Source organism: Clostridium acidisoli DSM 12555 (assembly GCF_900176305.1).
GTDB classification, from domain to species: Bacteria; Bacillota; Clostridia; order Clostridiales; family Clostridiaceae; genus Clostridium_I; species Clostridium_I acidisoli.
Map to the genome: position 1 here is coordinate 1 of NZ_FWXH01000013.1, position 57,671 is coordinate 57,671.

Annotated in this window: 47 protein-coding genes, 1 pseudogene, 1 riboswitch and 2 other annotated features; of the genes and pseudogenes, 44 read left to right on the forward strand and 4 right to left on the reverse strand. The window is 30.5% G+C overall.

Annotation, left to right across the window (positions count from 1 at the left end; all coding sequences use genetic code 11):
• Nucleotides 1-397: 397 nt before the first annotated feature.
• From B8978_RS13790 to B8978_RS13800, 3 genes are all read left to right on the forward strand, one after another.
• On the forward strand, nucleotides 398-958 hold the full coding sequence (locus B8978_RS13790) for a DUF1697 domain-containing protein (RefSeq protein WP_084116628.1): 561 nt from the start codon (nucleotides 398-400) through the stop codon (nucleotides 956-958).
• Nucleotides 959-1,294: 336 nt separating this feature from the next.
• Nucleotides 1,295-1,597, forward strand: coding sequence for an ArsR/SmtB family transcription factor (locus B8978_RS13795; RefSeq protein WP_084116629.1), 303 nt, complete (start codon nucleotides 1,295-1,297; stop codon nucleotides 1,595-1,597).
• Between the two features lie 122 nt (nucleotides 1,598-1,719).
• On the forward strand, nucleotides 1,720-2,889 hold the full coding sequence (locus tag B8978_RS13800) for an MFS transporter (protein WP_084116630.1): 1,170 nt from the start codon (nucleotides 1,720-1,722) through the stop codon (nucleotides 2,887-2,889).
• Between the two features lie 806 nt (nucleotides 2,890-3,695).
• Here B8978_RS13800 and B8978_RS13805 read toward each other — a convergent pair.
• Nucleotides 3,696-3,998, reverse strand: coding sequence for a bacteriocin immunity protein (locus B8978_RS13805; protein WP_084116631.1), 303 nt, complete (start codon nucleotides 3,996-3,998; stop codon nucleotides 3,696-3,698).
• 47 nt (nucleotides 3,999-4,045) lie between these two features.
• On the opposite strand from B8978_RS13805, the gene B8978_RS19880 reads away from it, so the two are divergent.
• The 13 genes from B8978_RS19880 (at nucleotide 4,046) to B8978_RS19885 (ending at nucleotide 17,027) form a co-directional block, all read left to right on the forward strand.
• The gene (locus B8978_RS19880) at nucleotides 4,046-4,222 is read left to right on the forward strand and encodes a hypothetical protein (RefSeq protein WP_176212700.1); all 177 of its coding nucleotides are present in this window, start codon (nucleotides 4,046-4,048) and stop codon (nucleotides 4,220-4,222) included.
• A gap of 110 nt (nucleotides 4,223-4,332) precedes the next feature.
• Complete coding sequence (locus B8978_RS13810) at nucleotides 4,333-5,241, forward strand: GNAT family N-acetyltransferase (protein WP_207651890.1); 909 nt, start codon at nucleotides 4,333-4,335, stop codon at nucleotides 5,239-5,241.
• A gap of 132 nt (nucleotides 5,242-5,373) precedes the next feature.
• Complete coding sequence (locus B8978_RS13815) at nucleotides 5,374-5,970, forward strand: YdcF family protein (protein ID WP_084116633.1); 597 nt, start codon at nucleotides 5,374-5,376, stop codon at nucleotides 5,968-5,970.
• A gap of 157 nt (nucleotides 5,971-6,127) precedes the next feature.
• Nucleotides 6,128-6,679: a helix-turn-helix domain-containing protein gene (locus B8978_RS13820; protein WP_084116634.1), complete on the forward strand. Its 552-nt coding sequence runs from the start codon at nucleotides 6,128-6,130 to the stop codon at nucleotides 6,677-6,679.
• 123 nt (nucleotides 6,680-6,802) lie between these two features.
• Nucleotides 6,803-7,351: a GNAT family N-acetyltransferase gene (locus B8978_RS13825; RefSeq protein ID WP_084116635.1), complete on the forward strand. Its 549-nt coding sequence runs from the start codon at nucleotides 6,803-6,805 to the stop codon at nucleotides 7,349-7,351.
• 173 nt (nucleotides 7,352-7,524) lie between these two features.
• Nucleotides 7,525-7,690, forward strand: a riboswitch (M-box (ykoK) riboswitch).
• A gap of 194 nt (nucleotides 7,691-7,884) precedes the next feature.
• A complete protein-coding gene (locus B8978_RS13830; protein WP_084116636.1) occupies nucleotides 7,885-9,609 on the forward strand; it encodes an ABC transporter permease in 1,725 nt (574 codons plus the stop codon).
• 14 nt (nucleotides 9,610-9,623) lie between these two features.
• The gene (locus tag B8978_RS13835) at nucleotides 9,624-10,916 is read left to right on the forward strand and encodes an ABC transporter ATP-binding protein (protein WP_084116637.1); all 1,293 of its coding nucleotides are present in this window, start codon (nucleotides 9,624-9,626) and stop codon (nucleotides 10,914-10,916) included.
• A gap of 192 nt (nucleotides 10,917-11,108) precedes the next feature.
• The gene (locus tag B8978_RS13840) at nucleotides 11,109-12,194 is read left to right on the forward strand and encodes a GerAB/ArcD/ProY family transporter (protein ID WP_084116638.1); all 1,086 of its coding nucleotides are present in this window, start codon (nucleotides 11,109-11,111) and stop codon (nucleotides 12,192-12,194) included.
• Nucleotides 12,195-12,480: 286 nt separating this feature from the next.
• Entirely contained in the window at nucleotides 12,481-14,085 is a 1,605-nt protein-coding gene (locus B8978_RS13850; protein ID WP_084116640.1) for a spore germination protein, read from the forward strand.
• Between the two features lie 32 nt (nucleotides 14,086-14,117).
• Entirely contained in the window at nucleotides 14,118-15,287 is a 1,170-nt protein-coding gene (locus B8978_RS13855) for a Ger(x)C family spore germination protein (RefSeq protein ID WP_084116641.1), read from the forward strand.
• 26 nt (nucleotides 15,288-15,313) lie between these two features.
• On the forward strand, nucleotides 15,314-15,532 hold the full coding sequence (locus tag B8978_RS13860; RefSeq protein ID WP_084116642.1) for a hypothetical protein: 219 nt from the start codon (nucleotides 15,314-15,316) through the stop codon (nucleotides 15,530-15,532).
• A 33-nt stretch (nucleotides 15,533-15,565) separates the two neighbouring features.
• The gene (locus B8978_RS13865) at nucleotides 15,566-16,645 is read left to right on the forward strand and encodes a GerAB/ArcD/ProY family transporter (protein ID WP_084116643.1); all 1,080 of its coding nucleotides are present in this window, start codon (nucleotides 15,566-15,568) and stop codon (nucleotides 16,643-16,645) included.
• A 79-nt stretch (nucleotides 16,646-16,724) separates the two neighbouring features.
• On the forward strand, nucleotides 16,725-17,027 hold the full coding sequence (locus B8978_RS19885; protein WP_176212702.1) for a hypothetical protein: 303 nt from the start codon (nucleotides 16,725-16,727) through the stop codon (nucleotides 17,025-17,027).
• Between the two features lie 229 nt (nucleotides 17,028-17,256).
• Here B8978_RS19885 and B8978_RS13875 read toward each other — a convergent pair whose 3' ends face one another.
• Nucleotides 17,257-17,454, reverse strand: a complete 198-nt coding sequence (locus B8978_RS13875; protein WP_084116645.1) for a cold-shock protein — start codon at nucleotides 17,452-17,454, stop codon at nucleotides 17,257-17,259.
• Nucleotides 17,455-17,640: 186 nt separating this feature from the next.
• Here B8978_RS13875 and B8978_RS13880 point away from each other — a divergent pair, with 186 nt between their 5' ends.
• The 9 genes from B8978_RS13880 (at nucleotide 17,641) to B8978_RS13920 (ending at nucleotide 25,919) form a co-directional block, all read left to right on the forward strand.
• A complete protein-coding gene (locus tag B8978_RS13880) occupies nucleotides 17,641-18,402 on the forward strand; it encodes a TatD family hydrolase (protein WP_084116646.1) in 762 nt (253 codons plus the stop codon).
• Nucleotides 18,403-18,647: 245 nt separating this feature from the next.
• Nucleotides 18,648-19,673, forward strand: a complete 1,026-nt coding sequence (locus B8978_RS13885) for a ubiquitin-like domain-containing protein (protein ID WP_139796056.1) — start codon at nucleotides 18,648-18,650, stop codon at nucleotides 19,671-19,673.
• Nucleotides 19,674-19,741: 68 nt separating this feature from the next.
• Nucleotides 19,742-20,284 carry a ribonuclease M5 gene (rnmV, locus tag B8978_RS13890; RefSeq protein ID WP_084116647.1) on the forward strand — a complete coding sequence of 181 codons (543 nt, stop codon included), beginning with the start codon at nucleotides 19,742-19,744 and terminating at the stop codon, nucleotides 20,282-20,284.
• A gap of 1 nt (nucleotide 20,285) precedes the next feature.
• Nucleotides 20,286-21,128: a 16S rRNA (adenine(1518)-N(6)/adenine(1519)-N(6))-dimethyltransferase RsmA gene (gene rsmA / locus B8978_RS13895; RefSeq protein WP_084116648.1), complete on the forward strand. Its 843-nt coding sequence runs from the start codon at nucleotides 20,286-20,288 to the stop codon at nucleotides 21,126-21,128.
• Between the two features lie 85 nt (nucleotides 21,129-21,213).
• Nucleotides 21,214-22,542 carry a hypothetical protein gene (locus B8978_RS13900; protein WP_084116695.1) on the forward strand — a complete coding sequence of 443 codons (1,329 nt, stop codon included), beginning with the start codon at nucleotides 21,214-21,216 and terminating at the stop codon, nucleotides 22,540-22,542.
• A gap of 114 nt (nucleotides 22,543-22,656) precedes the next feature.
• Nucleotides 22,657-23,238: a PsbP-related protein gene (locus B8978_RS13905; RefSeq protein WP_084116649.1), complete on the forward strand. Its 582-nt coding sequence runs from the start codon at nucleotides 22,657-22,659 to the stop codon at nucleotides 23,236-23,238.
• Nucleotides 23,239-23,318: 80 nt separating this feature from the next.
• Nucleotides 23,319-24,188, forward strand: a complete 870-nt coding sequence (locus B8978_RS13910; RefSeq protein ID WP_084116650.1) for a YhfM domain-containing protein — start codon at nucleotides 23,319-23,321, stop codon at nucleotides 24,186-24,188.
• 19 nt (nucleotides 24,189-24,207) lie between these two features.
• Nucleotides 24,208-25,056: an Mrp/NBP35 family ATP-binding protein gene (locus B8978_RS13915; RefSeq protein WP_084116651.1), complete on the forward strand. Its 849-nt coding sequence runs from the start codon at nucleotides 24,208-24,210 to the stop codon at nucleotides 25,054-25,056.
• A gap of 674 nt (nucleotides 25,057-25,730) precedes the next feature.
• Complete coding sequence (locus B8978_RS13920) at nucleotides 25,731-25,919, forward strand: ferredoxin (RefSeq protein ID WP_084116652.1); 189 nt, start codon at nucleotides 25,731-25,733, stop codon at nucleotides 25,917-25,919.
• A 25-nt stretch (nucleotides 25,920-25,944) separates the two neighbouring features.
• Here the strand turns inward: B8978_RS13920 and B8978_RS13925 are convergent, their stop codons facing one another.
• Nucleotides 25,945-26,448, reverse strand: coding sequence for a flavin reductase family protein (locus tag B8978_RS13925; protein WP_084116653.1), 504 nt, complete (start codon nucleotides 26,446-26,448; stop codon nucleotides 25,945-25,947).
• Between the two features lie 168 nt (nucleotides 26,449-26,616).
• On the opposite strand from B8978_RS13925, the gene B8978_RS13930 reads away from it, so the two are divergent.
• The 17 genes from B8978_RS13930 to B8978_RS14010 all read left to right on the forward strand — a co-directional run bounded on the left by B8978_RS13930 (nucleotide 26,617) and on the right by B8978_RS14010 (nucleotide 55,981).
• On the forward strand, nucleotides 26,617-29,061 hold the full coding sequence (locus tag B8978_RS13930; protein ID WP_084116654.1) for a sugar phosphate nucleotidyltransferase: 2,445 nt from the start codon (nucleotides 26,617-26,619) through the stop codon (nucleotides 29,059-29,061).
• 148 nt (nucleotides 29,062-29,209) lie between these two features.
• Nucleotides 29,210-29,465, forward strand: a binding site (T-box leader).
• Between the two features lie 60 nt (nucleotides 29,466-29,525).
• On the forward strand, nucleotides 29,526-30,818 hold the full coding sequence (aspS, locus tag B8978_RS13935) for an aspartate--tRNA(Asn) ligase (RefSeq protein ID WP_084116655.1): 1,293 nt from the start codon (nucleotides 29,526-29,528) through the stop codon (nucleotides 30,816-30,818).
• A 34-nt stretch (nucleotides 30,819-30,852) separates the two neighbouring features.
• Nucleotides 30,853-31,140, forward strand: coding sequence for an Asp-tRNA(Asn)/Glu-tRNA(Gln) amidotransferase subunit GatC (gene gatC, locus B8978_RS13940; RefSeq protein WP_084116656.1), 288 nt, complete (start codon nucleotides 30,853-30,855; stop codon nucleotides 31,138-31,140).
• Between the two features lie 30 nt (nucleotides 31,141-31,170).
• Nucleotides 31,171-32,595, forward strand: a complete 1,425-nt coding sequence (gene gatA, locus B8978_RS13945; RefSeq protein ID WP_139796058.1) for an Asp-tRNA(Asn)/Glu-tRNA(Gln) amidotransferase subunit GatA — start codon at nucleotides 31,171-31,173, stop codon at nucleotides 32,593-32,595.
• A gap of 15 nt (nucleotides 32,596-32,610) precedes the next feature.
• The gene (gatB, locus tag B8978_RS13950) at nucleotides 32,611-34,050 is read left to right on the forward strand and encodes an Asp-tRNA(Asn)/Glu-tRNA(Gln) amidotransferase subunit GatB (RefSeq protein ID WP_084116658.1); all 1,440 of its coding nucleotides are present in this window, start codon (nucleotides 32,611-32,613) and stop codon (nucleotides 34,048-34,050) included.
• 407 nt (nucleotides 34,051-34,457) lie between these two features.
• On the forward strand, nucleotides 34,458-36,569 hold the full coding sequence (nrdD, locus tag B8978_RS13955) for an anaerobic ribonucleoside-triphosphate reductase (RefSeq protein ID WP_084116659.1): 2,112 nt from the start codon (nucleotides 34,458-34,460) through the stop codon (nucleotides 36,567-36,569).
• Nucleotides 36,544-37,092, forward strand: a complete 549-nt coding sequence (nrdG, locus tag B8978_RS13960; RefSeq protein ID WP_423236725.1) for an anaerobic ribonucleoside-triphosphate reductase activating protein — start codon at nucleotides 36,544-36,546, stop codon at nucleotides 37,090-37,092. The genes nrdD and nrdG overlap by 26 nt, the downstream gene beginning before the upstream one ends.
• A 150-nt stretch (nucleotides 37,093-37,242) precedes the next feature.
• Nucleotides 37,243-37,929 carry a response regulator transcription factor gene (locus B8978_RS13965; protein WP_242950566.1) on the forward strand — a complete coding sequence of 229 codons (687 nt, stop codon included), beginning with the start codon at nucleotides 37,243-37,245 and terminating at the stop codon, nucleotides 37,927-37,929.
• Nucleotides 37,929-39,248, forward strand: coding sequence for a sensor histidine kinase (locus B8978_RS13970; RefSeq protein ID WP_084116661.1), 1,320 nt, complete (start codon nucleotides 37,929-37,931; stop codon nucleotides 39,246-39,248). The genes B8978_RS13965 and B8978_RS13970 overlap by 1 nt, the downstream gene beginning before the upstream one ends.
• A gap of 106 nt (nucleotides 39,249-39,354) precedes the next feature.
• The gene (locus B8978_RS13975; protein ID WP_084116662.1) at nucleotides 39,355-42,885 is read left to right on the forward strand and encodes an efflux RND transporter permease subunit; all 3,531 of its coding nucleotides are present in this window, start codon (nucleotides 39,355-39,357) and stop codon (nucleotides 42,883-42,885) included.
• A gap of 125 nt (nucleotides 42,886-43,010) precedes the next feature.
• Entirely contained in the window at nucleotides 43,011-43,934 is a 924-nt protein-coding gene (locus B8978_RS13980) for a CPBP family intramembrane glutamic endopeptidase (protein ID WP_084116663.1), read from the forward strand.
• A 60-nt stretch (nucleotides 43,935-43,994) separates the two neighbouring features.
• Nucleotides 43,995-44,210 (forward strand) — a binding site (T-box leader).
• A 68-nt stretch (nucleotides 44,211-44,278) separates the two neighbouring features.
• A complete protein-coding gene (gene ileS / locus B8978_RS13985) occupies nucleotides 44,279-47,386 on the forward strand; it encodes an isoleucine--tRNA ligase (protein WP_084116664.1) in 3,108 nt (1,035 codons plus the stop codon).
• A gap of 217 nt (nucleotides 47,387-47,603) precedes the next feature.
• Entirely contained in the window at nucleotides 47,604-48,608 is a 1,005-nt protein-coding gene (locus B8978_RS13990) for a LacI family DNA-binding transcriptional regulator (protein WP_084116665.1), read from the forward strand.
• Nucleotides 48,609-48,729: 121 nt separating this feature from the next.
• Complete coding sequence (locus B8978_RS13995; RefSeq protein ID WP_242950567.1) at nucleotides 48,730-52,785, forward strand: AAA domain-containing protein; 4,056 nt, start codon at nucleotides 48,730-48,732, stop codon at nucleotides 52,783-52,785.
• Between the two features lie 158 nt (nucleotides 52,786-52,943).
• Complete coding sequence (locus B8978_RS14000; protein WP_242950568.1) at nucleotides 52,944-54,197, forward strand: methyl-accepting chemotaxis protein; 1,254 nt, start codon at nucleotides 52,944-52,946, stop codon at nucleotides 54,195-54,197.
• A gap of 138 nt (nucleotides 54,198-54,335) precedes the next feature.
• Nucleotides 54,336-55,568, forward strand: a complete 1,233-nt coding sequence (gene pepT, locus B8978_RS14005) for a peptidase T (RefSeq protein ID WP_084116668.1) — start codon at nucleotides 54,336-54,338, stop codon at nucleotides 55,566-55,568.
• Between the two features lie 137 nt (nucleotides 55,569-55,705).
• On the forward strand, nucleotides 55,706-55,981 hold the full coding sequence (locus B8978_RS14010) for a hypothetical protein (RefSeq protein WP_084116669.1): 276 nt from the start codon (nucleotides 55,706-55,708) through the stop codon (nucleotides 55,979-55,981).
• A gap of 74 nt (nucleotides 55,982-56,055) precedes the next feature.
• Here B8978_RS14010 and B8978_RS19890 read toward each other — a convergent pair whose 3' ends face one another.
• A complete protein-coding gene (locus B8978_RS19890) occupies nucleotides 56,056-56,202 on the reverse strand; it encodes a hypothetical protein (protein WP_176212703.1) in 147 nt (48 codons plus the stop codon).
• Between the two features lie 270 nt (nucleotides 56,203-56,472).
• On the opposite strand from B8978_RS19890, the pseudogene B8978_RS14015 reads away from it, so the two are divergent.
• A pseudogene (locus B8978_RS14015) lies at nucleotides 56,473-56,730 on the forward strand (sugar phosphate nucleotidyltransferase); the annotation flags it as partial.
• A 247-nt stretch (nucleotides 56,731-56,977) separates the two neighbouring features.
• Nucleotides 56,978-57,661 (forward strand): phosphatase PAP2 family protein, encoded by a 684-nt coding sequence (locus B8978_RS14020; RefSeq protein ID WP_084116671.1) that lies wholly within the window; start codon nucleotides 56,978-56,980, stop codon nucleotides 57,659-57,661.
• Nucleotides 57,662-57,671 lie beyond the last annotated feature (10 nt).

The window sequence follows — 57,671 nt, forward strand, 5'->3', positions numbered from 1 at the left end:
TGGTAAGTCGAACTTACTCAGCGAACGCAGTGAGTCGAGTTTCCTTTAAAAAGTACTCCAAATTTTAATTTGGTAAGTCGAACTTACTCAGCGAATGTAGTGAGCCTTGAGTTTCCTTTAAAAAATTATAGAATTGAATACGCAATGTAAAATATAAATATAAACTCGATGTACTCAGAAATTTGAGTACATCGAGTTTTTGTTTTATAGAATAAAGTAGGAGAAGAAATTAAAATTTAATTTTGAAGGAAATTAAGTTTATTTGTAGAATAATGTTATATAAGGAAATATTATAAAATATTGAACATGATGTTTATAATGGGAAGTGAAAAATGAATGATTAATTCGTGAGTGTATATTATTACGATTTATTTTCATATAAAGGAGAGTTTACAAGATGACTGTTTATATAGCATTGTTAAAAGGTATTAACGTAGGTGGAAAAAATATAATTAAGATGGCAGATTTGAAACGAGTATTTGAATCAATTGGACTTTGTGAAGTAAAAACATATATTCAAAGTGGAAATATTCTATTCAAATCAAATGACGTAGAGGAGTCTCTTTGCAATAAAATTGAACATGAGATTGAGGCAGTCTTTGGGATTCCTGTAAAAGTTATTTTGAGGACATCTACAGAGTTAGAACAGATTATTTTCAATTGCCCATTCTCAAAGGATGAAGTAATAGAAGTAGAGGCGTTATCCGAAGTAGAGACTCTGTATGTTGCGTTATTGACACATAATCCTTTAAAAGAAAAGATTGAGTGTATAGATGTTTATAGAAGTGGAAGTGATAAGTACCAAATTATAGGAAGAGAGGTATATCTTTTATTCCATCATAGTATTCGTAATTCAAAGCTTGCTAATAATCTTTATAAATTGAATGTACCAACAACCGTGCGTAATTGGAAAACATTAAGTAAACTTAATGAATTAGCAAAAACTATGGAAATATGAAGCGTACTTTGAAAGGGATATTAATATGCATTCTTCTTATATTGTTCATCAACAAGAGTATTTCTACTCTTGTTTTATTCTTTTTAATTCTTATTTTGGGAAAATGTAGTGCCAAAACTATTGCCAAAACAAAATATCAAAATAGACTATTAGCTAACGTTTTTGATATCTTTTATCCATATAATTCCTTAACGTGGGTTTTGTCGGAAATGTTGGCGAGAACCCATAAATAAGTATTTGCTTATTCCCCTTTTATAATGGGGTTAAAAATGTTCAAAATTATAGTTTGTTTTAAAACGTATTGACATATCGTTATTTAATGATATAATTTCTTATATGGAACCAATTGAAGTTTTTAAAGCATTATCTAATGAATCAAGATTGCAAATTTTACAATGGCTTAAAGAGCCTGAGCGTCATTTTATAACCTATGAAGGGGTTGATATGAGAGAAAAAGGGGTATGTGTTAACCAAATTACACAGAAATTAAAAATGACTCAATCCACTGCTTCGCAATATCTCTCTATACTTTTACGTGCTGGATTAATCAAAACAGAACGAATAGGAAAGTATACTTGTTATAAAAGAGATGAAGATGCTATTAGTAAAATTGCTGACTTTATTAAAAAAGAAATATAAAATAAGAAACTGAATCCTTTTTATGAATTCAGTTTCTTATTATCATTACATATCTATATATTATGATATATAGATATGTAACAGCATGTATTCCAATAAATATATTTAAGGAGTGAAGTATTTTGTCTAACAATTTTAAAATTTATATCTTAGCAATTACTAGTTTTTTAGTAGGAGCATCTGAATACATAATATCAGGTATCTTAGATAAGATTGCAAGTTCCCTTGGAATCACTATGGCGGCGGCTGGACTGCTTATTACAATTTTTTCACTTGTGTACGCTATTTGCACACCAATTCTTATGGCTTTAACAGCAAGTATGGATAGAAAAAAGCTAATTATGTACTCATTGGGTTTATTTACACTAGGCAATATTTTAGCATTTGTATTACCTGGTTATAAATTGTTTATTGTTGCACGTATTGTAATGGCACTTGGTGCAGGAATGGTGGTTGTTACTGCACTTAATATTGCAGCTAAAATCGGTCCTGCTGGTAAACAAGCAAGTTCTATTGCAACAGTGATTATGGGTTTCACAGCATCATTAATTATTGGAGTGCCTATTGGAAGAGTTGTCTCTAATATATTAGGTTGGAAATCTGTATTTGGAGCAATTGCTTTATTGGGACTTATTGTATCAATTATCATATTTTTTACTATTCCAAATACAAAAGGCGATAAGCCAGTACCTCTTCTTCAGCAACTTGCTCTCTTAAAACATAAAAAAGTGGCTCTTGGACTAGCAATTACATTTTTTTGGCTTGGGGGATATTCAATTGTGTATACCTATCTATCACCTTATCTACTCACTGTTTCACATATAAGCGAAAATCTACTTAGTACAGCTTTGCTTATTTTCGGAGTTGCAAGCCTAATTGGATCTAAATTTGGTGGGTATAGTACTGATCGTTGGGGTATAACTTTTACATTAATTGGTGGTATGATATTGCATACTCTTATGCTTATTTTATTATCTTTAGTGACTAATTCACTAGTTGGAGTTTTGCTTGTACTTATATTGTGGTCCTTCTCAGCATGGACATCTGGACCAACACAACAATATAACTTAGCAACAATTGAACCTGAATCATCTGGAATTTTGTTAGGTCTAAATCAATCTATGATGCAATTAGCCATGGCTATAGGTGCTGCTATTGGAGGGGCAATGGTGGATCATGTATCATTAGCTTCAATTACTTGGAGTGGTTCTGTAGGAGTTGCAATTGCAGTTGTAATTTCTGTGATACTTTCAAACATATCGTCAAAGAAACTTATAAAAGATTTTATATAATCTTTTATAAGTTTGTTATGTTGATACAGTTGGAAAAAATAAAAACAAAATAGAACAGTATATAAGAAATCAATAATGATAGAATCCACTTTGAACTTCATGACACAGAGGCTCCTATTACCCCATTTTAGCAGTGATAATGAATAAGCCATCTCAATAATAATGAGTTATCAAGTATTGCTTGATAACTATTTAGTGTATTGGGCATAACAATTTTTAATTATCAATTCAAACAAGGACAGCAAGCAAATTTTGACCAAAATAATAACTAATATAATTAAGAACATTATATTAATTTGATATGTAATATCCACTCAACCTCTGAATATTAGATTATTTTTTGATAGTTTGACCTTTTCTATTTTGTATAAAGTTATAAATAAAATATTTATTGGAATAAGAATAAATATTTTATTTAGAATTTTTTTTAATCGATATATTATTTATCATCTGACAGTCTCCTTTAAATTCAAGCCATAAAATAAATTCCGTGTGAATGAAAAACGAACACTACGATTAATGAGAATTTTGTATATTAAATCTGTATGTCCCAAAGCACGAAAAAATTATATAAAATTTACACCAGAGGTTACAGCGAAAAACGTTTTAAATAGATAATTTGCTTCCAATAAATTTGGAGAGAAATGGCTTAGATGTATGACACCAGTAGAATACAGAAAATTCTTACAGAAGAAAGTGGCATAGAAATCTTTTAATTTTTAAACTATCCACTTGACAGGGAGTGGTTAATATATGCGGATTTACTGGTGCTTTTTTTATTTTAAAAAAGTAAAATTAAAAAATATCTAAAATTGAGATTTATTGCCATAATCTGAACGATATACACCATTTAAACCAGCATATTTACCTATTTCAGATAACTCTTTTATTATATTCTCTTCATTAGACGAAAAATGTAATTTTTCTGTATAAGCTGTAAAATATATATAGTTAACCAATCTATTTATCAAAGGAATATTTTTTTCATCAGATAAATCTAGCTTTACATAAACTTTTAATAATACTTCTTTAATATCGTCAAAATTATTTTTTTTTGATTGTGAAATACTATTATATAGAGAATGTACTAAATCTTTAGATCTATTCATTAAATTAACACCTCCTTCAACCGAAATTATAGGTAAAGATTAATCTAATGTCAATATACAACAAAATACAATTTACTAATTCATCTGGCGTAACATTTGAAAGAGCAGGTGGAAAATCATATTTCAATATCATATCAGCAGAAGTAGGTGAACAGTCTGACCTACGGACGGTGAAAAAGGTAATAAAAGTTTTAAGCATGTTTCTAAATATAATAGCTTTATAGAATCATAAACTTTACAGGTTATTTAAAAGAGCTTTTCGGTACATATTCTCATTAGGCTAATAACATGTAAAAAGATGTGGAACAAATTTTATCTATATTTTACATGGAAAGTGAGTGATAGCAACAGAATGAAATATAGCATTAATGGGAATGAATATAATTTTATAAAAGATGTGAAAGAAAACCAGCAGAAAAGAAAAAGTTTTAATCTACTGGCACAGGATACCTTTGGCATTAATTTTGAGCCTTGGTATCAAAATGGTTATTGGGGTGGTGACTACATTCCATACGCTCTTCTAAATGTAGACAAGGTAGTATCAAATGTTTCGGTAAACATAATAAATACAAGATGGAGAGAACAAACAAAACGGTATATCCAATTAGGAACAGTTATGACTGCTAAAGAATATCGAGGCAAAGGATTAAGTCGGTGGCTGATAGAAAAGGTCTTGGAAGATTGGAAAGATAAATGTGACGCTATTTATCTTTTTGCAAATGATAGTGCATTGAATTTCTACCCTAAATTTGACTTTGAAAAAGCATTAGAATACCAATACCAAAAAAAAGTGAACAAAAAGTGTGGAAGGGTTAAAAAACTTGATATGTCAGTAGCACATGATAGAAAGCTTTTACTGGACACATACAAGTTTTCAAATCCCTTTTCTGCTCTACCAATGGAAAACAATGAGGGATTGCTTATGTTTTATTGTTCACAATTTATGAAGGAAAATATTTACTATATTGAGCAGTATAAAGCTGTAGTAGTTGCAGAGTATGATGATGAAAATTTAGTTTGCTACGATATTTTCTGTCAAGGCAAATGTACAATATATGATATTTTATGTACAATGGCGCGGCAAAATACTAAAATAGCTACTATTGGATTTACGCCAAAGCTAATCAAAGATTTCAAAATAACGGAAGTACAAAAAAGTGATACTACTCTGTTTATGTTGAAAGAAAAAGAAAATTTGTTCAAGGAAAATAAGCTTATGTTTCCATTGTTGTCTCATGCATAATAAGTATAATTTCTAACAAAATAAAGGATTTTATAGTACGCAATTTATTTGAAAGACATATCAATATATAAGTAGATTATTGTGTTGTTAACTAAGAGTTATAATGAACATATGTGAGAGGAGTTATGTTAAATGATACTATTATATATTTTATGTCTAATATTATTGTACTTCACGACTTTATATATTTTAATATGTTATAACTTTAAGAAAGCAGTCTATAATAATGGACAGAAAAGGGATGTAATCATTGTACTGGGATACCATGCAAAAAAAGACGGAAATGCATCACCAATCTTAAGAGAAAGAATAAAAAAAGCCGCAAAATTATATCATAATGGAATTGCCAAGACTATAATATGCTCTGGTGCAGCTGTTGTTAATGAGCATATTGAGGCTGATATTATGGCAAAAGCCTTAATAGAACTAGGAATTCCCAATAGTAGTATAATTTGTGAAAAACTTTCAAGAAATACATATGAAAATTTGATAAATTCAAGAAAAATTATGAAAAGCAGAGAATGGAACACTGCTGTTATTGTTTCATCACCTTGGCATTTGCGAAAAGCAAGTACGTATGCGTTTAACTTTCATATTGATCATACGGTGGAAAAATCTAAATTTCCACATGAATATCTAATAATAGGTGTGATAATTATTTATCTTTATTATTACACACAGATGTTTATAAACCTTTTACGTTATCATAAAGTTAAGCAACAAAGTTAAGACATTATTTTCATAAAAATTAAGGCATAACTGTTTTTTTATATAGTTTATAAAAATGCAAATGTAAGTTGCGGATTTGCAACTGTAGATTGGTATTATTTTAGTGTAAAACCTATTATAATTTACACATAATAACAAAGAAAGAAGGTAGAAAGTCATGGGTTTTGCAGATAATTTGAAATCAATTAGACAAGAAAGACATATTTCACAGGAAGAGTTAGCAGAAATAATTGGAGTAAGTCGTCAAGCAGTTTCTAAATGGGAACAAGGAAGTAGCTATCCAGAAATGGAAAAATTGCTTGTTTTATCTAAAGAACTAAATGTTTCTTTAGATTATTTGATGTTAAGTGAGATTAAGTCCACTGAAAACAACAAAACTTTATCCAACAATATAATTGTACCAACTGGTAAAATTACTATTAAATCATATGATGGGAAATCAATTGTTAATTGTTATAAAGTTCTATCGTCACATGTAATGTTTAAAGCAAAAAGTGATGAGCCTAAATATTGGTTGATTGGTGTTAATAAGGGAGCGCTTTGGGGAGAAAAATCAATTGTACTTGGTTGGTATGTTGATGAAGAAAAGATAAAAAAGGAAATGGATGAAATTTCAGAAGCAATTAATAAAGGTGTGATAGTATATGAATTAAAGTATGCAGTAAATGTGAAGAACAAAATGTTAAGAGTAAAAATAGATGAAAGATAATTTAATTTTTATGATAATAAGAATAATTTATCTTTCAATAAATTTCAATTTAAGTCTTAGTAATATAAGTAGTAATTTGTAGTGGAGATTATTCATATTTTAGTGCGGAAAGGTGTGGTAAAAATGATATTAAAAACTGATAGAATGATCTTACGTCCGTGGAAAGAAGAAGATGCACAGGAGTTATACAAATATGCAAAAGATCCAAATGTAGGACCTATTGCAGGTTGGCCTGTCCATACTGATGTTGAAAACAGTCGTCAGATTATTAAAGATGTTCTTTCTGCTAATGAAACATATGCAGTTGTATTGAAAAGCAAAGGTTTGCCAATTGGTAGTATAGGGCTTATGATTGGTGAAAAAAGTAGCATAGCTTTAGGAAATGATGAAGGTGAAATTGGTTATTGGCTTGGTGTTCCTTATTGGGGGAAGGGTCTAATTCCAGAAGCAGTTCATGAGCTTATGAGACATGGTTTTGAAGAAATTGGACTTAAAGTTATTTGGTGCGGATATTTTGATGGAAATGAAAAATCTTGGCGTGTTCAAGAAAAATGTGGCTTTCAATATCATCATACAGAAAAAGACATAGAATGGCAGCTAATGAATGATATTAGAACAGAACATATTACCTGTATTACAAAAGAACAATGGTATAAAAGACTTCGAGTATAATATAAACACATATCTAATATCATTACATGCTCTCATAGATACCTTTTACAGCCTTATATAAATAAATTTAATTGCCTTTTACTAATTTTAAGTATATAATTTTAAAGGAATCAAAATGATTTTACATAAACATAATGTGTTTTTAACATAATAATAATATAATATAAAAAGTTAGGGAAACTTGTTAGGTGAGGTTCCTATATGAAAATATGCTACTGCCCAGAAATGTGGAGACACACCAATGGGTCAGCAGGTACTACCGAATTAAGGTTTTATCTAATGTAGCTGAGAATTCTCTAAGTCATATAGTGCCAAAGCTCGACTAGGTGGAGTTTTTAGTATGCTTTTAAAGCCTTCACTTATTGTGGGGGTTTTTTTGTTTAGATTTTTGAAAGGTGATGATAATATGGACGGGGATGCCAGTCATAAACAAATATATTCATTAATTAAAAGTGGGGTTAAAAACAGAGCTTAACCTTACTTTTATCGGTGAAACTAATCTTTTAGTTCACCTAGGAAGAGGAGGAAAGGTTATGGAAAAACAAAAGATTTTTACTAAAAGAAAATTTGGAATAATAGACATAATTATATTTGCATTTATAGCTATAATATTGTACTTAATAATGACACCTGGGATTCATGGCGGATTTAATAGCAGCAGTAATAATGTAAAAATATCAACAAATCTAAATATGCTCCCTGAATATGCATTAAAATCTGTTCTTAGAATGACAGCAGCATATATAATTTCAATAATATTTACATTAGTATATGGATATACAGCAGCACATAATAAAAAAGCTGAAAAAATACTTATACCAATATTAGATATACTTCAATCAATACCAGTCTTATCTTTTTTACCAGCAGTAGTAATGGGACTTATAGCACTTTTCCCAAATGGAACTATAGGAATAGAAATAGCATCTATAATATTAATATTCACAGGTCAAGCATGGAATATGACCTTTAGTTTTTATAATTCTATAAAATTATTGCCTAGAGACTTACAAGAAGCTTCGAGTATTTTGAGGCTTAATAAGTGGCAACAATTTAAAAAACTTGAATTACCATATTCCGCTATAGGTTTGGTTTGGAATAGTATGATGTCATGGGCAGGAGGTTGGTTTTTTCTTATGTCCTGCGAAATGTTTACTCTTAAAGGTAGAAACTTTAGGCTTGAAGGAATTGGATCATTTTTACAAACAGCAGCAGGTAATGGAAATACTAAAGCACTTATTTGGGGAATATGCACATTAGTATTTGTTATTATATTACTCGATCAACTTGTATGGAGACCAGTAACTGCATGGGCGGATAAATTTAAAGTAGAACTTACACAGTCAAATGATCAAAGTAAGTCTTTTGTTTTGAAGCTACTTAGACGTTCATATATAATTCAAGTTTTTACGGAGAAGATATTAACCCCTATATTTAGTTTTATAGGTGAAAAAATAGATAAATTAGTATATAAAGTTAAGAATAATGAACATAAATCTAATGAAATCATAGGAAAAGTAATAAAAATAATCTTTAAAATAATTGGTCTAATAATAATAGTTTATGCGGTTATTAACATCGCACAATTAGTTATAAAACTACCAGCCAGTGATTGGCTTAGAATTCCAAAGGCTGCATTCTTTTCATTATTAAGAGTTATTGTAGCACAAGTTATAGCACTTGTTTGGACAGTACCAGTAGGTGTGGCAATTGGAATGAATAAGAAACTTTCTAATATAATTCAGCCTATAATTCAAGTAATAGCATCTATTCCAGCTACAGCGCTTTTCCCTGTTGTGCTTGGAATGTTTATAAATGTATTTGGGGGACTTAGTGTGGCATCTATTCTTTTAATGCTAATGGGAACTCAGTGGTATATATTATTTAATGTAGTAGCTGGGGCAATGGCAATACCAGAAGATTTAAAAGAAGCTACGAAGGTACTTGGGCTTAAAGGATTTAAAAAGTGGAAAATACTAATACTGCCAGGAATATTTCCTTATCTTATAACAGGAATGATTACAGCTACAGGTGGATGTTGGAATGCAAGTATAGTATCGGAATATGTAAATTTTGGAGGCAAAACTGTAAAAACCATAGGGCTTGGAGCTTTGATTTCAGATGCAACAACTAAAGGTAATTTTGCACTGCTATTAGTTGGAACAATCACTATGTGTATAGTTGTTGTAGGAATAAATAAAATAGTTTGGAAGAGACTTTTTGCACTGTCAGAAGAAAGATTTAAAATAGAAATGTAAGAGGAGTGATGTATATGAAAAAGCAGAAAGAATTTATAAAAGTAAACGGAATAACAAAGTATTTTGGTGAATCTGAAAAACCTACATTAAAAGATATAAATATAAACATAAATGAGAATGAATACATTGCCATACTTGGACCTTCTGGATCTGGTAAATCATCACTTCTTAGAATAATAACAGGACTTATTGAACCTACGGAAGGCGAAGTAATATTTGACGGAAAAAAGGTTAATGGGGTTAATCAATATGCCTCAATAGTTTTTCAATCCTTTGCTCTTTATCCATGGCTTACTGTTCGTGAAAATGTAGAACTTGGTTTAAAAGCAAAAGGATTTCCTAAGGATTATACAAGTGAGAAGGCTTCAGAACTTATAAGTCTAATAGGACTTGATGGCTTTGAAGAAGCTTATCCTAAAGAACTCTCAGGTGGTATGAGACAAAGAGTTGGTTTTGCAAGAGCATTAGCTGTTGAACCTAAACTTTTGTGTATGGATGAACCTTTCTCTGCTTTGGACTTTCTAACAGCAGAAAACCTTAGAACTGAATTGATAGAACTTTGGACAACAAAGAGAATGCCAATAAAGAGTATAATTATGATAACTCACGGAATCGAAGAAGCAGTGCTTATGGCAGACAAAATAGTCATGCTAAGTCGTGATCCGGCAAGGGTCATAGCAGAAATAAAGATAGATTTACCACATCCAAGAAACAGAAAGTCACCTGAATTTGAAAGTATTGTTGATAGTGTATATAAAGTGCTTACAAAAGGTGAATTTGAGCAGGAAAATGAGGATAAAGCAGAAAAAGTAGTTAAAGAAAATGTTGAAAAACCTGTGGAAATACCAGAAGCTAATATTGGGGTAATGTCTGGACTTATGGAGCTTGTAGATGACAATGACGGGAGGATGGATATATATCAGCTTGGGCGTGATCTTATGATGGAAATTGACGATCTTTTACCCAATATAGAAGGACTGACTATGTTAGATTTTGCTAAGGTTGTGGAAGGAGATATAATAATAACTAGTCTTGGAAGTAAATTTATTGAGGCAGAAACAGATGAAAGTAAAGAAATTTTCAAAGAACAGTTAATGAATATATCAACTTTTAAAGTTATAATGAATGTACTTAATAGCAAAAAAAGCAAAAAAATGAGAGAAGAGTTTTTCAAGGAGATTTTCACTCAATATTTTGGAGAACATTCTATTGAAGAGATAATGGATAAAATTATTGACTGGGGAAGATATGCAGAATTATTCAATTATGATCATGATACAGAAGAATTATATTTAGAACAAGAATAGATTTATAAATTGTAGAGTGAGAGGATTCCTCTGGTTTTGCCAGAAGAGTCCTTATTTTTTTATAAAATTACATATTGACCTCAAAAAACTTTGTATACATATTAAAAGCATTAGTGGTTAATATATATAAATAAGAAATGCTTCTTAAATAAATATTATTTAAATTTACAATATGACAAGAAGGGAATACAAATGATACGTTTAAGTAAACATCAATTATTTACACTAATGTTTGTATTTGAAGTAGGAAGTACTACTATTTTTGCACTAGGTATTGATGCTAAACAGGATGCGTGGATTGTCATTTTACTTGCTTTATTAATTGGATTAGGTTTCACATGGATTTATACAGAACTTCAAAATGCATTCCCTGATAAAAATTATGTTGAAATGATTATAATAATATTAGGAAAGAAGCTTGGAGTACCATTTGTTTTGCTTAACTTATTAGGCTATTTTTGGCATTGTGCTCGTAATCTCCGGGAATTTGGTGAGCTTATAATTATAACGACACTCCCCAAAACTTCTATATGGATTGTAAGCTTTATATTTGTACTAGTTAGCATATATACGCTGTTAAAGGGAGTTGAAGTGCTAGCACGTGCCAGTGAAATAATTATGCCCATTATTTTATTGTTTATAATAAGTGTGTATATACTGCTTTACATATCAGGAAATGTGGATTTTACAAGGCTAACACCAGTTTTAGGTAATGGTATTAAGCCAGTCCTAAAAACGTTGCCACAAATAGTAGTATTTCCATTTGGAGAGTTGTTTGTTTTTTTAATGTATTGGAATTATGCAAATGAAAAAAATATTATACGAAAAACCGCAATGAAAACTGTTTTATGGTCAGGTATACTACTTTGCTTTTCTTTGATAATTTATATCACTGTATTAGGAGATAAATATAGTGCAATTGCCACGATTCCGTTGATAGAAGTCATAAGACTAGTAAACATAGGAGATATAATTACAAATATAGATAGCATAGGTGTAATCATCATATTTTTGGGTGGCTTTTTTAAGATGTCTATATATCTAAATGCTATTGCTTTAAGTTTGACTACATTGTTTAAAAATATAAATTATAAAATAATTCTTATTTTGGTAGGCGCATGTTTGCTATGGTTTTCAATTATATTTGAACCTAGTTATGCCTTTCATCAATGGATGTTTCCTTTTGATGTACACTATTTTGGTATAGTCTATACTAATATTGCCCCTCTGTTATTACTGATGATTTATATCTTAAAAAAGAAGAGAACCCAATTGTAGATAAGTCTAGAGGTGATAAATAAGATGGAGATTATAGAATTTTTAATAAAATCATTGAAAGGAAGAGGTTTTTATCCAGCATTTATGGTTGTATTTTCTTGGACATATACTATTGTGTTAATTGTAGTACTCATATGTCAACTTTTTCTCTATATTTTTAGGGTAAAGTATTATAATCCTGAATTCAACAATAAGGAGAAAATAGATAAAAAGCGATGATAAAATGAACAATTGGTTAGATATAAACAAACAATAAAATGATAAAACGAAAGTATAGGTGAGGAAAGTGTTTAATTATTTATATAAAAAGTTTAAGTTTATGCAACTTAAAAATCCTAAAATCAATAATGAAAATACGGAAAAAAAAACTCCACAGCCAGAACTTTCTACTAGCCTTAAAGACAATCTAAATACTTTAAAAAAAATTCTAGGTTCAAGCGATGATATCATTTATCGTGAATTTTCATTTGGCTCTAAAAGACAAATAAATGCAGCGGTTATATTTTTAGAAGGTATGACAGAGAAAGCAATTATAAATGAAGTTATAATTAAACCTTTTATGTATGACAGTAAGTTATATAATCTAGACAGTGAATTGGAATTTGGTAATTTAAACAGCATAAAAAAAGGACTACTTTCTGTAGGGGAAGTAAAGCAGAGTGGAGTAATAGAGGAGATAATAGATGGATGCTTATCTGGAGAAACCATATTTCTTAGAGAAGGCTCTAGTGATGCTTTAATTATTCAGTCAAATGGGTTTGAAACCCGTGGTGTAGAAGAACCTAAAACAGAGGCTGTGGTAAGAGGGCCTAGAGAAGGATTTTGTGAGACAATGTCTATAAACATGACATTATTAAGACGCAAAATAAAAAGCCCTAAATTAACATTTGAAACGATAAAGATTGGAGAACAAACACGTACCAGTATATGTATTGTTTATTTAAAGGGAATTGTTAATCCTAAACTTATAAAAGAAATAAAACAGAGGTTAAATAGGATTAAGACAGATGCTATTTTGGAGTCGGGATACATTGAACAATTTATAGAAGACGAACCGTATTCTATCTTTCCTACAATAGGCAATTCTGAAAAACCGGATACAGCAGCGGGAAAAATATTGGAAGGTAGGGCCGTTATTTTAGTGGATGGAACTCCATTTGTACTTACTATGCCTATGCTTTTTATTGAAGGATTCCAAAATTCAGAAGACTATTATTCAAGACCATTCTATTCAAGTTTTTTAAGGATTTTAAGGTTTATGTGCTTTTCGATAAGCATATTAGCACCAGCAATTTATGTGATATTATCAATATTTCATCAAGAACTAATTCCTACTACTTTGTTGCTTACCATGGCTTCAAGCCATGAAGGCGTACCTTTTCCTGCAGTTATGGAAGCAGGACTTATGATATTAACCTTTGAAATCTTAAGAGAAGCGGGAGTACGGCTACCAAGACCTGTAGGTCAGGCAGTGAGTATTGTTGGAGCTTTAGTAATAGGTGAGGCTGCTGTATCAGCAGGACTAGTAGGAGGACTTATGGTTATTGTGGTGGCCTTAACAGCTGTGTGTAGTTTTGTAGTGCCGGTGTATACAGATGTGGTTTCTATTTTAAGGGTAGCATTCCTTATTTTAGGGGCTAGCCTAGGCATATTTGGAGTTGGAATTGGCTTATTAGTGGTGCTAGTACATGTTGTGTCCTTAAGATCTTTTGGAACTCCATATTTTGCTCCATTGGCTCCATTAACTATAGAAGATTTAAAAGACACATTTGTAAGAACTCATTTATGGAGTATGTTTACTAGACCACGAACAATAGGGTGGCATAATTTAAAAAGACAAGAAACAGGGTCAAAGCCTGAGCCACCATTAGAAAGGGAAAATAAAAATTAGAAGTATAGGTTAATTTATATGAGGTGAATCTAATGAAAAAATACATAAAGATATGGGTGAAAATAATTATATGTATTTTTATGGCTTTAAATCTAACCTCTTGTGAGAGTTCTAGTGAGCTAAATAAACTAGCCATTGTAATGGGGGTTGGAATTGATAAAGGAAAAGAAAAGGACACAATGGAATTGACTATTCAAATGGCAAAGATATTACAAAGTAGTGCTTCAAAAGGTAGCGGTAATAGTGGAGGAAATACTGATTATTTAAATTTAAAAGAAGATGGGAGAAGTATATCTGAGTGCATAAAAGAATTTAGTCGTAAGTTAAATCGTAAATTGTTCTTTTCACACAATCAAGTCATTATATTAGGAGAAGATGCAGCTATAGCAGGAGTTGAAAAGTATATGGACTTTTTCTTACGCTATCGAGAGACACGGCTTTTGGTGTGGATTTTAGTATCTAAAGGATCAGCCAGCGACATACTGAATATAAAGCCAGATTTTGAGAATGCTCCAGGCAGAAGTATAGGAGAATTGGTTAAAAATGAACAAGATACATCACAAATACCTGCTGTAAATTTAAAAGATTTTGCTTCTAGGATGATGAGTAAAACTACATCTGCTATTGTTCCAATAATTGAGGTATCAAATGAAAATGATAAAAAAATAGCATATCTTAAAGAAACAGCAGTGTTTAAGAAGGATAAAATGATTGGAACCCTTGATAAAAAAGAAACAAGAGGGCTTTTATGGGCAATTAATGAAGTTAAAGATGGAGTCGTTACCGTAAGTACATCAGATGGGAAGAATGAAGTAAATATTGCAACAACATATGTAAGCAGTAAAATAATCCCTCAAATAAAAGATAATCAAGCAAGTATAAAAATACAAATAAAACAAGAAGGAGATTTACAGGATGAAACTTCTTCTGAAGATTTAGCAAATCCAAAAGCTTTTGAGGTTCTTCAAAGATGTGAGGAGGACAGTATAAAGGAAGAAGTAATGTCAGCATTAAAAAAAGCACGAGAGTTAAACGCTGATATATTTGGATTTGGAGATATTATATATCAACATTATCCTAAGAAATGGGATGAAATGCAAAAAGATTGGAATAAAATTTTTCAAAATATACATGTAGATGTTAATGTGAATGCAAAGTTAAAAAGAACAGGCAGAATTACTAAGCCTATTATGGCTAAATAGTATTAATTATAGAAGAGGCATAAAAAATGATATTTTTACTAATAATTATTTTCATAGGCATAATATTTTTTGAAGCACCAAGTTTAATTAAAAATAAACATTGGTATGAACTTAAAGTATTTTCTGTATTTTTATTTATAGCATTTGTAATGAGTGTGCTACAGGTTAAAGACATACCTATACCAAATCCTGCAAAAGGAATGGAATATTTGGTGAAAGATGTATTGCATTTGAATTATAAATAAAAATAAATTTTATACATAGAGGTAGTAGTATTTATGAAGATTGAAAAAGGTATAATATCAAACGAACAATTATTGTTTTTAGTTATTGGATTACTTCAAGCTTCTACACTTACAGCATCTTTCATAAGTGGAATCACAAAACAAAACACCTGGATAGTTTTATTAGCAGGATTTATTATAATATTACCTGTATTATTGGTCTATACGTCTTTAAATAAAAAGTTTCCACATAAGAATTTAATAGAGATAAACAATGCAATATATGGTGAAAAGTTTGGAAAGGTGATATCGCTACTATATATATTCTTTTTCTGGTTTATAATCTGTACAAATGTAAGATTTATAGTGGATTTTTTTTCTACATACCTTTTTCCAAAAACAGATATTAGTGTATTTACAATAATTATAATAATTACATGTAATTATACAGTAAAAAAAGGATTAGAAGTTATAGCTAGAACCGGCTTTATTTTATCAGTGTTAACAATACTAGCATTTGTATTAATTACAATATTTACAATAAAGGATATAAATTTATCGAACTTCTTACCAATTTTTCAAATAAATTTAAAAGAATTTATTATGGCAACTAATATCATAGTGGCTATTCCACTTGGTGAAATAATTGTATTTCTAATGATTTTTCCATATGTTAATGATGTGAAAAATGTGAAAAAATCTGTATTTTTAGGTTTGATTATTGGAAGTTTGTTTTTCTTTAGTGTAATAGTACGAAACATATCTGTGATTGGAAATATAGGTTATATGGATGTTCAGCCAGAATATCAAGTAGCAAAGCTTGTAAATATTGGCGAAATTATTACAAGGGTAGAAGTATTGGTTGCAATAATATTGTTATTTAATGTGTTTTTGAAAATTTGTATTTTTTATTATGCAACAGTGTTATCTATCGCTCAATGTTTAAAATTACGATCTTATAAACCATTGACAATTCCTGTTGGAATCATAAGTATTATATTATCAATTAGTATGTTCAATTCACCAGTAGATGAATCGTATCTAGCAAGTATATATTCTGTATTTGTGATTCCATTTATAATGCTATTTCCTGTTATTTCACTTATTATAGCTTCCATTAGAAAGTTCACTTAGCTCAAATAAAAATCATGGTCTCTTAGATAATTTGTAAAGTAGTGGTTAGAGGCGCAGCTTATATAAAGTGCCTCTAACAATGAAGGTAGTTAGTATAATAGATTTATATAGTCAATTAATTTACAATGAGGCTGCAAATATTCCCATAATAGTAGTAACAATTATGAAGACAATTAAGCCCATAATACAAAGCACGATTCCCGAGGTTACTAAAGAATCACCTTTAATAATTGTTTTTGATTTTGAATTTTTAAGCTTTAGTTTAAATCCGATAATAAAACCTATTACACAAAAAAATATTCCGAAAAAATTTAATATAGGTATAAAACTAAGTATTAAACCAATTATTCCAATAACAAGAGTAGCTACGGACAGGTCATAATTTTTCATAGACAAACACCTCTACTGAACTCTATACATGATTAAAAATAATCAATAATATATTTTATGCTTTAATTAGACTTATGATTATAAGTTAATAAATATTTTTTTGTAATGTATACTGTATAAAATTAAAGATAATAAAAGGGTTTTTCAAAATGGTTAAATTTATTTTGAAAAACCCTCTTATTATAATGTATTTTTAAAATCAGTATTAATATATATAGAGGTTAAGCCTTTTTTACATTAATAGCCTGATCCCCTTTTTGACCTTGAGTCAAATCAAATTCTACTTTTTGACCTTCTTCAAGATTTTTGAATCCAGAATCTTCAATTCCAGAATAATGAACAAATACATCGTTACCTTCTTCGGTTGTTATAAAACCAAATCCTTTTTGAGAATTAAACCATTTTACTGTACCTAACATTAAAAAACCTCCTGAATAACTAAAATGAAAGCCATATGAATGACCTTTATATATAATAGTATGCCAAGTATATACTGAATTATACACTTAAGGTTTGGATGATAATATAAATAAATGTTATAATATTAAGCATAAGGTTTTGTTATTATGACTTAAAGCCATTAATAAATAGTAGGGGTTGATAGTATGATTTTTGATTCACATGCACATTATGATGATGAGTCTTTTAATGAAGATAGAGATAAAGTAATCCAGGAACTTATAGAAAATGATATTGTAGGCATATTAAATTGTGGTGCATCTCTTCAAGGAGCAATAGACTCTGTAAAGCTTGCAGATAAATATAATATTTTTTATGCTGCGGTTGGTATACATCCTGAATTTGCTGACATTGTGGATGAAGAAGTAATAAGTAAATTAAAGGAGCTTGCAGAAAATAAGAAAGTAAGAGCTATAGGGGAAATAGGATTAGATTATCATTATGAAGAAAATCCAAGCAGAGAGATTCAGAAAAATGCATTTATAAAGCAAATGGAATTAGCAGAAAAGCTTAATCTTCCTGTAGTAATTCATGATAGGGATGCACACGAAGATACTTTAAATATATTAAAAAAATTTCCTAAAGTTATAGGAGTAATTCATTGTTTTTCAGGTAGCTCAGAATTTGCAAAAGAATGTCTTAAACTAGGTTATTATATTGGGTTTACAGGTGTAGTTACATTTAAAAACGCCAAGAAAATCGTAGAAGTAGCAAAAATTGTACCTGAAGATAGGATGTTACTTGAGACAGATTGCCCCTACATGGCCCCTGAGCCTAATAGAGGTAAAAGGAATAGATCTGATTACATAGAGTATATAGCAGAGAAAATAGCAGATATAAGGAGAGATATTCCAATAAATGTTAAAAATCAGACTATAGCGAATACAAAGAGGTTGTTTAATTTATAATATAGGTGTAATATATGTAATAAATAATATATTTTACCAAGTGGCTGCATAAAATTTACTACTGATCCAGTACCAATTCTATAAGCTAAGTTAAAATCAAGAAGTTAGATAAGGCTATCATATATTTATATTTGTTTATGCATATACTGCATTTTCTGGTTTTAACTAAAACTGGCAGGTAATTTGACATTATTAATACTTAGCAGTTATAATGTTAAAGACTCTTGCTCAAGGGGGGGATTGGAATGTTGCAAAATTTGAAAGATATTCTAACAAAAAAGAAGAATAACCTTTCAAGAGGTCCTATTGTAGCTCTAGTTTTATTGCTTGCAGTAATAATAGTAATTAGTACTGTATATGTAGTAGGCTTTAGAAAAGTTTTAACAGTATCTATTGAAGGTAAGAAAACAAAAATTGTTTCTTATAAAAACACTGTTAAAGAAGTATTAGAGCAAAATAAAATAGAATTAGGACCCAAGGATAAAATTGAGCCTAGTGTAGACACAAAGATTAAGAATGGACAGGAAATAGATATAAAAAAAGCAGTAGGTTTAGAAATACTTGTAGATGGTAAAGATTTAAAGATTAAATCTGCAGAAAATTCAGTTCGAAAATTGTTAAAGTCAGAGGGCGTTTCACTAAATAATCTTGACAAAGTAAAGCCTTCTAAAGATGCATCTGTAAAAAAGGGAATGAAAATAGTAGTTACGAGAGTTATTTCCAAAACGTTTACAGAAGAGCAGCCAATAGCCTTTGACACTATTGTCCAAAAAGATGATAGTATGCCAAATGATCAAAACCAAGTCATTCAACAAGGTTCATCAGGAATAAAAGAGTTAACAGTAAATGCTATTTACGAAGATGGAAAAGAAGTAGCAAGAAATATAATGAGCGAGGTAGTTAAAAGTGCACCTGTTAATGCAGTTATAAAACAGGGAACACTTGGTGTGGTCGTGGCAAATAGAGGCAGTAGAGCTGTTTATAAGAAAAAGATTAGTGCTTTAGCAACAGGATATACTGATGATTTAGGATTTGGTATAACTGCGTCTGGAACTAGGACAAAGAGAGATGCAAATGGATATAGTTCCATATCCGTTGATCCTAGAGTAATTCCATTAGGCACGAAACTTTATGTTCCAGGTTATGGCTATGGAATAGCTGAAGATACTGGTGGTTTAATAAAGGGAAACCGAGTAGATTTATTCTTTAATAGTACAGGTGATTGTTACAACTGGGGCGCTAAGAGCGTCGATGTATACATTTTAAATTAGGAGCTAAAGGCTCCTTTTTTTTATCCACTATGATATAATTGTATATAACTATAAATTTGGAGGAAAATATGATAAAAGAAGTAATTGTAGTAGAAGGAAGAGACGATATATCGGCCATTAAAAGAGCAGTTGAGGCTGATGTAATAGCAGTTGGTGGCTTTGGAATAAATAAAAAAGTTATTGATAAAATAATAGATGCCCAGAAAAGAAGAGGAGTAATAGTATTTACAGACCCTGATTTTGCTGGTGAAAAAATAAGAAGAATAATTACTAAAAGAGTAAAAGGGGTAAAGCACGCAAGGATCTCTCAAAAAGAAGGAACAAAAGATGGGGATATAGGTGTTGAAAATGCATTACCCAAAGATATAATAAGAGCACTAAAAATTGCAAAATTTGAAAGCACTGAGAAGATAGAAACGTTTAACATACAAGATATGATGTTTTTTAAATTAACTTCAGATAAAAAAGCTAGAGAGAGAAGAGATGCAGTGGGAAGGCAACTTGGAATTGGATATGCAAATTCAGCTCAATTTTTAAACAGATTAAATAGTTTTGAAATTACTAAGGAAGAATTAGTAGAGGCCATAAAAAAAGCTGAGAAGGAGATATAATATGCAGGAACAAAAAACTAAGGACATAGTTAAAAAATATGGATTTAAGTTTACAAAGAGTTTAGGCCAGAATTTTTTAACGGATGATGAGGTTCTAAAAGATATTGTTGATGGTGCAAATATAACAAAAGATGATTTTATAATAGAAATTGGCCCTGGTGTTGGAACGCTTACAAGATTGCTTCTCGATTCTGCAAAAAAGGTATGTGCTGTTGAACTTGATAGTAGCCTTATACCAATTCTTCAGGAAGAGCTAAATGATTTTGAAAATTTTACATTAATAAATGAAGATGCACTAAAAATTGATTTTAACAAGATTATTGGAGATGAGACTTCAGTAAAAGTTGTTGCAAATCTTCCATACTATGTAACAACACCTATTATAACTAAAATTTTAATAGAGGGTTATAAATTTAAATCGTTAACAATTATGATACAAAAAGAAGTAGCTGAAAGAATGGCATCAAAACCTGATTGTAAAGATTATGGAGCACTATCACTTCTTGTTCAATACTACTGTGATGCTAATATAGTAAGAAAGGTTCCACCAACAGCATTCATTCCGCAACCTAAGGTGGATTCAATAGTAATAAAACTAGATAAATTAAATGAACCGAGAGTTAAGGTTAAAGATGAAAAACTATTTTTTATGGTTATAAGAAGTGCATTTAACATGAGAAGAAAAACATTATGGAATGCACTGAAGGTGCTGAAGTTAGATAAGGAAGCTTATGAACAGGCATTTTTAAATGCTAATATAGATCCTAAAAGAAGAGGAGAAACCTTATCTATTGAGGAATTTGCAAACTTATCCAATGAAATATATAAAAAAAAGAACTGTTAAAAGATTTATAAGTCTTTTAACAGTTCTTTTTTTACGTTCAATTCATATATTGTATTGTATAAAATATTATGGGGGGACAAAAAGGTTGAGTCAGAGAAAAAATTATAGTAGATATTTTATAATACTTCAAGAAGACGAAAAAGGGTATGGGCTATCGTCTGATAAAATGCCAACAGGTTATGCAAAATTAGAAGTAAAAAGTGGTAAATGCAAGATTACCTTTTATGTTCAGAATTTGAAGATAGAAATGAAACCATATTATATAATGCTTATTTGTAATAAAAAAGACGAAAGAAAATTAATAAAACTATCTGAATTGAACATAGACAATACCGGGAGGGCTGAAATTTGTAAGGAATTTGAGGCTTCAAATATTGGAGGAAGCAGCATAGCTGTAGACAAAGTAAGTGGGGCAGCTGTTGTTAAATATTTAGATGATAGCTTAATACCTGTTTTAAGTGGATTTACTACTAATGAAAAACCAAAGGATTGGAAGAGATATGATTTAATGGACATGGGAAAAAAGCCAACGGATGCTGTTAAATTAACCAATAATGATGTGAAAGACTTTGATAAGTATGAAGAGGAAATAGAAAAGATAAAGCAAACAAAAGAGGCACCAATAAAAGTACAAGAAAAAATTAGTAAAAAAGAAATGAAAAATGATAATAAAGATGAAGTTAATGTTAAGGTAGATAATATATCTGATAAGAAAGTGGAAATAAGCGAAATTAAACAGGAATATGATGATGTAATTGATGCCAGTAATGTTATAGAAGATTTAGATGTAAATGAAACTATAGAAAATAATGAAGAGAATGAACCAAAGAACACAAGCAAGGAAGAGAAGCAAGAGGTGCAAGAAGTGCAAGAAGTGCAAGAATTGAAGGAGGTTAAGGAAGCACAAAAAGTGCAGAAAGCAGAGGTAAGACAGAATGAAGAAATAAATAAAAATATAGAAAGCAGCTATAGCAGAAAAAAACATAAGGACAAAAGTAAAGCCCAGGAATTTTTTGATGGACTTGTAGAAGACCTAGAACCATTTGAGGATGGATTTTCAGAAATAGGAAGAAGTAGGTGGTTTGAGGTTCCAGTAAATTCTATAGATGATATGTATAGGGCAAATAGTTATAACAAATATGCAATAATATATTATCCAATGATTAATTATTATCCATATATAATAAAACATCGGCACTACATTGTAGGTTATAAATATGATAAATCTAATAATGTAAAGTATATTATGTATGGAGTTCCTGGAACGAAAGAACACAAAGACCAACCATTTTCTGGAAGATACGGCTTTGTAAGCTTTGTAAACAGAGATAGTGACTTAAGAGGAGAAAACGGTTATTGGATGCTATTTTATGACTTTAAAAGAGCAGTGGTTGTTATCCCAACAAACAAGTGAGGTTATAGAAAGGTCGGTGTAGGTAAAATAAGCATTTTTTATGTGGATTTTGCTTATACCGTTTTGTTTACATAAGTCATATGATTAAAAGCTTATATATGAGGAGGGATTTATGTGCAAGTACTTATTATAGATAGAAAAAAACTTGGAGTAATATTTGTAGTAATGGGACTTATGATATTTATTTTTTGTATTGGAATAAAATTAGATGGAAGAATTAGAGCTACAGCTTTTATACAGAATAATTTAGGAGAGCTTAAGGAGTACAAGATTGAAGAATATAATACTACCTATAAATTGCCAAGTAAATGGGAAACAAATATCGAAAGTTTTCCCGGCAATGAGATAACATATCATAATAATTTTAAATCAGAAAATGATGGTATAAACGGCTTTGTGCAGGTATGGAACTATAGGGGCAGCCTTAAAGAATTTTTAGATATGAGCAAAAAAAACTCTGAAAGAGAAAACAAGGTTAAAAACTTTAACATATACAATATATTGATCAACAATAAAGACGCATACCTAGTAAAATATAAGATGAATGCTCATGGAAATGTATTTTATGCATATGAGTATTTTATTAAACAGGATAATGTTTTTATTAGATTTGCCTTCTATATTAGGGAGGATAAAACTAACGCTAATATGCCATCTGTATTTAAAGCCATTGTAGAAACAATGAAAAAACAATAAACAGGTTGATTGGGCATAAAATAAGACGTATAATAATTAGGTATAAAAATATTTAGACTCTATAAAAAGGAGCGGTCTTGGTGAAAAGAATAAACTTAGTTCTTGTATGTCTTTTTTTGATAATTGTAACCATACTATCTGGATGTAATCAAATTGATAAAGCACAGGTAAAGCTTGGACTCAAAAACAATGATTTCGAGTATATGAAGCAAAATAAAGTAAAAAAGGTTGTAATACAAAGTACAAGAGATAGTGGATATAAATTCACATTAAATAATTCAGTTGCAATTTCAGAAATATATGATATATTATCTAGTGCTAAGCCTGTAGATACAAGGTCTTCTTTAAAACCAGATTATGTTTTTGATCTTTATGAAAATGACAAGGTAGTTCATGAATTTAATTATATAGTTGGGTTAGATAAAAATGATGGTGGAAACCTATATTCTAAAGATAAAAATTATATTGTTACAAATAGAATAGATAATGAAATTTTAAATCAATTTAATGATGACAGGACACCAAAAGACTTTAACAAAATATACTATACGTTTATAAGTCAGTGTATTGATAAATATAGAGCGAGTACTAAAAATAATAAGTCTATAGGAATAGATATAAACGATGATTTAGATGCGCTTAAATATGTATTTTCTTCAGATTTAGATGATTTTCAAAAATCTTTACCTTCAAATGTAAAAATTTTAGATAAGTCTGACGACCCTTGTGATGTTAAGGAAACTATAACAACGGAAGGTTATAAAAGAGGAAATTTTACATACACTATTTCCAATGTAAAAAATAGTTATAAAAATGCTTACATATATAAGAGCATGGTAGTTTTCGATGACAATACAACTAAGGAAGAAAAAAAATATTATGTTGTTGGGATAAATGAGGGCTCTGGATGGAATATATATATAAGTGATACCAAAAGCTCAGATTTTTAGATAAACTAGGAGGATTTTTATGAGTAATTGTGATAGTTGTGCTAGCAAAGATGGTTGTAATAATAAAGAAAATTGTAAATTAGAAGACAATAAAATGAAACCTAAATATGGTGAAATAAAAAACATAATAGGTGTTATAAGCGGTAAAGGTGGAGTTGGAAAGTCAACAGTCACTGGAATACTTGCAATAGAACTAAAAAAGGCTGGATATAAAGTTGGGGTTTTAGATGGAGATATAACAGGGCCGTCTATGCCAAGATTTTTTGGTATAAATGAAAAAAGAGCAGAAATGATTCCACTTAGTAAGACAGACGTTAAATTTACACCTGTAGAAACAAAAATGGGAATAAAGGTTATATCAATGAACCTTTTAACAAAAGTTGAAGAAGAACCAGTAATATGGAGAGGTCCAGTTATAAATGGAGCTTTAAACCAAATATACGAAGATACAGAATGGGGGGAACTTGATTATCTACTTATAGACATGCCTCCTGGAACAGGTGATGTTGCACTTACGGTTATGCAAAATTTACCTGTAAAATCAATGATAGTTGTATCCACACCTCAAGACATGGTTTCAATGATAGTAAAGAAAATTGTTATAATGATAGGAAAAATGAACCTATCAATATTAGGAGTAGTAGAAAATATGTCCTACATTCGATGCGGTAACTGTAATGAAAAGATAAGAGTGTTTAGCAAAAAATCTGCAGAAGAGCAAGCTAAATATTTAGGAATTCCATTAATTAAAGAAATGCCTATAGATCTTAATCTTACAGAGAGTTTAGAAGCTGGAAAAGTAGAAGAATATATAGGCAGTACTACACAATATGAAGATATATTAAATAAGATTAAATTTGAGCTATAATTATGTTCAATTATAATATTAAGAAATTGCGAAGCAATAGTGAGGGGTTTTAACGGATGCTTTGCACGGATAAAAGGTGATGGGTTTATGGATAAATCCATAAAGGCTAAGAAAATTTTTGCCTCTTAGATCGGAAAAATAATGAATTTATGTGTCTTAATATTTGAAGATAACTTTAATATATGTTTTAACCGTAAGTTTTATTTAACTGGGAACGTACATAGATTTGTGTAAATTAAAATCTATGTACGTTCTTTTTTAACCGTAGCATTGGCACTTATATAGCAGTTTAATATGCTAATAACACTTATGCATGGAACGCCACGACCTTCGGTCAAAAAATGAAGAGCAATGACTTTAGATTATAAACAGAGTTCTTGGTTTCAGGTGGAGTTTTTTTCATCTGAAACTTAGAAATCGTTATCCATAGCTTTTTTCCACGGAAAACCCATCACCTTTGACCAGCGAAGCGCCTGGCAAACCCTTCACCTCGCTTTAGCGACCCTTCGCCTTTTCACCGCGAAGCACAGGTGAAAACCCTTCACCAGTACTTCGCAATTTCTAACTATTATGAATTAAAATTTTTACCTATCTGTATTGTATTTTTCTCAACTTGTTGGCAATAATATTAAAGATAGCATTAATATTATTTGTCACCACTAGGAGGAATTTATATGAAAGCTCATGTAGATAAGGATACGTGCGTAGGTTGTGGATTATGCCCTTCAATTTGTCCAGATGTTTTTGAAATGCAGGATGATGGTAAAGCTGGAGAAATTAAAGAAAGTGTGCCAGAATCTGCAGCTGATACGGCAAAGGAAGCAGAAGATAGCTGCCCAGTAAACGCAATTGAGGTTGAATAAAAAATAAATCGCACAAAAGTGCGATTTATTTTTTATAATGAATATTTAAAATCTCTCCATAATAAATTGTATGAATAGGGTCGGTTTTATAAGATTTATCTCTAATTTCTTCTGGTAATTTTGAAACATCCATATCTTGAGAGTAAACTATTTTACACTCATAACAAATGCCACAACTATTTATTACTGGAGCTGAAACGAATTCACTTGGTATTGTTTCAAGCTTACATGCTTTAATCTTGTCAATATCCCTTCCGGATTTTGAACCACATATTGATAGGGAATTCTTGAAAGATTCATCGGTTGGTATACTTACAGTAAATTCTTTGGTTTTTTCTAAAAATTCATGAGTATATCTGGATTTTCTAACTAAGATAGTAAAGATTGGTCTATTCCATTCATACCCTATGTTTCCCCAGCTTATAGTCATTGTATTTACTTTTCCTTCATTTTGAACGGTTAAAAATGCGCCTTTGGTATGTAAATTATCTAAAGCTAATTCAAGATTCTCTGTAAATTTGATTTTCAAATTAAAAACACCTCCTGTACATATTATAAAACTTTTATGAGTAATATGAATAGATAAATAAAAATTCAATATATTTGATAAATTCTAAATTTTGCGATAAAATTAAATTATAATAATTGGATAATATGTAATATATAATATTATGTATTTGGAGGGGATTGAATTGATATGAAGGGGATAATAATGGCAGGTGGACAGGGAACTAGATTAAGACCTTTAACATGTAACATACCTAAGCCTATGATTCCGCTAATAGGAAAGCCAGTAATTCAATACGCAATTGAACTTCTTAGAGATAGTGGTATTCAAGAAATTGGAATCACCGTTCAGTATTTAGCAGATGAGATAATAAATTATTTTGGGGATGGAAGCCAGCTTGGTGTGAATTTGCAATATTTCACAGAAGAAATTCCCATGGGTACTGCTGGGAGTGTAAAAAACGCAGAAGAATTTCTAAATGAAACCTTTATAGTTGTTAGTGGTGATGCTATTACAGATATCAATTTAAATGAAGCTTTGAAATTCCATAATAAAAAAGCTGGAGTTGGAACACTTATATTAAAGGAAGTTGATGTGCCATTAGAATATGGTGTTGTTGTAACTGATGATGATGATAAGATAACTGAATTTCTTGAAAAGCCAAGTTGGAGCGAAGTTTTTAGTGATAAAGTAAATACTGGAATTTATATATTGGAACCACAAATATTTAATTATTATGAGAAAAATGAGAAATTTGACTTTAGCAATGATTTATTCCCTATACTCATGAAAGACAATATGTGCTTATATGGATATGTAGCAGACTGCTATTGGTGTGATATTGGTAGTATAGATCAATTCATGAAATGTAATTATGATATATTAAATAAAAAAGTTAATGTTAAAATATTAGGAAATGAAGTTAGAAAAGGCGTATGGATAGGAGATAACTGTTCAATAAGTCCATCGGTTAAAATAAATCCGCCAGTATATATAGGAGATAATACAGAGGTGTATGAAGATGCTGAAGTAGGTCCATTGTCTGTTATTGGAAAAGACAATATAATATCTGATAGATCTACAATAAAAAGAAGCGTTATATTTGACAATTGTTATATAAGCAAAAATGTGGAGGCAAGAGCAGCTCTTATTTCAAATAAAGTTCAACTTGAAAGTTGGGTTTCAGTTTTTGAAGAAGCAGCCATTGGAGATGAGAGTATAATTGGAAAAAGATCTGTAATAAAACCTAAGGCTAAAATTTGGCCAAATAAAATAGTGGGAAATAGTGAAACAGTTAGAGGAAATTTGATTTGGGGAGGAAAGTACCAAAAGAGTTTTTTTGGACAAAAAGGTATAACAGGAGAAGTAAATGTGGATATAACACCTGAATTTGTTTCTAAACTTGCGTCCGCTTATGCATCCATACTTAGCCATGATGCAAAGGTAGCAGTTAGTTGTAGTGAGGATAATGTTGCCAAAATGTTAAAACAGTCTTTGAAAGCAGGTCTCATGGCAATTGGGATACAGGTATGTGATTTATTAAATACAACACTTCAAGTAACTAGAAAGGCAACCGCATTTTTAAGTTTTAATGGATCTATTCACATACATACTGATAAAGCGGATAATCAAATTGTGAATATAGTATTTATGGATGCTGATGGTTTAAATATTGAGAAGGTCATGAAGAAAAAAATTGAAAACAAATTTAAGAGAGAGGATTTTAGGAGAGTAAGAGCAGAGAATATTAAAAATGCTGTAGAGTTAAACGATATCATGGCACTTTATACTAAAAATATACTAAATAAATTGCAAACTTCTAGTATAAAAAAGGGGAATTATAGCATTGTGTTTGTAGCAGAGAGTAATATTGTAGGATCAATTATGAAATATATGTTTAAGGAATTAAATATAGCGTTTAGTGTTTATGAGAATGGACATGATCTTAAAGGTTTAAGTAAAACTGTTAAGGATACAAAGTCAAATTTAGGAATGTGGATTTCAGATGAAGCAGATAATTACGTATTTATAGATGAAAAGGGAAATATAATTAAAGATGAGGTAAAGGAAGCAATTAAAGCATTAGTTCTTTTGAACATATTTAAATTTAAAACTATTGTTACAAGCGTTGATGCATCATACTCGGTGGAGCGACTAGCAGATATGTACAATGCAAAGTTCATTAGAACAAAACTTGAAGAAAGAAATATAATTGATGAATATATAAAAAATGAAGTGGATAAGGATAAAAAATATATAATAAATGCATATTTACTTATAACAGATGCGGTAAGTATGAGTGTTCTGTTAATAGACCTAATCACTAGATTTAAGTCAACATTGTCCTATATTATAGATATGATACCACAATATCATATGAAGTATTTAGAGATAGCTTGTCCTTGGGAACTTAAAGGAAAAGTTATGAGAAATATTATCGAGAAATGTGATGATTTTAGTTGTGTTGATTTGATAGAAGGGGTACGGTTAAATTACCATCAGTGTTGGGCTTTAATCATGCCAGATCTAAATGAACCGTTTTGTAAAGTATACACTGAATCTGAAAAAGAGGAAGATGCAGAAAAGGCGCTAAAGGAATTAAGTTTTAATATTGAGAAAATAATAAGGTATTAATCTAATAAATATTGTTGCTTTGAACGTTTATATTTTAACTAAATATCAAATAAATCGATTATTTATTGACAAGATAATAAATAATTAGCTTTATAAATATAAAGTATTGAATTAATGACTATAAGGTTATATAATTACAATAACGTTAAAAATGGTGATGATAGGAAGAGTAAATATAATTGGATTTTTAGAGAGTAGGGATAGGTGAAAGCCCAACATGAAGATTACATTGAAGAACATCCTTGAACAGTTAACTGAAAGCATTTAATTATGTTAGTAGGCTTAAACGGGTGTCTACCGTTAAAAAGACAGGGTATTGATAAAAAAGTTATTTGTACCTGTAAAAGAGAACATTTTATATGTTAAGTAGGATGGTACCGCGAAGGTTTAACCCCGTTCCTATATCGTTAGATATAGGAACGGGGTTTTTTATGTTATATAAAAAAGTATAGGAGGTTTACTTTATGAAAAATATGTATGTAAAAGATGTAATTAAGTTAGAAGAAGGTACAGAGGTAGAGTTAAAAGGATGGGTACATAAAATATATGACTTAGGGAAAATAAGCTTTGTAAAGCTTAGAGATAAAACAGGAATAATCCAAATTGTTATAGATGAAAGTTTAAATGTTAAATTAAGACTGGAAATGTGTATATCAGTTAAAGGAAAAAAGGTAAAGAGTGAGAAAGCACCGGATGGAATAGAAATTCAAGTAGAAGAATTGAAAATTTTGGGGAAAACTTATTATGATAAATTACCTTTTGCAATAAATTCTGGGAAAATCAAAGCAGCATTAGAAACACAACTTGATCATAGGACTATAAGTCTTAGAGCTCCTAAAATAACAGCTGTATTTAAGGTTCAAGAGAAAATAGCAGATGCTTTTAAAGACTATTTAAAGGCTAGAAATTTCACTGAGGTTTATACTCCAAAGATAATTGCATCTGGAACGGAAGGTGGAAGTGAACTTTTTACTGTAAATTATTTTGACCACAGAGCTTTCCTTGCTCAAAGTCCACAGTTCTATAAACAAATGATGGTAGGTTCAGGTTTTGAGAGGATTTTTGAAGTAGGGCATGCATATAGAGCAGAGCTTCACAATACTTATAGACATTTAAATGAATATGTAAGTCTTGATATTGAAATGGGCTTTATTGAAGATGAATTTGAGATTATGGATTTAGAAGAAGGTTTCTTAAACTATCTTTTTAAATATCTTAAAAAAGAATGTGAATATGAATTAAAGCTTTATGGAATAGAACTTCCTGATGAAGTTAAGATTCCTAGAATACCATTATTTGATGCACAAGATATACTTCTTGATGTATACGGTAAAAGATCTCCTAAAGGTAACATTGATGCTGAGGGTGAAAGATTATTTTGTGAATATGTAAAAGAAAAATACAATAGTGATTTTGTATTTTTAACAAAGTATCCAATATCAAAGAGGCCTATGTATACAATGCCAGATGATGAAATTGAAGGAGCAACTAAGAGCTTTGATCTTATATACAAAGGACTTGAAATTACTACTGGAGGACAAAGAATACACGATTACGAAAAGCTTGTAGAAAACATTGCTAAGATGGGCTTTAAAACAGAAGAATTTGAGTTTTATACGGAAAACTTTAGATATGGTATGCCTCCTCATGGCGGACTTGCAATTGGACTTGAAAGACTTACAATGAAAATATTAGGTCTTGAAAACATTAGAGAAGCATCACTACTTCCAAGAGATATGAAGAGGATTACTCCATAAATATTATTTATAAATAAAAAGGAGATAGATTTAAGTGGAAAAGGTAAGCATTGATGAAGTTAAATATATAGCTAAATTATCAAAACTAAGATTTACAGAAGAGGAAGCTTTAAAAATGGCAAGTGAATTTGAAGCCATACTCACTCACTTTAAGACTATAGATAATATGGATTTAAGTGATGTGGATTTAAATGCTTTTGACGAGGTAAATACAGAGCTTAGAAAAGATGTTCCAGAGGTTTTTGAAGATAAGAAAAAACTTATGCAAAATGTTAAGAGTCTTAGAGGCACTGCAATAGAGGTTCCTAAGATAATTGAATAATGGGAGGTAGAAGTCTTGGATATAGAAAAAATGTCAGTAGAAGCTTTAAGAGACGGTATAAGAGATAAAGTTTTTACATCAGAAGAAATAGTTAAATTTTATATTGAAAAAATAAAAAAAGAAGATGGGAATATAAATTCTTATTTAACTATATGTGAGGAAAAAGCATTAAGCGATGCAAGATTAATAGATGAAAAAATAGCAAAGGGAGAAGCTGTAGGTAAACTTGCAGGAGTTCCAATTGCCATAAAGGACAACATTTGTACAGATGGAATAAAAACAACTTGTGCATCAAAAATGTTAGAGGATTTTGTACCACCATATGATGCTACTGTGGTTAAAAAACTTAAGGTTGAAGATGCAGTAATTATAGGAAAAACTAATATGGATGAATTTGCTATGGGTTCCTCCACAGAAAATTCAGCATTTAAGGTTACTAAAAATCCACATGATTTAGAAAGGGTACCAGGAGGTTCCTCTGGTGGTTCTGCAGCAGCAGTAGGTGGCAGACTTGCTCCATTTTCACTAGGTTCAGATACAGGTGGATCCATAAGACAACCGGCGGCTTTTTGTGGAGTTGTAGGATTAAAGCCAACGTATGGACTCGTTTCAAGATTTGGACTTATAGCTTTTGGTTCTTCACTGGATCAAATTGGACCATTTACAAACAATGTTAGAGACTGTGCGCTTGCACTTGAGGTTATAGCAGGGACAGATCCTTTAGACAATACAAGTTCAAAGAAGATAGAAAATACTGATTATCTTGAGGGAATAGAAGACGGTGTAAAGGGAATGAAAATTGGTGTTCCAAAGGAATTTTTTGGTGATGGTTTGGATGCTGAAATCAAAAAATCAATTTTTGAAAGTATAGAAAAACTAAAGGCACTTGGAGCACAGGTTGAAGAAATCTCACTTCCAATTACTGATGCGGGACTTTCAGCTTATTACGTTATATCTTCAGCAGAAGCTAGTTCAAACTTAGCTAGATTTGATGGCATAAGATATGGTTATAGAACAAAGGAATTTGAAGATGTATATGACTTAATGGAAAAAAGTAGGACTGAAGCTTTTGGAGATGAAGTTAAGAGAAGAATAATGCTTGGAACCTACGTATTATCTTCAGGTTATTATGATGCATATTACAAAAGAGCATTAAAGCTTAAGAAAAAAATAAAGGAAGAATTTAAAGAAGTATTTAATAAATACGATCTTATAATAAGTCCTGTATCACCAGTACTTCCATTTAAGTGCAAAGAGAAGAAGAATAGCCCACTTGAGATGTATCTTGCAGACATTTATACAATAAACATTAATCTTGCGGGTATACCTGGAATTTCAATGCCTTGTGGTAAAAGTCAAAGCGGATTACCAATAGGAGTACAAATACTTGGACCACATTTTGGTGAAAGTAAAATACTAAAAGCAGCATTTGCTCTTGAAGGTGCACTTAAATAGAAAGGGGGAAAGAACATGAGTTACGAAACTATAATAGGTTTAGAAATACATGCCGAGCTTAAAACAAAAACAAAAATATTCTGCAATTGCTCTACAAAATTTGGAGCAAAACCTAATGAAAATACTTGTCCGATTTGTATGGGACTTCCTGGCACACTTCCAGTTTTAAATGAAGAAGTGGTGCATTTAGCTGTAAAAGCAGGAACGGCTCTAAATTGTAAAATAAATAAATTAAATAAAATGGATAGAAAAAATTACTTTTATCCAGATTTACCGAAAGCATATCAAATATCACAATTTGACTTGCCAATATGCGGGGCAGGTCATGTTGATATTGAAACTGATGATGGAAAAAGAATAGTTAGACTTAATAGAATACACATAGAAGAAGATGCTGGAAAGTTAGTCCACATGGAATATGAACCATATTCTCTTATAGATTATAATCGTGTTGGTGTACCGCTTATTGAAATTGTAACGGAACCTGATATGCATTCACCACAGGAAGCAGTAACGTTTTTTAGAACCATAAAGTCAATTTTAGAGTACGGCGGTATATCGGATTGTAGAATGGAAGAAGGTTCTTTAAGATGTGATGCCAATATATCCTTAAGAAAAGTTGGGCAGCAGGAATTAAATACAAAGGTTGAAATGAAAAATATAAGTTCATTTAGAGAACTTCAAAAAGCATTGGAAAAAGAAGAGAAGAGACAAAAAGAGCTATACGACTACGGTGAAGAATTTAGAATTGTTCAAGAAACAAGAAGATGGGATGCAGGTAAGGGAAAAACTGTATCTATGAGAACTAAAGAAGATGCTAATGATTATAGATATTTTCCAGAACCGGACATAATACCTATTGTTGTTAAAGACAGCTTAATTGAAAGTGTCATAGCCGATATGCCCGAACTTCCGGTGCAGAGAAGGGAAAGGTTTATAAATGGATATGGACTTACTGAAAAAGAAGTTGACATTTTAATTTCTGATAAGTTCTTAAGTGAATATTACGAGGGACTTGTTAATCTTGGAGCTGACAAAAAAAGTGCATGTAATTGGCTGCTTACAGACATGTTTAGATTAGTAAAAGAAAAAGAAATTGAATTTCAAGATATACCAGTTAAAAAAGAAGACATGGCTTCTCTTTTAAAAATGGTTGAAACTAAAAAGTTAAGTGTAACAGCAGCAAAGGGTGTATTTGAAGATATGTTTAATACAGGAAAACATCCAGAAGAAATTGTTAAAGAAAAGGGTCTTGGACAGATTAGTGATTCAGGAGCTATTGAAGAGATAGCAGTAGCTGTTCTTGAGGCAAATCCACAATCTATATCAGATTACAAAGCTGGTAAGACTCAAGCTGTTGGATACCTCGTTGGTCAAGTTATGAAACAGAGTAAAGGAAAAGCAAACCCACAAATGGCTAGAGAAATATTAGAAAATAAAATAAAAGATATGTAAAAAATCATATGTTAACTTAATAGTAGGGATTTATTAGACATGGAGATTAATATTTTTTACTGGTGAATGAATAGTGAAAAATATTGATCTCTATGTTTTTAACATTAACTCTATTTATTTAGTATATTTGAGTTCTATAAAATAAATTTAAAGGATATAAAAAGTAATTTTTTGAAACATTGGAATTAAAAAAACACACAAAATAAGACTTATCAACGCTATAGGTCATGTGCCCAAAATAGCAAAGAGGTAATGTATATAAAAAACAGATTATTTGAAAGATAAAGCGGATAAATATGAGGATAAAAAGCTTTGGCATTTTATAAAAGAAAATTTACAACTTGCTATAAATTTTTTACTATTGTATAATATGGACTACAATATATAGTGTTCGGAGGGAATATAATATGCTACATGTAGTAAAAAGGGATGGCAGAGAGGTCGAGTTTAATTCTGTCAAAATTAGTAATGCCATAAAGGGTGCAGCTGAAGAAATCGGTATCATTATTAAGGTCAGTGAAGTTTTATCAGTCACACAACAAGTTATAAAACAACTTGAAGAAATGAATTTAGAATACATAACTGTTGAAGAAATACAAAATATAGTTGAAGAAACTCTTATAAAAAAAGGATTTAAAGATATAGGGTTTGCATATTCAAACTATAGAAAAGAAAGAACAAAGGTTAGAGACATAAAATCAGATTTGATGAAGGCAATTGGACAAATAGGCGTTGAGACAGATAGGGATAATGCAAATGTTGGAAACAACTTTAGTTCAAAACTTTTAAGAATAGCTAGTGAATCTAATAAATGGCACAATCTTGCAAAAATGCCTAAAAGGCTTGCAAAGGCACATGAAAATGGAGATGTGTATTACCATGATTTAGACAGCTACAACTTAACTACTAACTGTTTACATATACCAACAAAGGAAGTTTTGGAAAAGGGATTTAATACGGGTTACGGATATATAAGACCACCAAAAAGGATAGAATCTGCGGCAGAACTTTCATGTATTCTTTTACAATCAACCCAAAATGACATGTTTGGAGGACAATCTCATCCTGATTTTGATAATGACATGGGAGAATTTGTTGAGCCAACGAGACAGCAAATAAGAAATGAACTTTTAGAGATGTCGGTAGATGAATCAAAGATAGAGGAACTAGTTGAGAAGAAAGTTATAAGGGCTATTCAGCAGGCTATGCAAGGTATAGTTTACAACCTTAATACTATGCACAGTAGAGCAGGATCTCAAGTACCATTTTCATCAATAAACCTTGGAATACCAAATGATAAGGATGCAGCACTTGTATGTGAAATATTCCTTAAAGAGTATGAAAAAGGTTTAGGAAAGGGAGAACAGCCTATTTTCCCTAACATAATATTTAGACTTAAAGAAGGCGTAAATAGAGAAGAAAATGATCCTTATTTTTATCTATACAAATTAGCTTGCTCAGTTGCGGCAAAGAGAATGAATCCTACATTTATGAATATTGATTCTAGCTTCAATAAGAAATATTACGATGAGGGTGTAATACCAGCAACAATGGGGTGCAGAACTTATGTATGCTCAAATATAAATGGAGAAGCAGGAACTAAAGGAAGAGGAAATATTGCACCAACAACTATAAACCTTCCAAGAATAGGAATATTAGCAAAGGGAAATGTAGATAAATTTTTTGAACTTTTGGATGTAAGACTTAATTTAGCAAAAGAAAGTCTTTTAGATAGATATGAAAAACTTAAAAAATTAAGAGTTAAAGATTTACCATTTGTTGCAGGACAAGGTCTAATGAAAGGCGGAGAAGATTTATCTCCAGATGACTCTATTGAGCCAATATTAAAGCAAGGAACTTGGGGAATTGGGTTTATAGGACTTGCAGAAACATTAGTAGCCATAAGAGGAAAGCATCATGGAGAGGATAAAACTTCAAGAGAACTTGGTGAAAGAATTATAAGATATATTAGAGAGTATACAGATAAGACGACGCTTGAAACAAGACTTAACTGGAGTTGCTATGCAACACCTGCAGAAGGTCTTAGCGGTAAGTTTATAGTAAAGGATAAGGCCATATTTGGTGAAATACCAGGAGTTACAGATAAAGAGTATTATACAAACAGCTATCATGTACCTGTAGGACATCCGATTTCTATAAAGGAAAAAATCGATATTGAGGCCCCTTACCATGCAATGTGTAACGGAGGACATATAAGTTATATAGAACTTGATAATTATCCTGATGGAGACACTATAATGGACATAATAAATTATGCATATAAGTGTACAGATATGAGCTATATGGGAATTAATTTTCACATAAGGTACTGTAAATCTTGTGGAACCTATCTTTACAATGGAGAACATGAATGTCCAGAATGTAATAGCACAGATATTCAAGGTGTATCTAGAGTTACCGGATATCTAAGTCTTGATGAAAGATTTGGAATAGGTAAAAGTGGGGAAAGAAGAGACAGAATATCACAAGAAAATGGGAAACATGTTTACAATGTGTAAGGATGAAATCAGGCTTGCTGGTGTTATACATGAGAGTTTAAGCAATGGACCAGGGCTAAGACGAGTATTGTTTTCACAAGGATGCAAACATGAGTGTGAAGGTTGTTTTAACCTCCACACTCATTCCTTTAGCGGTGGTCAGATATTTAAGATAGACAACATTGTTAGGGACATTTTAGAAAATCCAATGTTAAGAGGGGTAACTTTTTCAGGAGGAGATCCTCTAGAACAAGCAGAAGCATTTGCGGGTATTGCTAAAAAGGTAAAAGCAGCTGGTAAAAACATATGGGTTTACACAGGGTATACATTTGAATATGTTATTGAAAATAGGCATGAAAGGCCAGGCTTTGATGAACTTTTGAAAAACATTGATGTGTTAGTTGATGGAAAATTTGATATAAATAAAAAAAATGAGAGACTTAAATTTAGGGGATCAAGTAATCAGAGAATAATTGATGTTAAAAAAAGTCTTGAGAAGTCACAAATTATTGTTTTAGATTATGACAAAGGGAAAAATTTATAGGATTCATATAAATATAAGGATATTACAAAGATAATGTAGTATTCTTTATTTTTTTATTATATAGTAAATCAAATATAAAATTTAATTTTTATTTTATATTTGAGCTTTATAATATTAATATTAATATTAGTGAAATATTAAAATAGAGAGGTGAAAAAATTGACAAATAGAGTGTTAATTGCAGATGATGACAAAGATATAGTTGATATCATAGCTGATACATTAATGGATGAAGGATATTTTGTAAGTTGTGCTTATAACGGTTTACAAGTTATTGAAATAATGAAAAGCGAAAAAATTAATTTGTTTATACTTGATATTATGATGCCAGAAATGGACGGACTTGAAACGCTACGTCAAATTAAAAAGAAAACAGATGCTCCTGTGTTAATACTTAGTGCAAGAGGACGTGATATAGATAAAGTTGTAGGGCTCCAAATAGGTGCAGATGATTATGTTGCAAAGCCATTTTCTATGGATGAACTTGTTGCAAGAGTTAACGCACATTTAAGGCGTGAACAAAAAAGGGGCAGAACAGAAGAAATTGTAAAAATAGGCAATGTAGAACTTAATAAAACAACCTGGCGGGCATTTGTTAATGGTTCACCTTTAGATCTTTCTACAAAAGAATTTCAAATTCTTAGTTATTTATTTGAAAACAAAAACAGAGTGCTTACAAGAGAACAAATATATGCGGCAATTTGGAAGGATCCTTATGCTGGAGATTTAAACACAGTTACTGTACACATTAAAAATTTACGCTCTAAGTTAGGCAAGGAAGGCAAACAAATTAAAACAGTATGGGGCATTGGATATAAGTTGGATGGTGATGTTTAATGAAAAAGTCCATTCGGTTTAAGATGTTTATAGTCCTTATAATGATGTTTATATTTTTTATAGCAACACTTCTATTTAGTTTCTCGATTTTTTATAGATATGATTTTAGATATAATGTAGCTAATGAACAAGTTAGGTATGGTGATATAGTTTCTATGCTTGCACAAAAATCATCAAAATGTAAAGATGAAAAAAGTATAGAGAGGGTACTGTCTACATATGCTACTAATAAAATGCAGGTTGAACTGCTTGATGAAAATGGAAAGGTATTATGGTCGTCAGGAAATTTACCAGCTATGATTAAGATATCAGCAAAGGACTATGTGATTACTGGAGGAGTAGTTCGGTATGGCATACGTATAAATGGAATATTAATGCCGAGGTTTGAACTATTAAAAGAGTACTCCACAAGATATTTATGGATTGTTTTATCTTTGTTATTTTTAATATTCTTGCTTATTGCGTTATTCCTTCATTTATCAATTACAAAACCAATTTTTGAACTTTGTAAACGAATGGGGAATAATCCAATAAAGTTAAAGTTAGAAAAAAAAGATTATAGAGAAGATGAAATAGGCATACTAGAAAAGGGATTTGATGATATGATTATCCGCCTTAAAGATGTAGACAGACAGCAGCAAACCATGCTGGCAGCTATTTCTCATGATTTAAAGACCCCGCTTACCTCAATTATAACCTATACTGAAAGACTAGCATTAGGAAAAGTTATTGATATACAGAGGCAGCAGCATTATTACAAGGTGATTATGAGCAAAGCTAATGATATCCGAAATTTGATTGATAAGTTTCAAGAGGCAGCAATGATTGTAGCTTTGCAGGATGACGCAGACTATAAAATTGTATGTGCTAAAGAGTTTTGGCAATCTATATTTGAGCCATATATGGAAGAATGGGAAGATGTAGATGCAAAAATTGAATATGTCTGCAAGCTAAATAGTGAAGATTTTTTAAAGGTAGACAGCGCTTCTATAAAGAGGGTAATAGAAAATGTTATAAGTAATGCTGTAAAATATGGAGATAAGCCGCTAGTAGTACATACAATCATAGAGAGTTTGGGGGATAAGATCCATATTAGAATTGAAAACAATGGTACAGAAGTTCCTAAAGAAAATTTACCATATATTTTTGACCGTTTCTATCGTGTTGAGCCATCAAGATCACGTAAAAAAGGTGGTAGTGGACTTGGGCTTTTTATATGTCGCGAAATTATAGAAAAGCATGCTGGTAGCATAAGCGCGTATAAACCTGAAGACAATGGCTTTGGAATTGAGATTATAATGCCTAAATATAAATATTAAGTTTTCTTTATATTTATTATATTTTTATTTAATTTATGCTCATTAAGATGAATTATACAGAGGTATATTTGTATAATTCATTTTTTTAATAAACGGAGGAAACAATATGAAAAACTTTACTAAATTTTCTATGAAAAATACATTTGTAATATTGCTAGCAGTTATACTTATAGCTATAGGTGGAATTTACTCAGCAATGGGAATAAAAGAGGAAGCTATGCCTAATATTAGTATACCTGTAGTAACTATTTATACTGTATATCCAGGAGCTAATCCAAGTCAAGTTTCAACGGACGTAACAAAGCCCATTCGTAGCGCGTTATCTGGAATTGAAGGAATAACGGATATTAAGGGAATATCTAATCAAAATGTTTCTATAATTCAGGCAAATTTTGATTACTCTTCGGATATTGATAAAGGGTTAAGAGATATTGAAGATGCTATGAATAAAGTAACCTTACCAAGTAGTGCTCAAAAGCCTAATATTGCAAAGATAACAATGGGAAGTTTTCCTGCAATGACGTATTCAATTCAAAGTAGTAAAAACATAAATGATTTGACTAAATTTGTAAACAACACTCTTGAACCAGGTCTAAATAGTGTAGCTGGGGTATCTAGCGTTGATGTAAAAGGTTTAAATAATGATAATGTTTACATTAAATTAGATGAACAAAAAATGAAGGATAACAATATAACTCTTCAACAAGTTCAAAATATAATTAGTACTAACAATATAACATCTCCTCTAGGAAATAAGGAAATAAATCAAAAAGATTTTGCTGTAACTATGTCTAATGGGTTTAGTAATATAAATGACATTAAATCTATTCCAATTATAGTTCAACCTGATACTTCTAAGATTATTGGGGATAGCTTTAGTCAAATTCAACAAGGGATGAATCAGATGGGAACTGCCATAGGAGATCTTGGTCAGTCAGTATCTCAAATGGGTCAACAGATGGGAAGTCTTGCAGAAGGAACCAAAGCAGCTACGAATACACTAGGAAATATGATTAGTAGTAATACTCAATGTATTGGAATATTAAGTGTAATACAGCAGCAGGAAGCTATTATTCTTAATGAACAGACAGTTTTAAGCAATACTAAAGCTACAGCACAAGACAAAGAAAACGCTAAAAAGACTATAGAACAAGCTAATTCTGTTATTCAAAGCTCCACAAACTCATTAAAACAAATTTTAGCCTCAGAGCAGGAAGCAGGGAAGGCGTTAAGCAGTAATGGATCAAGTTCAAAGCCAACAAGTAGTATAAATAATAACAGTAATATAAGTAATGGAAAAAGCACAGGTACCAGCAGTTCAATAAGTATGGATAATCAAGTAAAGGTAGTTTTTTTAAAGGACATTGCGGATATAAGCAGCGGTTCTGAAGATAATGGTTATTATGTTAGATCAAATTATAAGGATGGAATGGTACTTAATATATACAAAACCGATGATTCAAATACAGTTCAATTAGCAAATGATGTGTCAGAGAAGATATCAGATATTTCAAAGAGTAATAAGGATATAAATTTCAGCAAAATAGATGACTCGTCAAAAACAGTAAAAGATTCGGTTGATGGAATGATGGATGAGGGTATAACAGGTGCAATTTTTGCAATGATAATTATTGCATTATTTCTTAGAAATTTAAGATCAACAATTATTGCAGTTGTATCTATACCTCTTTCAGTTCTTATAGCACTAATTGTTATTCCAAGGTTTGGTATAACATTAAATACAATGTCTTTAGGAGGTATTGCTGTTGCAGTCGGAAGAATTGTAGACGACTCGATTGTTGTAATAGAAAACATATATCGAAGGCTAAGCCTTTCAAAAGAAACGGATAATGCTGCATTAATTGAAGAGGCAACAAATGAAGTGGGTTCAGCTATTGCTGCGTCTACAATAACTACTGTAGGAGTATTCTTACCTCTAGGCTTTATTTCAGGACTCATAGGAAAAGTATTCGTACCATTTGCATATACAGTAGTAATATGTATACTTGCATCACTTTTAGTTGCACTTACTGTTGTTCCTGTTATGAGCAGATTTATGTTATCAAGGAGTAAAATTAAACATACTGAGAAAGAAGGAGTAATTGCTCTTGGTTACAAAAAAATATTAAATAGTGTATTAAATCACAGAATTGCTGTTTTAATAGTATGTTTTATGACCTTAGTTTTATCATTAGGGTTCCTCAAAAAGATAGGTGTACAATTTATGCCTACATCCAATAGTAATGTAATAAATGTTAAAATGACAATGCCTGTTGGAACTTCTGCAGATAAAACAAATGAAGAAGCGATAAAATATGAAAAATATCTTAAGGGTAGAAGTGATGTTGTGGATGTTGCCAGTGTTATAGGAGATACAAGTAGTAGTAACACTAGTGTTTTATCTAATCAGGCTTCTAATGTTGGAACTTTTACTGTAGTTTTAAAAGAAAATGAGAATATAGATAAGGCTGTAAATGAATTAAATGAAGAAGCTAAAAAATATAGCAGCAATGGTGAAATTATGACTGTAACACCAGAGAGCTCTACAGGTACTCAGTCAGATAACGTTCAAGTTGTTATAAATGGAAATAATGTTGATGACATAACAAAGGCAGCAGGAATAATTACTAATAAACTTAAAAATATGAGCACTTTAAATAATGTAACAAATAATATTTCTGAGAAAAGTCAAAAAATATCAATAGCTGTTGATCCTAATAAAGCTGCACAAAATGGGATAACGCCTGCTAGTGCTGCACAAATCGTCAAATATTATCTTGGGTATAGTAAAGTAACTACAATTAACGAAGACTCATCAAATAATACAAATACGGTTGATGTAATGCTTGGATATAATTCACAAGATATTGACAGCATAGACAAAATAAAAAATTTAGTAATACAAGGTTCAAATGGTGACGTGAAGATTGGAGATATTGCTAATGTTAATTATGCAGATGGTCCTGCTACAATTTCAGAGCTTGATGGAAATCAATATGCTGAGGTAGATGCAAATATAGTAGGCAATGATACGAATAAGGTTACTAAAGAAGCGAAAGGTGAGATTGACAGCATAAAGAGATCACTTCCAATAGGGATAACTTATGATCTTCAAGGTAGTAATAAAAGCATTAGCGATGGATTTTCACAGATGGCAATGGCAATGGTTGTAGCAGTTATGCTTGTTTATATAGTAATGGTTATTACTTTTGGAGAGCCAATAACGCCTTTTGCAATTTTATTCTCGCTTCCGTTTGCAGGAGTAGGAGCAATTACTGCATTGTATATTGCAAAGCAGCCATTAACAGTATCGGGCATGATAGGCATGCTTATGCTTATAGGTATAGTTGTTACTAATGCTATAGTACTTCTTGATAGAGTAAAGACATATAGAGCTAATGGCATGGGGGTTAAAGAGGCTCTATTAGAAGCTGGAGCTGTAAGATTAAGACCAATACTTATGACCGCTATATCAACAGTAATGGCATTAATTCCGCTGGTACTTGGATTTTCCCATGGGAATCTTATATCTCAAGGACTTGGTATAGCAGTTATGGGAGGACTTGTATTTTCCACTATATTAACGTTAATTATAGTACCTGTCATGTACAGTATCCTAAATGGATTAAAAAAATAAACAGATTTTTTAAGTGGCTAGATAAAACATTTATTTAGCTACTTATTTTTATATAATAATTGCCGTAAAAAGGAATATAATATACAATGTTGTTATACTAAATTTTTGAAATTAGGGAGAGTTCTATGAAAAAAATTTTTGGCGTAAATTTATACTTTTTAATATTAGTATTACTTCAGGTGTTTGGTGGATATATTTTAACTCCATTTGCATCTTTTTTACATGGAAGAATATGGCTTAGTCTATTAGTTACACAGATAGTATTTCTTATATTTCCTTTATTGATTTATTTAATCGTAACAAGACAGCCGGTGTTAGCTACATTAAGATTAAAAAAGCTTAAGCTTAAATATTTGCCAAGCGTAATAGGAGTATCTTTTTTAGTGTATCCTATAGCAATTTTTTTAGGCCTTATTACAAATTTATTTTTTAAAAATAATGTGACTGAGGTGCTCCAAAAAATGAATTCTTTGCCACTATGGGCATTTGTATTAATCATAGCGTTAACTCCAGCAATATGTGAGGAAATGACTATGAGGGGGATTATACTGTCTGGTTACAATAAAATGGGGACGGCTGGGGCTGCAATTATTACTGGATTTTTATTTGCTGTATTGCACATGAATCCGCCACAGTTTTTATATACCTTTGCACTTGGAATTATTCTTGTGTATTTAGTTAGGTTAACTGATTCTATTTTTGCATCTATGATTTGTCATTTTATGTTTAATGGGATTAATGCTTCTATATCTTGGTTTGCAGCAAGACATTCAGTAAAAGGGAACGATATAACTTCAATGGACCCAATGCTTAGAAATTTTGCTATAGGCTTATATTTTATTCTAGCTGTTATGGCAGTAGTGGGTATTGTATTTGTAATTAGACATATTAAAAACATAAGTACAGAAAATGAAACAATACATTTAGATAAAGTGGATGGAACAGTAGCAATAGAAAGTGACAATGTGGTATATAAGTTTATAGCATATTTGCCAATACTAATAAGTGTGGTATTCTATATAGTATATGCCCTTAACAGGGCTAATTGACAAAGAAACTATATTATAATATAATGTTAGAAAGTGAAAATTAAATAAATTAATTGTAAACAAATAGCTGTGATTAGGAAAAGTAATTATTCTAAAAGTTTTAAGCGAATGGGGACGGTGTAAGCCCATAACAAATAGGATAATAAAAATCACCTAGGAGCTGATGGCTGAAAGTTTAAGTAAGCTTATTCGTAATTCTGCGTTAAAGAATAGAGTATATTTGTGCTTGAAAAGATCAGTTAATTAGGTGGTATAGCGAGTTACTTCGTCCTATTTTTAGGGCGAAGTTTTTTTATTATTGTAAAATTATATTATAAATGCATATATGAGAGGAGATCTAGACTATGTATAAAAGAGTTGATTCTTCTAAATCCTTTGTGGATATGGAGAAAGATGTTTTAAAGCTTTGGGATGAAAAAGAAATAATTAAGAAAAGCTTTGAATCAAATGAAGATGGTGAATACTTTACTTTTTATGATGGACCACCAACAGCTAATGGAAAACCACATGTTGGTCATGTTATTACAAGAGTAATGAAGGATATAATACCTAGATACAAAGTAATGAAAGGTTATAAGGTATTAAGAAAAGCTGGATGGGATACACACGGACTTCCTGTTGAACTAGAAATAGAAAAAAAGCTTAAAATATCAGGAAAACCACAAATAGAACAATATGGTGTAGAAAAATTTGTTACAGAGTGTAAGGAAAGTGTATTTTCTTACGTAACACTTTGGAGAGAAATGTCTGAAAAATTAGGATATTGGGTAGATATGGATAATCCATATGTAACATATCATAATGAATATATAGAGTCAGTTTGGTGGGCATTAAAAACAATGTGGGATAAGGACCTTTTATACAGAGGTCATAAAATCGTTCCTTACTGCCCAAGATGTGGAACAGCACTTTCATCACATGAAGTTGCTCAAGGTTATAAAGATGTTAAAGAAGCAACTGCTTTTGTTAAATTTAAGGTGCTTGGAGAAGACAACAAATATTTACTTGCATGGACAACAACTCCTTGGACATTACCAAGTAATGTAGCTCTTGCAGTTAATAAAACTTATGATTATGTGGAAGTTATTAATAATGAAGAGCATCTAATTCTTGCTAAAAACCTTTTAAGTGTACTTGAAGGTGAATATGAAATTGTAAAAGAATTTAAAGGTGAAGAACTTCTAGGAATTCAGTATGAACAGTTATTTAAATATGAAGTTCCAGAAAAGAAAGCTTTTTATGTTGTTCATGGTGATTTTGTAACTCTTTCTGATGGTACAGGAATAGTTCATATTGCTCCAGCTTATGGTGAAGATGATAATTTACTTGGTAAAAAATATGATTTACCACTAATAAATTTAGTTGATCTAGAAGGTAAATTTGTAGATGAAGTTGAACCTTGGAAAGGTTTATTTGTTAAAAAAGCTGATCCTAAGATACTTCAATATATGGATGAAAACGGAACACTTTATAAATCAGAGAAGTTTACTCACTCATATCCACATTGCTGGAGATGTGACACTCCACTTCTATATTATCCAAAGGATAGCTGGTTTGTAAAAATGACTTCTTTACGTGATAAATTAGTTAAATATAATAATAAGATAAATTGGTATCCAGATAATATTAGAACAGGAAGATTTGGAAAATTCGTTGAAAATGTTATAGACTGGGGTATAAGCCGTGATAGATATTGGGGAACGCCACTTCCAATTTGGGAATGTGAATGTGGTCATAGAGAATGTATTGGAAGTATAGAAGAGCTTAAAAAGAAGGGTAAGGATGTCCCAGAAAATATAGAACTTCACAAACCATACATTGATAAGGTTAAGTTAATTTGTCCTGATTGCGGTAAGGAAATGAATAGAGTGCAAGAAGTTATAGACTGCTGGTTTGATTCAGGATCAATGCCATTTGCACAACACCATTATCCATTTGAAAACAAGGAAGTTTTTGAAAACAACTTCCCAGCACAATTTATATCAGAGGCAGTGGATCAAACAAGAGGATGGTTCTACACATTACTTGCCATTTCTACAGCTATTTTTGATACAAATCCTTTTGAAAATTGTGTTGTATTAGGTCATGTATTAGATAAAAATGGTTTGAAAATGTCAAAGCATAAAGGAAATGTTGTAGATCCTTTTGATGTACTTGAACATGAAGGCGGAGATGCAGCAAGATGGCATTTTTATACTTCTAGTGCACCATGGCTTCCAACAAGATTCTCGGAAGAAGATGTAGCTGAAACTCAAAGAAGATTTTTAAGTACACTTTGGAATGTTTACTCATTTTACGTGCTTTATGCAGAAATAGATAAATTTAATCCATTAGAGTATAAAGATTTTACATCGGATAATGTAATGGATAAATGGATTTTGTCTAAATTAAATACCCTTGTAAAAGAAGTTGAAGGAGATTTTGAAGGCTATAAAATAACTCAAGGTGCACTTGCTATTGAAAATTTTGTAGATGAACTTTCAAATTGGTATGTAAGAAGAAATAGATCAAGATACTGGACTACTGAACTTACAGATGACAAAATAGGTGCGTATACTACATTATACAATGTATTAGTAACGTTATCTAAAGTTGCGGCTCCATTTATACCATTTATGACTGAACAAATTTATCAAAGCTTAGTACTCGCAATAGATGAAAAGGCTGAGGAGAGTGTTCATTTATGTAAATGGCCTGAATATAATAGTTCACTTGTAAATAAAGAACTAGAAGCTCAGATGGATTTAGCATATAAAGTTGTTAAGCTTGGTAGAAGTGCAAGAAATGCTGCTAACATAAAAAATAGACAGCCACTAAAGGAAATGCTTTTAAGCACAAAAGCACTTCCAGAATATTATGGAGACATTATAAAAGATGAACTTAATATTAAAGAAATTGTATTTGGTGCTGATCTTTCAAAATATGTTAGTTTTGAAATAAAACCTAATCTACCTGTATTAGGTAAAAAATATGGTAAACTTATACCTGGAATAAAAAAAGCAATTGGTGAAAAGGATCAAATGGAACTTGCACAGGCTATTAATTCTGGAGAAACAGTTACTGTAGAAGTTCAGGGAACTGAAATTGAACTAAGAAGCGATAATCTTCTTGTAACTATGCACGGACTTGAAGGGTTTGCATTTGCTGGAGAAGGCGAACATGGAATAGTCCTTGAAACAATAATAACAGAAGAACTTAAAGAAGAAGGTTATTTGAGAGAAATATTAAGTAAAGTCCAGAACTTTAGAAAAGATAGTGGATTTGAAGTTGCAGATAAAATAAAAATATATGTTTCTGACAATAAGATGTTAGAAGATATTATTAAAAAGTTTGAAAGTAATATAATGAAAGAAACATTAGCAGTAGAAATTGTATATGATTCAGAAAGAGAATATACAAAGTTCAATATTAATGGCGAAGAATTAAGTTTAGCTGTCGAAAAAAGAGCTTAAGCGTATATCTCTAAAAAATAAAATGTGATTTTTATAGTTAAAAGCTATGTTTATTGAAACTTAGGTAGAAATAAACATAGCTTTTTAATATATAAAACTTGTAAAATAGATATAATTCAAGTAATATTGTATAATAGAGAGTATTTATTAAGGGATAGTAATGAATACGTTTATAGATAAGTGTAAGTGCAAATATAAATTTAGGAGTTGATAAAAAATGGCAGCTTCAATAAAAGATGTAGCTAAAGAAGCAGGTGTATCAATTGCAACCGTTTCAAGAGTTCTTAATGATGTAGATGTAGTAAATGAAGAAACAAAGAAAAAGGTAATAGAGGCAATAAAAAAATTGGATTATAGACCTAATATTGTTGCTAGAAGTCTAAAAACACAGAAAACAAGAACTATAGGAATAGTTGTACCGGATATTTCAAATCAATTTTATCCAGAAATAGTTAGAGGAGCAGAGGACGTAGCCAATATATACAATTATAATGTCATACTTTGTAACACTGATTTAGATTCTGAAAAAGAAGTGGAATATCTAAAAGTTCTTCGAGAAAAAATGGTAGATGGTGTAATATATATGAGTAATTCCATGGAAGATGAAATTATAGACACACTTAATAATTTAAAACTACCAACAGTACTTGTTGAAACAAACTCAAAAAATAATGAATTTCCGAGTGTAACAATAGATAATGAAAAGGCAGCTTATGATGCAACTACATATCTTATTAAAAACGGAAATAAGAAAATTGCATATATTGGAGTAAATCCAGATTCAGCTAATGCAAGTGGACTAAGGTTTTTAGGATATAAAAAGGCCTTAGAGGATAATGGAATTAAGTATGATGAAAAATTAATTCAATTTGGCGGACTTAAAGCTGCAGATGGAAGAGACGGTATGGAAGTAATAATAAACAAGGTTAAAGATATAGATGCAGCCTTTTGTTGTAGTGATGAAATAGCAATGGGAGTTATAAATACTTTAAGGGATAAAGGAATAAAAGTACCAGAACAAGTTGATGTAATGGGATTTGATAATATATATGCGGCATCTATTTATTATCCTAAACTTACAACTATAGAAGAGCCTATGTATGATATGGGATCTGTAGGAATGAGGATGCTTATTAAACTAGTTAACAAAAAGGAAATTGAACAGAAACATTACGTATTAGATCATAAGTTAATAGAAAGAGATTCAAGTAAAAGATCATAAATTTATGGTCTTTTTTTATTTGCTCAAAATATATTAAAAAATAAAAAATATATTCCATTTATTGTAAAATATGTTATAATAATTTAAGCGATAGTTATAGTAATTTATGGGAGTGATAAAAGTGGAAAGTACAACTAATAATGTAAAAAAATTATTAACATATTTGCTTAGCATAAAAAACATGGATGAAGAATTTATAAGAAACATTAATGAATATGAAAAACTTTTTTGGAGTACTGATTTAAAAAGCAGCAATGAAGTATTAAAAGAAGATAGTGATAAGGATGAATTTTGGTTTTGCATAGATAAGACTGATAAGAATATGTATGATGAGTTTTTCCAGCTATATACACTGAAACAAAAAGATGATGAAAATCATGAAATAATATGGGCGGATTATATACTGGCATGGGAAAAAGATGACAAAAAAATTGTACATCCACTTGTCACTACAAAGTTAGAGCTTTCTTTTGATGCAGTTAATGCAAGATTTTTTCTTAAACCATACGATTGTAAAATGAAAATGGAGCTTGATATATTTGCTGGGATTAATATAGCTAATATAAATGAAATATTGAAAATAAAAGAGGAAATAGAGAATAGTAGCTTAGATTTCAGAAATTTAGAAGAGGTGTCAAGTATATTAAATAAAGTAGTACATTATTTAAGTTCAAACATAAATGAAAGTGGTGAAATACAAAAAAATTCAGGTAAAGCTGATAATTTTAAAATAACAGGATGTCCAATTATATATAATTCACCACTTGTAATTGTGAGGAAAAGTGATCATAGATTGTGGCATAACGAACTTGTAAATATATTAAAGCTTATTGATGATGGATATCAGATTCCACCTACAGTAGCATCAATTGTTAGTTCAGATAAAGTAAAAGAAGACATAAAAGATAAAGCACAGTGGGTTGGTGTAGGGAAGGACATTTTATTTCCACTTCCTAGTAATGAGGAACAAAGAGAAGTGGCAAGAAGGCTTGCAGAGGACTTTGGATTGGTTGTGGAAGGTCCACCAGGAACAGGTAAAAGTCAAACCATTGTAAATCTAATTTGCCATCTTTTAGCTCATGGTAAAAGAGTTTTAATAACAAGCCAAACTGGTAGGGCATTAAGGGTTTTATCTGAAAAAATTCCTGAAGAAATAAAACCACTGTGCATTAGCATATTAGGTGATGATGCAAAAGCTCTAAGAAATGTAGATGATTCTTTAAGGATAATTACTGAGAATTTATCTATGGATCCTAAAGACTTAAAAGCAGATATAACTTCATTACAGAGAGATTTAGATAGTTGCAAAAAAAGACAACTGGAGCTTTGCGAGAAACTAAATGAAACCGAAAATATTGAAAGTAATAAAATCAATGTTAATGGGAATCTACTTTCACTTATTGATGTGGCTAGGTGGGTGAAAGAAAATGATGAAGATTTTGCTTGGATAGAAGATAATATAAAATTTGATTACAAGTGCCCACTGACGGACGATGAATTCTCTTACTTAGTTGATCTTCTAGATGAAATTGATGAAGATGACTATATACAAATAAATAGGTTTAAAAAGGTTTTGAACCAGATGCCAAGCTATAGTGAGATTTATGAAAATATAAGTAAATTTAAAGATATTAACGAGAACTATGAAGTGTATATAAACAATCTAAAAGACTGGTCGATTTCATATAATTGCAAATTAGACTATATAAAACTTTTAAATGTCTTAACTAAGGCTGAAAAGCAAATGGATAAAATAGAGGGATCATGGCTTAAAAAAGTTATGAATGATTATTATAATAGTGAGATTATTAGACCTGTTTTAAAACATTTATATATGAGGAGCAGTGTTTATATAAAAGATTTATCTGAAATTCAAAGGAGACTTACCGTTCATAATATAGTACTTCCGAGCGAAAAGCCATTTGAAGTGTTTAAAAAAGATTTTAAATTTATATATGAGCATATAAAGAAAAATGGAGACATTAGCAAATTTTTTATAAAGACACATAAAAAATACAAATATATTTTTGATAATTGTTTTGTAGATGACAAACCAATTATACAAAGAGAAGAAGCTGAAATGATAAATCTCTATATAAGTAAAAATAAATTAGAAAGAGATTTTATGAATTTATGGAATAATAATATGAAGGACTACGAAAGTTTTAAGGTAAAGGACTTTAATATTAATACAATGATGGTCTTAGAGGAATGTATAAGAGGGTTAAGTACAATTGTTGATTGGAATATGGATATTAAGAGCAAGGTTATAAAAGAAATGGGTGATTTAATATTCCTAGATAGCATGGATTGGTACGACAAAAAAACTTATACTTATTTAAAAAACATAGTTATAAGCCTAAAAAATATTAATGAGTATTTAAGAATTAAAGCATACATTTTAAATGTAAAAAAGATGTGCCATGGACATGAATACTTCAATGCATTAGAAACGGCTATAGAACATATGAATCTAAAAGAAATTAATGATGCATATAAAGAGATAGATAGACTAAAAATGATGATTACTAATGTGGAGGATATAGAAGCAAATTTAAATAAAATAAGAGATAAAGCACCAAAATTTTCAACAAAACTTATAGGCAGCAAAGATAGAAGTAAATTTAAAAATTTTAACAAGGCTTGGAACATATCAAGATTTAAAAGTCTACTAAAAAAGGCACATAACATTAGACCTGAATTAGTAGAAAAATTATTAAAAGAAGAAGAATTTAAAGAAAGTATGTTAATAGAAAAAATTGTTTCTAAAAGAGCTTGGTATAAGCAAATAATAAATACTTCAGATTTACAAAGAAAAAGTTTATATGCTTGGATTCAGGCAGCTAAGAGGATAGGGAGAGGACGAAGTAAGTTTGCAGATAAATATAGAGACATTGCACAAAGGGAAATGGAGGCTTGCAAAGATTCCATACCAGTTTGGATAATGCCACTTAACAAAATTATTGAAAATATAAAAGTAAATAATAATCCTTTTGATGTTGTAATTTTTGATGAAAGTAGTCAGTGTGATATATTTTCAATTTGTGCTCTATTTAGAGCAAAGAGGGCGGTGGTAGTTGGGGATGACAAACAAATTAGCCCGCAACTTGTAGGCGTGGACCAAGGCACCGTAAACAGTTTGATAAATAAATACTTATTGGAAATACCACATAATGAATGTTTTGATTTAGAAACTAGCCTTTATAATACAACACTTAGATCTTTCCCAAGTAGAATTTTACTTAAGGAACACTTTAGATGTTTGCCTGAAATTATAGGTTTTAGCAATAAACTATGTTACTCAAATGAAATAATTCCTTTAAGGTATAACTATGGACAAAATGGATTAGGTGCACCTATAAAATTTGTTAAGGTTACAAATGGGCAAAGGGATAAAATTAAAAATATAAATATGGAGGAAGCTAAGTTAATAAGTGAGAAAATATATGAGTGTTGTGGAAATAAAAAATACGATGGCATGACTATGGGAGTTATATCTCTTCTTGGTGACTCGCAAGCTGATATTATTGAAGGATTAATACGGGAACAAATTGGTGAAAATGAAATGTTAAATAGGAGAATAGTATGTGGTGATGCATATTCATTCCAAGGAGATGAAAGGGATATTATATTCTTATCAATGGTAGTAGGTGACAATGTAAAATTTACAGCACTTACGAGAGAAGTTGATATAAGAAGATTTAATGTTGCAGTAAGTAGAGCGAAAAATCAAATCTGGCTTTTTTGTTCTATAAATTTGGAAAATTTAAATCCAGAGTGTGTGAGAACAAAACTCTTAAGATATTGCTTAAATCCAGCTATAAACAATGAAACTATTGATAAGGAGCCTAAAGTTTTTAAAAGTAATTTTCATAAAAATGTGTTTAAAAAAATAAAAGACAAGGGTTATAGAATAACCTCTTGCGAGGAACTAAAACATTATAATATAGACTTTGTTGTGGAGGGAAGTAAAAGCAAGATAGCAATAATATGTAATGGAAGTAAACAAGATAATATGGATTTTAAAAATAAATATGAAAAAAGAATGACGCTTAAAAGAGTTGGCTGGACATTTTATAAAATAAATGAAAGTGAATTTTATATGAATGGAGAAAAAGCTATGGAAGGCTTATGGAGTAAATTGGACTTCTTAGGTATAGAAAAAATCATTGCGTAGACGCCGTTAAATGTGTTAATATTGTAATGAAAATACATATAAATACAAAAGATTTATGGCTGATGACTTTTGTAGTAGGTTTTCTTGTAAATGTTTTAATATACAAGATCTAAAATATGCTGAAAAGTTACATTAACATATTTCAAGGGGGGATACTTATGAAATTAAGTGCTAAATTGTGGTTACGTATTATGTTTCAGTCATTATTGCTTATTGTTTTATTAGGTGTTATTATGGATGTTCAAGGTACGCCTAGTAACATTTTAATAAGAACATTAGGTATTTATGCTGTAATAAATATAATAGTGTCATTGTTTATTTCAATGTTGAGTTCAAGACTTATTTCTAAGCCTTTAACAGGATTTGCTAAAACTATGAAGAAGATATCTGGTGGAGACTTCACAGTAGAAATTAAATCAAAAAGCAACGATGAAATAGGTCAATTGGGAACATTAATGAGTGATACAATAAAAAGCATTAGAGATTCTATTTCTGGTGTAAAACACAATGGACTGGAAATTAATGAGTCAGCGTCAGCACTTTCTGAAACTTCCAATGAGATGGTTACAGCAGTAAATGAAGTTTCTAGTGCAATACAAGAAGTAGCAAATGGAGCTAGTTCTCAGGCACAAGACTTAGTTGATGTGGTAAATTTAGTATCTGACTTAACAAAAGAACTAGATGCTACTAAAGATAGACTCGTTAAAGCAACAAAAGAAGTAAAAAATGCTGAGGCGAAAGCAGTGGATGGCAACAGCCAGGTTGATGTTCTTATTGGAACTCTAGTATCAGTAAAAGAAGCATTTGATAAGGTAGTTGAAAAAGTAGATAATCTGTCAGGAGCTGTTTCAAAAATTGGAAACATTACAGATGCTATAAATGATATATCGGAACAAACCAATTTATTAGCCCTTAATGCAGCAATAGAAGCAGCAAGAGCCGGTGAACATGGAAAAGGCTTTGCAGTAGTTGCTGAAGAAGTTAGAAAACTTGCAGAGGAATCACAAAAATCATCAGAAGAAATTATGAATTTAGTTAAAGATATAGGAAATGAAACTAAAGAAGTTAAAACAACTTCTGATAGTGTGGGAGATTTACTTGATGGGCAGGCAGAGGCTGCAAACAATACAGCTATAGTTTTATATGACATTGTTGATGCTGTAAATGCGGTTGTGCCATTAATGGATGATGCAAACAGCTCTATCAATACTGTTGTAGCTGCAAAAGACGAAGTACTAAACAAAGTACAGTCTGTTTCAGCAGTGGCTGAAGAAGTTTCAGCATCCTCAGAACAAATATCAGCATCTTCACAGGAAATGCTTGCATCTGCTGAAGAGGTAAAAAATCATTCAGATAGGGTCGATCAAGTTTCAAGGGATTTAAGAGAAAAAGTTGAAAAATTTACTGTATAAATTAGAAGAGCTTGCAAATTTGTGGGCTCTTCTTTTGTTTTAAAAATAATTATTGGTCAATCGTCTTGAGTTTATTATATAAAATGAACTATAATTAATCATCAAGACATTAATATTAATATGATAGGAGGAAATTTTATGTATAGTGCAGTTGAAAGACTTTTAAAGTATGTAAAATTTAACACAAAATCTGATGAAAACACAAGAGTTACACCAAGTACAAAAGGTCAATTAGTATTAGGTGAAGAATTAAAGAAAGAATTAGAAGAGTTAGGGCTAAAGGATGTGTCGTTAGATAAAAATGGATATATAATGGCCACACTTCCTAAGAATGTTGATAAGGAAGTTAAAACTATAGGTTTTATAGCTCATATGGATACAAGTCCAGATATGACAGCAGATAATGTAAAACCACAAGTTGTAGAAAACTACGATGGAAAAGACATAATACTTAATCAAAAAGAAAATATAATATTATCACCAAGTGATTTTCCTGAAATAACAAGATATATTGGAAAAACACTTATTACTACGGATGGAACAACACTTCTTGGAGCAGATGATAAGGCAGGAGTTTCTGAAATCATGGCAGCCATAGAATACCTTGTGAAAAATCCACAAATACCACATGGTACAATAAAAGTTGGATTTACACCGGATGAGGAAATAGGAGAAGGTGCAGATCATTTTGATGTTGAAAAATTTGGAGCGGAATTAGCATACACCGTTGATGGTGGAGAAATTGGTGAACTGGAGTATGAAAACTTTAATGCTGCCACGGCTAAAATTCATATTAAAGGAAGAAATGTTCACCCTGGTACAGCTAAAAACAAGATGATAAGCTCAATGCATATAGCTAACGAATTTATAAACTTAATTCCAAACAATGAGAGACCAGAGTATACAGAAGGTTATGAGGGTTTTTATCACCTTATATCAATTAGTGGTGAGGTTGAGGAAAGTAATTTAGCATTTATTGTTAGAGATTTTGATAGAGATAACTTTGAAAAAAGAAAAAAATTAATTATTAGTATTGGAGAATTTATAAATCAAAAGTATGGTGATAAATTAGTAGAGGTAAATATAAAAGATCAATATTACAATATGAAAGAGAAGGTTGAACCTGTAAAATACATTGTGGATATAGCTTATAAGGCTATGGAGCAGGTTGATGTAACTCCTAAGGTAAGTCCAATAAGAGGCGGCACAGATGGAGCTAGACTTTCATTTATGGGGTTACCAACTCCTAATTTGTTTACTGGAGGACATAATTTTCATGGAAAATATGAATTTATACCAACCTTTGCTATGGAAAAGGCAGTAGATGTAATATTAAAAATAATTGAAATTTATGTTAAGGATGAAATATAGATTAAGTAATGAAATTAACAAATTATTAATACTTTATTAAGTGATATTTAATACCTTTTTATGAAATTATGTTATAATAAAAATAGTTAATTAAAGAGTTTGAGGATAACATATGTTTATAGAAAGAAGTGATAATAATGGAATTTGTGGGAAGAAGTTTTTCAGGGGTTTTAAAGACAATAGCTGTTATAGTAGGAGTAGTTGTTTTTGGTTACTTATTTATTCATGCAATACCTCTCTTATTAGTAGCGGTTGCAGTAATTTACGGGGTTTTGAAATTTAAAAACTATATAAGAAGTAAATCTGCAATAAAAAATGCAAAAGTTAGGAAAAATGTAATGCAGGAAAATGATTCAAAAACATATGAGGATTTAGATAGCGATATAATAGACGTAGACTATAGGGAAGTATAGTCTACATAAAATAAATTAGTCTTATGATTGACAAAATAATCATAAGACTAATTTATTTTTTTATTTAAAGTGTCTTAATCTTCGTATTTATCTTTTTCATGTGAATTTTTGTGATAAATCACCATACCATTTTTATAGAAATTTATATCCCTTGATGGTGAGTTATCTGACAATGGCAAAGTTGCAATAAGAGCGATTAATAAAACAAATAACCATAACATATAAATCCATCTCCTTTGATATGTTTCTTTATATTTATTATCTCATAAATGAAATAATAATTGCAATACTTTACATACAAGAAAGATAAATTTCATAAACCGATAAAATTATGATGAAATATTTGCATAAATTGCCAATAACATAATGACTATACAACCATATTTTAATATATATCCTATGATTTTTTGCAAAGAGATAATATATATCACTTATATTATAAAATTTTCATATAATATTATTATAATTAATATTTATTTTGAGGTGCTTTTTTGCTATATGCTGTAATACTCGCTGGTGGAAAAGGAACGAGACTTTATCCACTATCTAGAGAAAACAACCCAAAACAATTTTTAGAGATAATAAATGAAAAAAGCTTTTTAAGAAATACCGTTGACAGAATAAAGTCTATGGTGATCAAGGAAAATATATATGTTATTACTAATGAAAGTTACAAGGAGAAGATATACAGTGAATTACCAGAGATAAGCAAGGACAATGTATTTGTGGAGCCTATAAACAAAGAGACCCCTTATTTAGTAATATAGGTTTAAGAACTGTAGCAAAAGACTAGGAGGCTAGTACAGAATAAAAGTTTATGATATAATAATTAACGATATAATATAAAAATAAAGTTAAATGCTAAAATTGTGAGGATAAATATGTTAAGGAAATTAGTGATGAAATCACGTGGTCAAATGATGAAGAAGGTGTTTCTAAGGCAATTTATAAGCATATATTGAATGTATAGATAAAAGTATTATGAGGAGGGTTTTAATGAAAAAAATATTGCCTAATGTAAGAGCAATGAGTTTTATGATACCAATATTATTAATGGATTCAATATATGGAATCTTAAATGCTTACACAAATACCAATAGAAATTTAATAACAGCTTTGGATAGAGCAATACCATTTGTAAAAGAGTTTATAATACCATACGTAATGTGGTATCCAATGGTGCCACTAGTGTTTTTGTACATATGTTTAAAGGATAAGGAAACCTATTGTAGAATGCTTATAAGTTTGGCGGCCAGCCTTATAATATCGTATATTACATTTTTCTTTTTCCAAACTACAGTTCCAAGACCAGAACTTGTAGGAAATGATGTCTTTACAAATATTATAAGAGTATTGTATAGTGCGGACAGGCCAATTAACTGCTTCCCTAGTATACATGTAATGACTTGTTTTCTTATGATTGAAGGTGTATGGTTTACAAAAGGTAAAAATACCAAATTTGCAGTAATCACTACGATTGTAAATGTGATTATAATATTATCAACAGTATTTATAAAACAACATGTAGTTCTTGATGGTGTGTTTGGAATAGCTATAGCTTTTGTTACATTTGTGGTTGCTAATATATTTGTGAAAAATCAAGCTATAGAATTTTGCAGAAAAGTGTACATGCTAACAGATATAAGTAAAAGAATTAATATAGATAAAAAAGCAATGTAAAATATTAAAA

What these genes read in the sequence shown, in the direction of transcription:
- B8978_RS13790 (WP_084116628.1), top strand. Translation starts at nt 398, where the DNA reads ATGACTGTTTATATAGCATTGTTAAAAGGTATTAACGTAGGTGGAAAA.
- B8978_RS13795 (WP_084116629.1), top strand. Translation starts at nt 1,295, where the DNA reads ATGGAACCAATTGAAGTTTTTAAAGCATTATCTAATGAATCAAGATTG.
- B8978_RS13805 (WP_084116631.1), bottom strand. Translation starts at nt 3,998, where the DNA reads ATGAATAGATCTAAAGATTTAGTACATTCTCTATATAATAGTATTTCA.
- B8978_RS19880 (WP_176212700.1), top strand. Translation starts at nt 4,046, where the DNA reads ATGTCAATATACAACAAAATACAATTTACTAATTCATCTGGCGTAACA.
- B8978_RS13815 (WP_084116633.1), top strand. Translation starts at nt 5,374, where the DNA reads ATGATACTATTATATATTTTATGTCTAATATTATTGTACTTCACGACT.
- B8978_RS13820 (WP_084116634.1), top strand. Translation starts at nt 6,128, where the DNA reads ATGGGTTTTGCAGATAATTTGAAATCAATTAGACAAGAAAGACATATT.
- B8978_RS13825 (WP_084116635.1), top strand. Translation starts at nt 6,803, where the DNA reads ATGATATTAAAAACTGATAGAATGATCTTACGTCCGTGGAAAGAAGAA.
- B8978_RS13830 (WP_084116636.1), top strand. Translation starts at nt 7,885, where the DNA reads ATGGAAAAACAAAAGATTTTTACTAAAAGAAAATTTGGAATAATAGAC.
- B8978_RS13835 (WP_084116637.1), top strand. Translation starts at nt 9,624, where the DNA reads ATGAAAAAGCAGAAAGAATTTATAAAAGTAAACGGAATAACAAAGTAT.
- B8978_RS13840 (WP_084116638.1), top strand. Translation starts at nt 11,109, where the DNA reads ATGATACGTTTAAGTAAACATCAATTATTTACACTAATGTTTGTATTT.
- B8978_RS13855 (WP_084116641.1), top strand. Translation starts at nt 14,118, where the DNA reads ATGAAAAAATACATAAAGATATGGGTGAAAATAATTATATGTATTTTT.
- B8978_RS13860 (WP_084116642.1), top strand. Translation starts at nt 15,314, where the DNA reads ATGATATTTTTACTAATAATTATTTTCATAGGCATAATATTTTTTGAA.
- B8978_RS13865 (WP_084116643.1), top strand. Translation starts at nt 15,566, where the DNA reads ATGAAGATTGAAAAAGGTATAATATCAAACGAACAATTATTGTTTTTA.
- B8978_RS19885 (WP_176212702.1), top strand. Translation starts at nt 16,725, where the DNA reads ATGAAGGTAGTTAGTATAATAGATTTATATAGTCAATTAATTTACAAT.
- B8978_RS13875 (WP_084116645.1), bottom strand. Translation starts at nt 17,454, where the DNA reads ATGTTAGGTACAGTAAAATGGTTTAATTCTCAAAAAGGATTTGGTTTT.
- B8978_RS13880 (WP_084116646.1), top strand. Translation starts at nt 17,641, where the DNA reads ATGATTTTTGATTCACATGCACATTATGATGATGAGTCTTTTAATGAA.
- B8978_RS13885 (WP_139796056.1), top strand. Translation starts at nt 18,648, where the DNA reads ATGTTGCAAAATTTGAAAGATATTCTAACAAAAAAGAAGAATAACCTT.
- rnmV (WP_084116647.1), top strand. Translation starts at nt 19,742, where the DNA reads ATGATAAAAGAAGTAATTGTAGTAGAAGGAAGAGACGATATATCGGCC.
- rsmA (WP_084116648.1), top strand. Translation starts at nt 20,286, where the DNA reads ATGCAGGAACAAAAAACTAAGGACATAGTTAAAAAATATGGATTTAAG.
- B8978_RS13915 (WP_084116651.1), top strand. Translation starts at nt 24,208, where the DNA reads ATGAGTAATTGTGATAGTTGTGCTAGCAAAGATGGTTGTAATAATAAA.
- B8978_RS13920 (WP_084116652.1), top strand. Translation starts at nt 25,731, where the DNA reads ATGAAAGCTCATGTAGATAAGGATACGTGCGTAGGTTGTGGATTATGC.
- B8978_RS13930 (WP_084116654.1), top strand. Translation starts at nt 26,617, where the DNA reads ATGAAGGGGATAATAATGGCAGGTGGACAGGGAACTAGATTAAGACCT.
- aspS (WP_084116655.1), top strand. Translation starts at nt 29,526, where the DNA reads ATGAAAAATATGTATGTAAAAGATGTAATTAAGTTAGAAGAAGGTACA.
- gatA (WP_139796058.1), top strand. Translation starts at nt 31,171, where the DNA reads ATGTCAGTAGAAGCTTTAAGAGACGGTATAAGAGATAAAGTTTTTACA.
- gatB (WP_084116658.1), top strand. Translation starts at nt 32,611, where the DNA reads ATGAGTTACGAAACTATAATAGGTTTAGAAATACATGCCGAGCTTAAA.
- nrdD (WP_084116659.1), top strand. Translation starts at nt 34,458, where the DNA reads ATGCTACATGTAGTAAAAAGGGATGGCAGAGAGGTCGAGTTTAATTCT.
- nrdG (WP_423236725.1), top strand. Translation starts at nt 36,544, where the DNA reads ATGGGAAACATGTTTACAATGTGTAAGGATGAAATCAGGCTTGCTGGT.
- B8978_RS13970 (WP_084116661.1), top strand. Translation starts at nt 37,929, where the DNA reads ATGAAAAAGTCCATTCGGTTTAAGATGTTTATAGTCCTTATAATGATG.
- B8978_RS13975 (WP_084116662.1), top strand. Translation starts at nt 39,355, where the DNA reads ATGAAAAACTTTACTAAATTTTCTATGAAAAATACATTTGTAATATTG.
- B8978_RS13980 (WP_084116663.1), top strand. Translation starts at nt 43,011, where the DNA reads ATGAAAAAAATTTTTGGCGTAAATTTATACTTTTTAATATTAGTATTA.
- ileS (WP_084116664.1), top strand. Translation starts at nt 44,279, where the DNA reads ATGTATAAAAGAGTTGATTCTTCTAAATCCTTTGTGGATATGGAGAAA.
- B8978_RS13990 (WP_084116665.1), top strand. Translation starts at nt 47,604, where the DNA reads ATGGCAGCTTCAATAAAAGATGTAGCTAAAGAAGCAGGTGTATCAATT.
- B8978_RS14000 (WP_242950568.1), top strand. Translation starts at nt 52,944, where the DNA reads ATGAAATTAAGTGCTAAATTGTGGTTACGTATTATGTTTCAGTCATTA.
- pepT (WP_084116668.1), top strand. Translation starts at nt 54,336, where the DNA reads ATGTATAGTGCAGTTGAAAGACTTTTAAAGTATGTAAAATTTAACACA.
- B8978_RS14010 (WP_084116669.1), top strand. Translation starts at nt 55,706, where the DNA reads ATGGAATTTGTGGGAAGAAGTTTTTCAGGGGTTTTAAAGACAATAGCT.
- B8978_RS19890 (WP_176212703.1), bottom strand. Translation starts at nt 56,202, where the DNA reads ATGTTATGGTTATTTGTTTTATTAATCGCTCTTATTGCAACTTTGCCA.
- B8978_RS14020 (WP_084116671.1), top strand. Translation starts at nt 56,978, where the DNA reads ATGAAAAAAATATTGCCTAATGTAAGAGCAATGAGTTTTATGATACCA.